This is a genomic window from Streptomyces sp. NPDC017056 (assembly GCF_044332485.1).
Classification (GTDB): Bacteria; Actinomycetota; Actinomycetes; order Streptomycetales; family Streptomycetaceae; genus Streptomyces.
The window spans coordinates 56,772-112,621 of record NZ_JBIRPD010000019.1 but is presented as its reverse complement, the minus strand read 5'-3'; the positions used below and the strand labels follow the sequence as shown (position 1 = coordinate 112,621).

Annotated in this window: 51 protein-coding genes and 2 pseudogenes (2 of these 53 cut by a window edge); 35 read left to right on the top strand and 18 right to left on the bottom strand. The window is 73.8% G+C overall.

Annotated elements, in window-relative coordinates:
• Nucleotides 1-284 carry the 5' end (the start) of a CoA transferase subunit A gene (locus ACH4OW_RS30020; protein WP_398030904.1) on the bottom strand. It extends 532 nt beyond the left edge of the window, so 284 of the gene's 816 nt are visible here — the first part of the coding sequence; its start codon is at nucleotides 282-284; its stop codon lies beyond the left edge, outside the window.
• A 146-nt stretch (nucleotides 285-430) separates the two neighbouring features.
• Here ACH4OW_RS30020 and ACH4OW_RS30015 point away from each other — a divergent pair, with 146 nt between their 5' ends.
• Nucleotides 431-2,137, top strand: coding sequence for an IclR family transcriptional regulator C-terminal domain-containing protein (locus ACH4OW_RS30015; RefSeq protein ID WP_398030902.1), 1,707 nt, complete (start codon nucleotides 431-433; stop codon nucleotides 2,135-2,137).
• A gap of 167 nt (nucleotides 2,138-2,304) precedes the next feature.
• The gene (locus ACH4OW_RS30010; protein ID WP_398030900.1) at nucleotides 2,305-3,114 is read left to right on the top strand and encodes a hypothetical protein; all 810 of its coding nucleotides are present in this window, start codon (nucleotides 2,305-2,307) and stop codon (nucleotides 3,112-3,114) included.
• 16 nt (nucleotides 3,115-3,130) lie between these two features.
• Here the strand turns inward: ACH4OW_RS30010 and ACH4OW_RS30005 are convergent, their stop codons facing one another.
• The 4 genes and pseudogenes from ACH4OW_RS30005 to ACH4OW_RS29990 all read right to left on the bottom strand — a co-directional run bounded on the left by ACH4OW_RS30005 (nucleotide 3,131) and on the right by ACH4OW_RS29990 (nucleotide 6,068).
• The gene (locus tag ACH4OW_RS30005; RefSeq protein WP_398030970.1) at nucleotides 3,131-3,865 is read right to left on the bottom strand and encodes a restriction endonuclease; all 735 of its coding nucleotides are present in this window, start codon (nucleotides 3,863-3,865) and stop codon (nucleotides 3,131-3,133) included.
• Between the two features lie 164 nt (nucleotides 3,866-4,029).
• Nucleotides 4,030-4,428, bottom strand: coding sequence for a hypothetical protein (locus ACH4OW_RS30000; RefSeq protein ID WP_398030898.1), 399 nt, complete (start codon nucleotides 4,426-4,428; stop codon nucleotides 4,030-4,032).
• A gap of 111 nt (nucleotides 4,429-4,539) precedes the next feature.
• Nucleotides 4,540-4,803 (bottom strand): annotated as a pseudogene (locus ACH4OW_RS29995) (XRE family transcriptional regulator); the annotation flags it as partial.
• Between the two features lie 104 nt (nucleotides 4,804-4,907).
• Complete coding sequence (locus ACH4OW_RS29990; RefSeq protein WP_398030896.1) at nucleotides 4,908-6,068, bottom strand: YihY/virulence factor BrkB family protein; 1,161 nt, start codon at nucleotides 6,066-6,068, stop codon at nucleotides 4,908-4,910.
• A gap of 18 nt (nucleotides 6,069-6,086) precedes the next feature.
• Between ACH4OW_RS29990 and ACH4OW_RS29985 the strand changes: the two genes are divergently transcribed.
• Both ACH4OW_RS29985 and ACH4OW_RS29980 read left to right on the top strand, forming a co-directional pair.
• Entirely contained in the window at nucleotides 6,087-7,757 is a 1,671-nt protein-coding gene (locus ACH4OW_RS29985; RefSeq protein ID WP_398030895.1) for an acyl-CoA dehydrogenase family protein, read from the top strand.
• A gap of 377 nt (nucleotides 7,758-8,134) precedes the next feature.
• A complete protein-coding gene (locus tag ACH4OW_RS29980; RefSeq protein WP_398030894.1) occupies nucleotides 8,135-9,412 on the top strand; it encodes a GAF domain-containing protein in 1,278 nt (425 codons plus the stop codon).
• Nucleotides 9,413-9,452: 40 nt separating this feature from the next.
• Here the strand turns inward: ACH4OW_RS29980 and ACH4OW_RS29975 are convergent, their stop codons facing one another.
• A complete protein-coding gene (locus tag ACH4OW_RS29975; RefSeq protein WP_398030893.1) occupies nucleotides 9,453-9,893 on the bottom strand; it encodes a hypothetical protein in 441 nt (146 codons plus the stop codon).
• A gap of 108 nt (nucleotides 9,894-10,001) precedes the next feature.
• Here ACH4OW_RS29975 and ACH4OW_RS29970 point away from each other — a divergent pair, with 108 nt between their 5' ends.
• The 14 genes from ACH4OW_RS29970 (at nucleotide 10,002) to ACH4OW_RS29905 (ending at nucleotide 23,995) form a co-directional block, all read left to right on the top strand.
• Entirely contained in the window at nucleotides 10,002-10,568 is a 567-nt protein-coding gene (locus ACH4OW_RS29970) for a GNAT family N-acetyltransferase (protein WP_398030892.1), read from the top strand.
• A 161-nt stretch (nucleotides 10,569-10,729) separates the two neighbouring features.
• Nucleotides 10,730-10,813 carry a putative leader peptide gene (locus ACH4OW_RS29965; protein ID WP_312024626.1) on the top strand — a complete coding sequence of 28 codons (84 nt, stop codon included), beginning with the start codon at nucleotides 10,730-10,732 and terminating at the stop codon, nucleotides 10,811-10,813.
• Nucleotides 10,814-11,007: 194 nt separating this feature from the next.
• A complete protein-coding gene (locus tag ACH4OW_RS29960) occupies nucleotides 11,008-12,705 on the top strand; it encodes a nitrite/sulfite reductase (RefSeq protein ID WP_360131637.1) in 1,698 nt (565 codons plus the stop codon).
• Nucleotides 12,702-12,899, top strand: a complete 198-nt coding sequence (locus ACH4OW_RS29955; RefSeq protein WP_360131634.1) for a hypothetical protein — start codon at nucleotides 12,702-12,704, stop codon at nucleotides 12,897-12,899. Before ACH4OW_RS29960 ends, ACH4OW_RS29955 begins: the two co-directional genes overlap by 4 nt.
• Nucleotides 12,896-13,603 carry a phosphoadenylyl-sulfate reductase gene (locus ACH4OW_RS29950; protein ID WP_360131631.1) on the top strand — a complete coding sequence of 236 codons (708 nt, stop codon included), beginning with the start codon at nucleotides 12,896-12,898 and terminating at the stop codon, nucleotides 13,601-13,603. Before ACH4OW_RS29955 ends, ACH4OW_RS29950 begins: the two co-directional genes overlap by 4 nt.
• 40 nt (nucleotides 13,604-13,643) lie before the next feature.
• Complete coding sequence (cysC, locus tag ACH4OW_RS29945) at nucleotides 13,644-14,177, top strand: adenylyl-sulfate kinase (protein WP_398030890.1); 534 nt, start codon at nucleotides 13,644-13,646, stop codon at nucleotides 14,175-14,177.
• The gene (gene cysD, locus ACH4OW_RS29940) at nucleotides 14,174-15,130 is read left to right on the top strand and encodes a sulfate adenylyltransferase subunit CysD (RefSeq protein WP_398030889.1); all 957 of its coding nucleotides are present in this window, start codon (nucleotides 14,174-14,176) and stop codon (nucleotides 15,128-15,130) included. The genes cysC and cysD overlap by 4 nt, the downstream gene beginning before the upstream one ends.
• Nucleotides 15,131-15,132: 2 nt before the next feature.
• Nucleotides 15,133-16,485: a sulfate adenylyltransferase subunit 1 gene (locus tag ACH4OW_RS29935; protein ID WP_398030887.1), complete on the top strand. Its 1,353-nt coding sequence runs from the start codon at nucleotides 15,133-15,135 to the stop codon at nucleotides 16,483-16,485.
• A gap of 211 nt (nucleotides 16,486-16,696) precedes the next feature.
• On the top strand, nucleotides 16,697-17,803 hold the full coding sequence (locus ACH4OW_RS29930; protein WP_360131620.1) for an aliphatic sulfonate ABC transporter substrate-binding protein: 1,107 nt from the start codon (nucleotides 16,697-16,699) through the stop codon (nucleotides 17,801-17,803).
• A gap of 32 nt (nucleotides 17,804-17,835) precedes the next feature.
• A complete protein-coding gene (locus ACH4OW_RS29925) occupies nucleotides 17,836-18,678 on the top strand; it encodes an ABC transporter ATP-binding protein (RefSeq protein WP_360131617.1) in 843 nt (280 codons plus the stop codon).
• Nucleotides 18,665-19,651, top strand: a complete 987-nt coding sequence (locus ACH4OW_RS29920) for an ABC transporter permease (protein WP_398030884.1) — start codon at nucleotides 18,665-18,667, stop codon at nucleotides 19,649-19,651. Before ACH4OW_RS29925 ends, ACH4OW_RS29920 begins: the two co-directional genes overlap by 14 nt.
• 3 nt (nucleotides 19,652-19,654) lie before the next feature.
• Entirely contained in the window at nucleotides 19,655-20,413 is a 759-nt protein-coding gene (locus ACH4OW_RS29915) for a sirohydrochlorin chelatase (RefSeq protein ID WP_398030882.1), read from the top strand.
• A gap of 43 nt (nucleotides 20,414-20,456) precedes the next feature.
• Nucleotides 20,457-20,855: a trypco2 family protein gene (locus ACH4OW_RS29910; protein ID WP_360131608.1), complete on the top strand. Its 399-nt coding sequence runs from the start codon at nucleotides 20,457-20,459 to the stop codon at nucleotides 20,853-20,855.
• Nucleotides 20,852-23,995 carry a trypsin-like peptidase domain-containing protein gene (locus ACH4OW_RS29905; RefSeq protein ID WP_398030880.1) on the top strand — a complete coding sequence of 1,048 codons (3,144 nt, stop codon included), beginning with the start codon at nucleotides 20,852-20,854 and terminating at the stop codon, nucleotides 23,993-23,995. The genes ACH4OW_RS29910 and ACH4OW_RS29905 overlap by 4 nt, the downstream gene beginning before the upstream one ends.
• Here the strand turns inward: ACH4OW_RS29905 and ACH4OW_RS29900 are convergent.
• From ACH4OW_RS29900 to ACH4OW_RS29890, 3 genes are all read right to left on the bottom strand, one after another.
• Complete coding sequence (locus ACH4OW_RS29900; RefSeq protein WP_398030878.1) at nucleotides 23,963-24,505, bottom strand: metallophosphoesterase family protein; 543 nt, start codon at nucleotides 24,503-24,505, stop codon at nucleotides 23,963-23,965. The genes ACH4OW_RS29905 and ACH4OW_RS29900 overlap by 33 nt on opposite strands.
• A 19-nt stretch (nucleotides 24,506-24,524) precedes the next feature.
• Nucleotides 24,525-26,558, bottom strand: a complete 2,034-nt coding sequence (locus tag ACH4OW_RS29895) for a CocE/NonD family hydrolase (RefSeq protein ID WP_398030876.1) — start codon at nucleotides 26,556-26,558, stop codon at nucleotides 24,525-24,527.
• A gap of 62 nt (nucleotides 26,559-26,620) precedes the next feature.
• On the bottom strand, nucleotides 26,621-27,922 hold the full coding sequence (locus tag ACH4OW_RS29890; protein WP_398030874.1) for an acetyl-CoA carboxylase biotin carboxylase subunit family protein: 1,302 nt from the start codon (nucleotides 27,920-27,922) through the stop codon (nucleotides 26,621-26,623).
• A gap of 166 nt (nucleotides 27,923-28,088) precedes the next feature.
• Between ACH4OW_RS29890 and ACH4OW_RS29885 the strand changes: the two genes are divergently transcribed.
• Entirely contained in the window at nucleotides 28,089-28,283 is a 195-nt protein-coding gene (locus tag ACH4OW_RS29885; RefSeq protein ID WP_360131593.1) for a DUF2795 domain-containing protein, read from the top strand.
• 73 nt (nucleotides 28,284-28,356) lie between these two features.
• On the opposite strand, the gene ACH4OW_RS29880 is transcribed toward ACH4OW_RS29885, so the two are convergent.
• On the bottom strand, nucleotides 28,357-29,625 hold the full coding sequence (locus ACH4OW_RS29880; protein ID WP_398030968.1) for an MFS transporter: 1,269 nt from the start codon (nucleotides 29,623-29,625) through the stop codon (nucleotides 28,357-28,359).
• Nucleotides 29,626-30,324: 699 nt separating this feature from the next.
• On the opposite strand from ACH4OW_RS29880, the gene ACH4OW_RS29875 reads away from it, so the two are divergent.
• The 14 genes from ACH4OW_RS29875 (at nucleotide 30,325) to ACH4OW_RS29810 (ending at nucleotide 45,318) form a co-directional block, all read left to right on the top strand.
• The gene (locus tag ACH4OW_RS29875) at nucleotides 30,325-30,804 is read left to right on the top strand and encodes a DUF3515 domain-containing protein (protein ID WP_398030872.1); all 480 of its coding nucleotides are present in this window, start codon (nucleotides 30,325-30,327) and stop codon (nucleotides 30,802-30,804) included.
• Between the two features lie 251 nt (nucleotides 30,805-31,055).
• Nucleotides 31,056-32,144, top strand: coding sequence for a glycosyltransferase family 9 protein (locus ACH4OW_RS29870; RefSeq protein ID WP_398030870.1), 1,089 nt, complete (start codon nucleotides 31,056-31,058; stop codon nucleotides 32,142-32,144).
• A 121-nt stretch (nucleotides 32,145-32,265) separates the two neighbouring features.
• The gene (locus ACH4OW_RS29865; protein ID WP_398030966.1) at nucleotides 32,266-33,123 is read left to right on the top strand and encodes a polysaccharide pyruvyl transferase family protein; all 858 of its coding nucleotides are present in this window, start codon (nucleotides 32,266-32,268) and stop codon (nucleotides 33,121-33,123) included.
• Nucleotides 33,124-33,345: 222 nt separating this feature from the next.
• Complete coding sequence (locus ACH4OW_RS29860; RefSeq protein ID WP_398030868.1) at nucleotides 33,346-34,308, top strand: NAD-dependent epimerase/dehydratase family protein; 963 nt, start codon at nucleotides 33,346-33,348, stop codon at nucleotides 34,306-34,308.
• Nucleotides 34,309-34,419: 111 nt separating this feature from the next.
• The gene (locus ACH4OW_RS29855) at nucleotides 34,420-36,207 is read left to right on the top strand and encodes a carbamoyltransferase (protein WP_398030866.1); all 1,788 of its coding nucleotides are present in this window, start codon (nucleotides 34,420-34,422) and stop codon (nucleotides 36,205-36,207) included.
• Nucleotides 36,204-37,259, top strand: a complete 1,056-nt coding sequence (locus tag ACH4OW_RS29850) for a glycosyltransferase family 2 protein (RefSeq protein WP_398030864.1) — start codon at nucleotides 36,204-36,206, stop codon at nucleotides 37,257-37,259. Before ACH4OW_RS29855 ends, ACH4OW_RS29850 begins: the two co-directional genes overlap by 4 nt.
• Nucleotides 37,260-37,381: 122 nt before the next feature.
• Complete coding sequence (locus tag ACH4OW_RS29845; RefSeq protein WP_398030965.1) at nucleotides 37,382-37,957, top strand: HAD-IIIA family hydrolase; 576 nt, start codon at nucleotides 37,382-37,384, stop codon at nucleotides 37,955-37,957.
• The gene (locus ACH4OW_RS29840; protein ID WP_360131572.1) at nucleotides 37,954-39,051 is read left to right on the top strand and encodes a glycosyltransferase family 9 protein; all 1,098 of its coding nucleotides are present in this window, start codon (nucleotides 37,954-37,956) and stop codon (nucleotides 39,049-39,051) included. Before ACH4OW_RS29845 ends, ACH4OW_RS29840 begins: the two co-directional genes overlap by 4 nt.
• Nucleotides 39,048-40,013, top strand: a complete 966-nt coding sequence (locus ACH4OW_RS29835; protein WP_398030862.1) for a glycosyltransferase — start codon at nucleotides 39,048-39,050, stop codon at nucleotides 40,011-40,013. The genes ACH4OW_RS29840 and ACH4OW_RS29835 overlap by 4 nt, the downstream gene beginning before the upstream one ends.
• Nucleotides 40,010-41,248, top strand: a complete 1,239-nt coding sequence (locus ACH4OW_RS29830) for a glycosyltransferase (protein WP_360131567.1) — start codon at nucleotides 40,010-40,012, stop codon at nucleotides 41,246-41,248. Before ACH4OW_RS29835 ends, ACH4OW_RS29830 begins: the two co-directional genes overlap by 4 nt.
• A 111-nt stretch (nucleotides 41,249-41,359) precedes the next feature.
• Nucleotides 41,360-41,986, top strand: coding sequence for an SIS domain-containing protein (locus ACH4OW_RS29825; protein ID WP_398030860.1), 627 nt, complete (start codon nucleotides 41,360-41,362; stop codon nucleotides 41,984-41,986).
• Nucleotides 41,983-43,386 (top strand): D-glycero-beta-D-manno-heptose 1-phosphate adenylyltransferase, encoded by a 1,404-nt coding sequence (gene rfaE2 / locus ACH4OW_RS29820; RefSeq protein WP_398030858.1) that lies wholly within the window; start codon nucleotides 41,983-41,985, stop codon nucleotides 43,384-43,386. The genes ACH4OW_RS29825 and rfaE2 overlap by 4 nt, the downstream gene beginning before the upstream one ends.
• Nucleotides 43,383-44,339 carry a glycosyltransferase family 2 protein gene (locus ACH4OW_RS29815; protein ID WP_398030856.1) on the top strand — a complete coding sequence of 319 codons (957 nt, stop codon included), beginning with the start codon at nucleotides 43,383-43,385 and terminating at the stop codon, nucleotides 44,337-44,339. The genes rfaE2 and ACH4OW_RS29815 overlap by 4 nt, the downstream gene beginning before the upstream one ends.
• A gap of 46 nt (nucleotides 44,340-44,385) precedes the next feature.
• Entirely contained in the window at nucleotides 44,386-45,318 is a 933-nt protein-coding gene (locus ACH4OW_RS29810) for a glycosyltransferase family 2 protein (protein WP_398030854.1), read from the top strand.
• An 88-nt stretch (nucleotides 45,319-45,406) separates the two neighbouring features.
• On the opposite strand, the gene ACH4OW_RS29805 is transcribed toward ACH4OW_RS29810, so the two are convergent.
• The 5 genes and pseudogenes from ACH4OW_RS29805 to ACH4OW_RS29785 all read right to left on the bottom strand — a co-directional run bounded on the left by ACH4OW_RS29805 (nucleotide 45,407) and on the right by ACH4OW_RS29785 (nucleotide 51,471).
• Nucleotides 45,407-46,633, bottom strand: a complete 1,227-nt coding sequence (locus ACH4OW_RS29805; protein WP_398030852.1) for a S8 family peptidase — start codon at nucleotides 46,631-46,633, stop codon at nucleotides 45,407-45,409.
• A gap of 408 nt (nucleotides 46,634-47,041) precedes the next feature.
• Nucleotides 47,042-48,338: pseudogene (locus ACH4OW_RS29800) on the bottom strand (macrolide family glycosyltransferase).
• Between the two features lie 21 nt (nucleotides 48,339-48,359).
• Nucleotides 48,360-49,700 (bottom strand): ABC transporter substrate-binding protein, encoded by a 1,341-nt coding sequence (locus tag ACH4OW_RS29795; RefSeq protein WP_398030851.1) that lies wholly within the window; start codon nucleotides 49,698-49,700, stop codon nucleotides 48,360-48,362.
• Nucleotides 49,700-50,551 carry a carbohydrate ABC transporter permease gene (locus ACH4OW_RS29790; protein WP_398030849.1) on the bottom strand — a complete coding sequence of 284 codons (852 nt, stop codon included), beginning with the start codon at nucleotides 50,549-50,551 and terminating at the stop codon, nucleotides 49,700-49,702. Before ACH4OW_RS29790 ends, ACH4OW_RS29795 begins: the two co-directional genes overlap by 1 nt.
• The gene (locus tag ACH4OW_RS29785) at nucleotides 50,548-51,471 is read right to left on the bottom strand and encodes a sugar ABC transporter permease (protein ID WP_360131734.1); all 924 of its coding nucleotides are present in this window, start codon (nucleotides 51,469-51,471) and stop codon (nucleotides 50,548-50,550) included. Before ACH4OW_RS29785 ends, ACH4OW_RS29790 begins: the two co-directional genes overlap by 4 nt.
• Nucleotides 51,472-51,839: 368 nt before the next feature.
• On the opposite strand from ACH4OW_RS29785, the gene ACH4OW_RS29780 reads away from it, so the two are divergent.
• Nucleotides 51,840-52,730 carry an aminoglycoside phosphotransferase family protein gene (locus tag ACH4OW_RS29780; protein WP_360131543.1) on the top strand — a complete coding sequence of 297 codons (891 nt, stop codon included), beginning with the start codon at nucleotides 51,840-51,842 and terminating at the stop codon, nucleotides 52,728-52,730.
• Nucleotides 52,731-52,755: 25 nt separating this feature from the next.
• On the opposite strand, the gene ACH4OW_RS29775 is transcribed toward ACH4OW_RS29780, so the two are convergent.
• Nucleotides 52,756-53,526: a 3'-5' exonuclease gene (locus ACH4OW_RS29775; protein WP_360131540.1), complete on the bottom strand. Its 771-nt coding sequence runs from the start codon at nucleotides 53,524-53,526 to the stop codon at nucleotides 52,756-52,758.
• A 232-nt stretch (nucleotides 53,527-53,758) separates the two neighbouring features.
• Here ACH4OW_RS29775 and ACH4OW_RS29770 point away from each other — a divergent pair, with 232 nt between their 5' ends.
• Nucleotides 53,759-54,322, top strand: coding sequence for a sugar O-acetyltransferase (locus ACH4OW_RS29770; protein WP_398030847.1), 564 nt, complete (start codon nucleotides 53,759-53,761; stop codon nucleotides 54,320-54,322).
• Nucleotides 54,323-54,361: 39 nt separating this feature from the next.
• On the opposite strand, the gene ACH4OW_RS29765 is transcribed toward ACH4OW_RS29770, so the two are convergent.
• Both ACH4OW_RS29765 and ACH4OW_RS29760 read right to left on the bottom strand, forming a co-directional pair.
• Entirely contained in the window at nucleotides 54,362-55,570 is a 1,209-nt protein-coding gene (locus tag ACH4OW_RS29765) for an MFS transporter (protein ID WP_398030845.1), read from the bottom strand.
• Nucleotides 55,571-55,765: 195 nt separating this feature from the next.
• Nucleotides 55,766-55,850, bottom strand: the end of a protein-coding gene (locus ACH4OW_RS29760; RefSeq protein WP_398030843.1) for a BTAD domain-containing putative transcriptional regulator. Its footprint extends 3,260 nt past the window's final position; only the last 85 of its 3,345 coding nucleotides appear in the window; the start codon falls outside the window, past its right edge; its stop codon occupies nucleotides 55,766-55,768.

Here is a 55,850-nt window from a genome sequence, read left to right as displayed (position 1 = left end):
TGCGGCCAGCCGTTCTCGACCGCGTCGCGGAAGCGGTGCAGCGAGCCGACGCCGGGGTTGCCGCCCCAGGAGAAGACCAGTTTGCGTGCGGCACCCGCGCCGATCAGCTGGTCGTAGACCACGTCGGGGGTCATCCGGACCAGTGTCAGGCCGGTGACGCCCTGCCGGATGATCTCGTGCGCCGCGGCGAACGGGATCAGGTGGGTGAAGCCCTCCAGCGCGACGGTGTCCCCGTCGTGGACCAGGTCCCGTACGGCGTCGTGCAGGGAACGAATGTCGGCCATGCCCTCGCCTGCCTTGTCCACTCACGTCGTTCGCCCAGTGAACCGAAGTTCATAATCAATGTGCCCCGAGTTTGAGCCCCTCTCCCGGACCTGTCAACGGGTCAGCGGGTACGGTGCCGACGAGATTTCCGCACCGTGGAGAGCCCATGACCGACCCCGCCACCGACGCGCCGCCGCCCCCGGAAGCCGTGGGCCCGCTGACGCGCGGCCTGTCCGTGCTGCGCGTCCTGAGCGCCGGCGGCGGACGCCAGGCCGTCGGCGACCTCGTCCGCGCGACCGGGCTGGCGCGCTCCACCGTCGACCGCGTCCTGAGCACCCTCGCCCGCCTCGGCCACGTACGCACCGAGGGCCGGGACGCGGTGCTCGCGCCCGGCCTGCTGGAACTCGGCAACGCCTACCTGGCCGCCTGCGAACTGCCCGACCGGCTCGGCCCGTACGCCGAGCGGCTCGCCGACGCGCTCGACGAGTCGGTCTCCCTCGCCGTGCCGGACGGCGACGGGGTGCGCTTCGTCCACCAGACGACCCGGCGGCGCGCCATGTCGCTCGCGTTCCGCATCGGCGACCTGCTGCCCGCCGAACGCGGCGCGCCCGGCGCGCTGTTCGCCGCCGGCTGGGACGAGGACGCCTGGCGGCGCTGGCGGGAACGGCGCGCGGCGGACCCCACGGACGCCGGGTTCCCCGCGGTCCCGCCGCGCCGGGCAAGCGACTCCCGCAGGGGCCCCGGCAGGGACGCCGACACGGACTCCGGCACGGGCCCCGCCGCGGACTTCGCCTCCCGGGTCGAAGCGGCTCGTACCGCCGGCTGGTCACTGGACGACCAGCTGATCGAACCGGGCCTGGTCGCCGTCGCCATGCCCGTACGCGACGCCCTGGGCCGCCCGGCGTGCGCGGTGAGCGTGGTCAGCCACACCAGCCGGCTGGCCCCCCGGGGCCTGCCCGCCGCCGTGCTCCCCCAACTGCGCGAGACCGTCGCCGAAATGGAACAGGCCCTGGCCGCTCCACCCCCGCCCATCGCCGTACCCACCACTCCCCGGCACGCCTCCTGGATGCGCGCCTCCAAACAGGAACTGGGCCCGGAGTTCGTGGAATCGCTGGCCCGCGGCCTGCTCACGCTCACCGCCTTCGGCACCGGCCGCGCGGCACTGCCCCTGACCGCCGTGGCCGAGGCCACCGGGCTGGCCCGCGCCACCGCCCGCCGCGCCCTGCTCACCCTCGGGCACCTCGGCTACCTCACCTCGGACGGCCGGCTCTTCCGCCCCACGCCGAAGGTGCTGGAACTGGGCTTCGCCCCGCTGTCGGGCCTGACCCTCCCCGAGATCGCCCAGCCCCACCTGGCCGCCCTGGTGGAGCAGGTGCACGACTCCGCCTCGATGGCGGTGCTGTCCGGCACGGACATCCAGTACGTGGCCCGGGTCCCCACCGTGCGGATCATGAGCGTCAACATCACCGTGGGCACCCGCTTCCCGGCCTACCCGACCTCCATGGGCCGGGTCCTGCTGGCGGGCCTGCCAGAGGCGGAACGCACGGCACACCTCGCCCGCACCACGCTCGCCCCGCTCACCCGGCACACCGTCACCTCCGCCGACCGCCTCGCGGCCCTACTGGAACAGGCCCGCGAGGACGGCTACGCCCTGGTGGACGAGGAACTGGAGGAGGGCCTGCGCTCGATCGCCGCCCCCGTCCGCGACCGGGACGGCCGGGTCGTCGCCGCGGTCAACGTCTCCACCCACGCCGGCCGCCGCTCCCCCACCGAGGACCGCGACGCCCTCCTGCCCGCCCTCAAGGCGGCCGCGGCACGCATCGAGGCCGACCTGCACACGGCGGGCCGGTATCTACGGGTCCCGCTCACCTGAGCGGGACCCGTAGGTACCGGGGCCGGTGCCGCCGGCAGCCCCAAGAGCCGCACTCGTAAGGGTGACCGGCCGGGCGAGTCCGTATGCCCGTCGCCGCCGTCAGGCAAAGGCACTGGGGAAAGAGACCACCGGCGTCGAGCCCTGACCCCGCTCCGGAGACCCCAGTCATGATCGTCACCATCGTGGTGGCCGCGGTCGCCCTGCTCCTCGGCCTGATCGCCCACCACTTCCTGCGCCGCAACGACAGCGAAGCCGACGACGAGGGCCTGTCGGTGCGGGACCTGATCGGCCCGGTGCAGACCCTGACCGTACTGATCCTCGCCTTCATGCTGGCCACCGCCGCCGGGTCCTACAACAGGGCCGAGGAAGCCGTGCACAACGAGGCCAACGCGACCGACCACCTCGAAGAGACGGCCGAGTTCCTCCCCAACGCCGCACAGCGCCGCCGGGTACAGGCCGACGTCGTCTGCTACACCCGGGCGGTACGCCACTCCGAATGGCCGGCCATGGTCCATGGCCGGAGCTCCCCGGCACCCAGCGTCTGGACCGCCGACCTGCGCGGCGCCTTCAAGGCCATCGGCCCGGACCAAAGCGTCTTCGGCATGCTCGTGGGAGCGGACGACACCCGGGCCAAGGCCCGCCAGGCACGGCTGACGGAGTCGACCCCGGCGGTCCCCGCCGCGGTCTACTGGTTCATGCTCGTCCTGCTCTCCATCACCGTCATCTCCCTGTGCCTGTGCATCCCCAGGCGCCGCAACCAGCCCCAGCTCGCCACCCTGGCCATGGTGACCGCCCTGCTCACCGCCACCCTGCTGCTCGTCCACGACGCCGAGAGCCCCTTCGGCGGAGCCATCTCCGTCGGCCCCGCCGCCATCACCGACGTCGAGCACCAAGCCGCCCGCGACTTCCACGCCGGCGCTCCGGGCGCCGCCCTGCCGTGCGACGACCGCGGCCGCAAGGAGAGCGGCGCCGCCTGAGCGGTACCCCCGGACGTCACGTCCAGGGCGCCGGGCCGGTCCCGTTCGCCCAGGCGACGAGCAGCTCGCCGTCGTAGCAGCGGATGCCGCAGGTCGCGGCGTACTCGGCGGCGGGTTCGGTGAAGGCACTCGTGGTGACGACGGCGGCGACCTCGGCCTCGTGCACCGTGAAGCAGGTGCCGCCGAAGCGCTGCACGTCCTGGGAGCCGACCTTGTTCGTCGCGCAGTACCGCTTGCACTGGATGATCAACCGGCGGCCGTCGGCCGCGGTGGCCAGGACGTCGGCGCCCAGGTCCCCCGCGCCGCCGACGACCTGGACGTCCCGGCAGCCGTCCCGTTCGCAGAGGCGGGCTATCGCCTGCTCGAAGGCGTCCGCGTCCATGGCGAGAAAGTCCTCGACGCGCCAGGCCGGCGTCTCAGCCACAACCCCCCGTGCCACCTCGGCCCGCTCCTCGACCCGCTCCTCGGCCCGTTCGTAGGCCCGCGCCTCCACCTCCACCTCCATCTCCATCTCCAGCTCCGCCTCGGCCTCCGCCCTGCCCGCCCGTGCCGCGCGGCGCAGTTCGCGCATCCGCGGCATGCCGCGGATGGCCACCACGAGGAGGACCAGGGCGACCGGGAGGACGGCGCAGGCCGTGACGGTGGCCGCCCCCGGGTTCTGCAACGCCCACCGCACCAGCTGCTGGAGAGCGAGGTAGACGCCACACGCGAGGGCGCTGACGACGGCGAGGACGAACAGCGTCCGCCGCATCGGGTAGGTACGGCGACGAGCTGAGGAGTAGTCACTTCTCACGGGTGCGGCCACGACCGGTGCTCCTTCGCTTCCGCGGCACGGGAACGGCCGCGCTGATCACCGTGTGCCCCGTGCCGCCGCATCCATGATCACCAGTACCCGGCCGGCGGGCCCCGCCCCCGTCAGTCCTCGGCGCGCCCGCTCCCCGCCGCCCGCCGCCGCCTGTTCCGCAGGTCCCGCCCCACGGCCCCCGCCACCGCGCCGATGCTGACCAGCACCGCACCCAGCGCCGCAACCGTCAGCCCGGCGCCGCCCCCGGTCGCGGGGAGCGCGGGACGCGCACGTCCGGCACCGGGCCCCGGCCCCGGAACGACCGTCACCACCGCCGGGAGACAGTCACCGGGCACGGAGCACCGGACGGCCCCGCCGTACGGCACCGGCTCACCGCTCGGCACGGGCGCACCCACCGCGGCCGGCCACCGGTCGGCGAGCGGTGCGGTGGCGTACGCGCCGCCCGGAGAACCGCCCACGGCGATCAGGAGAGCGGCGAGCAGCGGCGCGCAGAGGGAAAAAGGGTGCACGGCTCTCCCGGAAAAGGTGGCAGGGAATCAGCTCCCGGAATGCACCTTGCAGCACAGCCGCCACCACCACACCACCGCTCGCCGGACCGCCCACACCCCGGTCACCCGAATTCAGCACACGGGGTCCGCCCTGAGCCGCTTTGCTCCCCGCCCCCACAATTCCCCGGCGTGCCCGACGAACCGGTCGAACATCCCGCCCTCCTCCTGCCTGCGCAGATGCGGCAGGGGCGCGTCATGCCCCACCACGCGGGCAAGGTGGGGCGTCACGAGCGCGTCGTCATCGAAGCGGAAAACCGAGATTCCCACGTGATAGACGGCGTCTTCGGGAGCGCTGAACCGGACTTCCGAACCGTCCACCTGCCCCATACGGTCCAGTTGCGTGCTTCACGCTCGTCTGCACGACCGGTCACTGCTGAGCGGCCGGGGCGGGGCGGTGTGTGGTCTGCCGGGCCGGGTGCCCGGGTTCCGCGCCCGGGGGGTCAGTGGCGGCGGGGGCGCTTGGCGTAGGCGTGTAGGCGGGCCCGTATGTCGGTTGGGGGGAGGTGGTGGGTCCAGCGTTCGGGGTACTCGGCTGGGGGCGGGGTGTCGTCGTCGGCTTCGTCGTCGATTTCGTCGTCCTCGTCTTCGTCGTCCGGTTCCGGCGCGTCGGTTTCGGTGGGGGCGGAGTGCCGGGCCTCGGCCGCTTCGTGGGCGCGGCGTTCCTTCTCGGCGCGGCCGGCTGCGGTGGCGACCGAGGGCCACACCCGGTCGAGGGCGGCGTTCATGGCCGCGCCCACCAGGACCGCGAAGGCGGAGACGCCGATCCACAGGAGGACGGCGACCGGGGCCGCGAGTGAGCCGTAGATGGTGGGGCCCTCGACGGTCTGGGTGAGGTAGACGCGCAGGAGCAGGCTGCCCAGCAGCCACATGGCGAGGGCGACGACCGCGCCGGGGATGTCCTCGCGCCAGGGGGAGCGTACGGGGACGGACGCGTGGTAGAGGGTGGTGAGGAAGGCGACGGAGAGGATCAGGACGACCGGCCAGTACAGGACGCGGATGACGTTCTCGCTCGCCGGCAGCCAGCTGACGACGGTGTCGGGCCCCGCCACCATCAGCGGCAGCGCGACGGCGCCGACGACGAGCGCGGCCAGGTAGAGCACGAAGGCCAGGAGCCGGGTCCTGACGATGCCGCGGCGGCCGTCCAGGCCGTACATGATGGTGATGGTGTCGACGAAGACGTTCAGCGCGCGGGAGCCGGACCACAGGGCGATGGCGAAGCCGAGGGAGATGACGTCCGGGCGGCGGCCGGTGAAGACGTCGTCGAGCAGCGGCCGGGCGATCTCGTTGACGCCTTTGCTGGAGAGCAGCGTGTCGGACGCGGCGAGGATGTTCTCGCGGATGTGGTCGATGGTCTCCTGGCCGATCCAGGGTTCCATGTAGCCGAGCAGGCCGATGAAGCCGAGGAGCAGCGGCGGCAGGGACAGCAGGCAGAAGAACGCGGCCTCGGCGGCGAGCCCGGTGACGCGGTACTCCATGCAGGAGTTGACGGTGTCCTTCAGCAGCAGCCAGGCGAGGCGGCGTTTGGAGACGTTGCGGTACAGGACCCGGGCCCTGTGCAGACGGCCGGATGGCCGCTGCGCTGGTTCTTTCACTGGCTGCACCTCCTTACCGTAGCTGCCATGGCAGCCACCACTCACACGGTCACGAACCAGCCTCCGCCGCTGGTCGGGTACGACGTCTTCGCGGCGGACGCGGCGCTCACCGAGGGCGTGGAACGGTATGTTCCGCCGGACCTCCTGGACGAGGCACGCACCGAACTGGGCGAGCTGGGCCGCGCGGCGGGCTCCGCGCACGCGCAGCGCTGGGGAGAGCAGGCCAACGGCCAGCCACCCGTCCTGCGTACGCACGACCGCTACGGCCACCGGGTGGACGAGGTGGAGTTCCACCCGTCGTGGCACCGGTTGCTGGGGCACGCCGTCTCGTCGGGGCTCACCGGCGCCTGGTCGCGTCCTGCCGGGCACGTACGGCGTACGGCGGGGTTCCTGGTGTGGACGCAGGCCGAGGCGGGCCACGGCTGCCCGCTGTCGATGACGCACGCGGCGGTGCCCGCGCTGCGGGCCGACCCGGGGCTGGCGGCGGAGTGGGAACCGCTGCTGACGTCACGGGTGTACGAGCCGGGGCTGCGGCCTGTGGCGCAGAAGCCGGGCGCGCTCGCCGGGATGGCGATGACGGAGAAGCAGGGCGGCAGCGACGTACGGGCGATCACGACGCGCGCCGAGCCGCTGGCGGGCGACGGCGAGTACGTGCTGACCGGGCACAAGTGGTTCTGTTCGGCGCCGATGTCGGACGCCTTCCTGGTGCTGGCCAGGACGCCGGGGGACGCGCCCGTGGACGGCGGCGGGCAGGGCGGGCTGACCTGCTTCCTGCTGCCCCGGGTGCTGCCGGACGGCAGTCGCAATTCCTTCCGTATCCAGCGGCTCAAGGACAAGCTGGGCAATCGCTCGAACGCGTCGGCCGAGGTCGAGTTCGACGGGACGACCTGGGCGCGGCGGGTCGGCGAGGAGGGGCGCGGGGTGGCGACGATCATCGAGATGGTCGCGGCGACCCGGCTGGACTGCGTGACGGGGTCGGCGGCGGTGATGCGGCAGGCGGTGGCGCAGGCGCTGCACCACACCGCGTACCGGCAGGCGTTCGGCAGGCCGCTCGCCGACCAGCCGCTGATGCGCAACGTGCTGGCCGACCTGGCGCTGGAGTCGGAGGCGGCGACGGCGCTGGCGCTGCGGCTGGCGGCGGCGTACGACGCGGACACCGAGCAGGAGCGCGCGTTCCTGCGGCTGGCGGTCCCGGCCGCCAAGTACTGGGTGACCAAGCGCTGCACGCCGGTGGCGGCCGAGGCGCTGGAGTGCCTGGGCGGCAACGGCTACGTGGAGGAGTCCGGCATGCCGCGGCTGCTGCGCGAGTCGCCGCTCAACTCCGTCTGGGAGGGGTCGGGCAGCGTCCAGGCCCTGGACGTACTGCGGGCGCTGCGCCGCGAACCGGCGGCGCTGCACGCGTTCCTGACGGAACTCGGCACGGCACGGGGCGCCGACCACCGCCTGGACGCCGCGGTCAAGGAGCTGCTCACCGAACTGGCCGACCTGGAGGGCATCGAGGCGCGCGCCCGGCGGCTGGCGGAGCGGATGGCGCTGGTCCTCCAGGGCTCACTGCTCGTACGGTACGCGCCGCCCGGGGTCGCCGACGCGTTCTGCGGCTCACGCCTGGGCACCGACCACGGCGCCACCTTCGGCACCCTGCCGCCCACGCTCGGCCTGCGCGCCATCGTGGAGCGGGCCCGGCCGGTGGTGGGCTAGGGCGGGGTTCTCGGACAGGCGCGGTGGCGGGCCCCGTTCCCTTGGGAGGGGGGTGGGGTCAGGGGCCCGCCACCGCGTGGGCGGGGAGCGGTGCCGCGCCGACCCGGCACCCCCTCCCCGGTCTCGGACCTGCCCTCAGGGCCGGCCCGCTGGGTCTGCTGCCGCCCGGCCGCGCGGCCGTGGCGCGCCGTCGGCGCGAGGAGATCCGGTCACCATGACGTCGCCCCCTCTCGTCCTGCCGGCCACCTTCCCCGCCGCCGTCATACGCCACAACGGTTGCAGCCGGTTGCAACCAATTCCTTCGATTCGACGTTCGGAGCGGCCCGGTGACGGCACCATGGGCGGCAACTTACGGACAGTGCACAACGGAGAACAGCGTGAGCGACAGACCGATCGACATGGGCATCTGGTCGGCCCAGGAGGTACGCGAGGCCACGCGGCGGCTCGCGTCGGTCCGTGAGGCCGCGCTCTGCGGGGGCCTGCCGGACACCGCGCCCCGTGCGGTGATCGGCGAATCCTGGCGCCGGGTGCTGGGCTGCGGCGTCGACCCGGACCGGGACCGCCGCGAGCGCCCGCTGACGGTGGAGGAACTGGAGCACCGGCGACACGGTTCGCAGCTCGCGACGCTGCTGCCGCTGTTCAACACCGGCCTGCTGCCGGCCGCCGACGCCGCCCAGCAGATCATGGTCGTCACGGACGCCGAGGGCCGGGTGCTGTGGCGGGAGGGCTGCGCACAGGTCCGGCGGATGGCCGACCGGCACGGCTTCGAGAAGGGCGCCGACTGGACCGAGGAAGTCGTCGGTACGAACGCCATAGGGACCGCGCTGGTGGCCCGGCGCCCCGTCCTGGTGCACTCCGCCGAGCACTTCGTCCGCACCCACCACCCGTGGACGTGCGCGGCAGCACCGCTGCACGACCCGCGCGACGGGCGGCTGCTGGGCATCGTGGACGTCAGCGGCCCGGCGCACGCCTTCCATCCGACGACCCTGTCGCTGGTCACCGCGGTCGCCCGGCTCGCCGAGTGCGAACTGCGCGACCGGCACCACAGCGCGCTGGACCGGCTGCGGGCGAGCGCCGCGCCCGTACTGGCCCGGCTCGGCGGGCAGGCGCTGGCCGTCGACAAGGACGGCTGGACGGCGGCGGTCACCGGGCTGGCGCCGCCCGACCGGGTCGCGCTCCCCAAGTCGCCCGAGGCCGGGCCGCTGTGGCTGCCGCGCTACGGCATGTGCACGCTGGAGCCGCTGCCCGGCGGGTGGCTGATACGCGTCGGCGGGCAGGGGCAGGAACCCCCCGCCAGCCGGGTGCTGCTGGACCTCGGCAGCCGCAACCGGCCCGCGGTCACGCTCACCTGCGCGGCGGGCAGCTGGACGCACGAGCTGAGTCCCCGCCACGCCGAGGTGCTGTTCGTACTGGCGCGCCGGCCGGAGGGGCGCAGCGCGGCCGACCTGGCGCAGGACCTGTTCGGGGACCGCGGCCGTACGGTCACGGTGCGGGCCGAGCTGTCGCGGCTGCGCCGCCATCTCGCGAGCGTGCTGGCGCACCGCCCGTACCGCTTCGCCGACGGCGTGGACGTGGAACTGCGCCTGCCGCCACACCCGGTGGACCTGCTGCCCCACTCGACGGCCCCGGCGGTGGTGGCGGCGCGGGGCGGGTGACGGGCGGGCCGCGCGGGCGGGTTCTGCGGCCCGGGCCCGGTCAGCCGAGAGCGGGGTTCGCGAGGTCCAGCGTCAGCCGGTTTCCCCAGTCGTTGGTGAAGACGGCGTGCGTGCCCTCGCACCGCACCCCGACGAACGGGTTGGAGTGGAACATGACGGCGACCCATCGCAACGAGCGGTCGGCGTCGAAACGGGCCAGGTGACCGATGTTGCCCATCCCGCTGCCACCGCCGGAGAGCCACCCCGTCCCGTCCGGTAGCGGGCTCTCGAAGTAGGTGTCCGCCTCGGTGGTGCCGTAATCCTCAATGCCCTGAGCGACATGGAACGGCCCTCCGATACGGAACGGAATCGGCTGCCCGGCGTCCGGGTGGTACGCCCCCGGACCCTCGACGTACACCTCCGATCCGGTGTCATCCGAGCGGTACAACCCGTCGCGGAACGGCATCTTCCCGTCGTTCCACAGCTCCTCGACCAGTCCCATGACCCACCCCTCGCCCCATTCGGCATGCCCGACGGGCCCGCGGGCGGTGATCATAGAACGCATCCGGGCCGGAAGCGCACGAGTGAGTCCCTGTGGTCTCCTGCCTTCATGACCATCACCGTGACCACCTGGTATCTCGAACAGACCGCGCCCGGCGACCTCGTTCCGGCCGTCGCTCCCCCGGTGGGGCGACGGGTGGACATCGCCCGTGCGGAGGTGGCGTCGCCCGAGTTCAGCCGGTTTCTGTATACGTCCGTCGGCGGGGACATCGCCTGGACGGACCGGCTGGGGTGGACGTACGGGCGGTGGGAGGAGTTCTTGGGGCGGCCGGGGGTGGAGACCTGGGTGGCGTACGAGCGGGGGACGCCGGCCGGGTTCATAGAGCTGGACGCGCAGCCGGAAGGTGTCGTGGAGATCAGCTACTTCGGTCTGCTGCCGGCGTTCCGGGGCCGCCGCACAGGGGGGCATCTGCTGTCGTACGGGACCGCGCGGGCCTGGGACCTGGCCGGGCGGTGGCCGGGGCGGGCGAAGACGCGGCGGGTGTGGGTGCACACGTGCAGCCAGGACGGCCCGCACGCGCTGGACAACTACCGGCGGCGGGGCTTCCGGGTGTTCGCGACCGAGGTGGCCGAGGAGCCGGAGGCGCCCGCTCCGGGTCCGTGGCCCGGCGCCTGAACGGAGGCGGGGGCTCCAGCCGGAAAGGGGGAGGGCCGGGGCCCCGAGGCCGGCCCTCCCGTGGGGTGACCGGTGTCACAGCGTCTCGCGGTGCGGGACAGTCTTGTCCATATTCCGGATGATGGTGGACTGGCCCAAGAGCGCCATGACACGCTTCCGTCATGTCTACAGCTGGAATTGCCTTGGTGAGTCGGCGGCACGTCGACCTCGGCCGCATGTCCAGCGCCATCTGTCCGGCGGGCTGACAGTCTCAGCAACGTCACCCTTTTCGCCGTCCCCACCGTCGCGGACGCGCGGGCACCCCTGATCCGACCCGCCCAGGACCCTCTCGCACCAGCGCCTCGCGCCATTCCGCGATGAGGTGCGTCCGCGCAGGTCACAGCGGGGTTGCCGCTGCCCGCCCCCGCCCTCACCGAGCCGCCCAGAAGGACATACCGCCATGGCCGCCACCCCCGATCGAACCGGTTCCGCCACGACCCGCCGCAAGGCCGGACGCCATCGCGGGGAAGGCCAGTGGGCCGTTGGTCACTTCACTCCGCTGAACGGCAACGAGCAGTTCAAGAAGGACGACGACGGTCTCAATGTGCGGACACGCATTGAGACGATCTACGCCAAGCGCGGGTTCGACTCGATCGACCCCAACGACCTGCGCGGGCGGATGCGCTGGTGGGGCCTGTACACCCAGCGCAAGCCCGGCATCGACGGCGGCAAGACCGCGGTGCTGGAGCCGGAGGAGCTGGACGACAAGCACTTCATGCTGCGGGTCCGGGTCGACGGCGGGCGGCTGAGCGTCGCGCAGCTGCGGGCCATCGGCGAGGTGTCGCAGGAGTACGCGCGCGGCACCGCCGACATCACCGACCGGCAGAACATCCAGCTGCACTGGATCCGCATCGAGGACGTCCCGGCGATCTGGGAGAAGCTGGAGTCCGTCGGGCTGTCGACGACCGAGGCGTGCGGCGACTGCCCCCGCGTCATCATCGGCTCGCCGGTCGCCGGCATCGCGGCCGACGAGATCATCGACGGCTCGCCGGCGATCGCGGAGATCGAGCGGCGCTTCATCGGCAGCAAGGAGTTCTCCAACCTGCCGCGCAAGTTCAAGTCGGCGATCTCCGGCTCGCCCGTGCAGGACGTGGTGCACGAGATCAACGACATCGCGTTCGTGGGCGTCGAGCACCCCGAGCACGGCCCCGGTTTCGACCTGTGGGTGGGCGGCGGCCTGTCCACCAACCCGCGGCTCGGCGAACGGCTGGGCGCGTGGGTGGCGCTGGAGGACGTGCCCGAGGTGTGGGCCGGTGTCGTGGGGATCTTCCGTGACTACGGCTACCGGCGGCTGCGCAACCGCGCCCGGTTGAAGTTCCTGATGGCGGACTGGGGCCCGGAGAGGTTCCGCGAGGTGCTGGAGGACGAGTACCTCAAGCGGAAGCTGATCGACGGCCCGGCGCCGGCCGAGCCCAGCAGCCGCTGGCGCGACCACATCGGGGTGCACCGCCAGAAGGACGGCCGGTTCTACGTGGGCTTCGCGCCGCGCGTCGGCCGGGTGGACGGCGCCACCCTCGTCAAGATCGCGGAACTGGCCGCCGCCCACGGCTCGGACCGGCTGAACACCACCGTCGAGCAGAAGATGATCGTTCTCGACGTGGCGGCGGACCAGGTCGAGTCGCTGGTCGAGGGGCTGGAGGCGCTGGACTTCCAGGTCCGGCCCTCGCCCTTCCGGCGCGGCACGATGGCCTGCACCGGCATCGAGTTCTGCAAGCTGGCCATCGTCGAGACGAAGGGCCGTGGCGCCGCGCTCATCGACGAGCTGGAGCGCCGGATGCCGGACTTCGAGGAGCCGGTCACCATCAACCTCAACGGCTGCCCGAACGCCTGCGCCCGCATCCAGACCGCGGACATCGGCCTCAAGGGCCAGCTGGTGCTGGACGCCGACGGCAACCAGGTCGAGGGCTACCAGGTGCACCTGGGCGGCGCGCTCGGCCTCCAGGCGGGCTTCGGCCGCAAGGTGCGCGGCCTGAAGGTCACCGCCGACGAGCTGCCCGACTACGTGGAGCGGGTGCTGACCAACTTCCAGGAGCAGCGCGAGGAGGGCGAGCGGTTCGCCACCTGGGCCGCCCGCGCGGAAGAGGGTGCGTTGAAGTGAGCGGGCGGGCCGCGCCGTTCTACTGCCCGTACTGCGGGGACGAGGACCTGCGCCCGTCCGAAGAGGGACACGGCTCGTGGGAATGCGGCGCGTGCAACCGCGCGTTCCGGCTCTCGTTCCTCGGACTGCTGGCCAAGGGTGTCGCCACCCCGGCCCCGCAGCACGCCAACCGCCAAGGGGGCAGCAGCACATGACGACGACTCAGAGCCGTACGGACGCCGAGCTGGCCGCGCTCGCCGAGCAGGCGGGCCGCGACCTGGAGGACGCGTCCCCGCTCGACATCCTCAAGTGGGCCGCCGAGACCTTCGGCCCGCGCTTCTGCGTCACCTCCTCGATGGAGGACGCGGTCGTCGCGCACCTGGCCTCGCGCGCCTTCCCCGGCGTCGACGTGGTCTTCCTCGACACGGGCTACCACTTCCCGGAGACCATCGGCACCCGGGACGCGGTGGCCGAGGTGATGGACGTCAACGTCATCACCCTCACGCCACGGCAGACGGTGGCCGAGCAGGACGCCGAGCACGGGCCGAAGCTGCACGACCGCGACCCGGACCTGTGCTGCGCGCTGCGCAAGGTCAAGCCGCTCGAAGCGGGGCTGACCGGGTACGACGCGTGGGCGACGGGCCTGCGCCGGGACGAGTCGCCGACCCGGGCGAACACCCCGGTCGTCGGCTGGGACCCCAGGCGGCGCAAGGTGAAGATCTCGCCGATCGCCCGGTGGACGCAGGCCGACGTGGACGCCTACGTCACCGAGCACGGCGTGCTCACCAACCCGCTGCTCCAGGACGGCTACGCCTCCGTCGGCTGCGCGCCCTGCACCCGGCGGGTGCTGGCGGGCGAGGACGCCAGGGCCGGCCGCTGGGCCGGGAGCAACAAGACCGAGTGCGGACTGCACGGATAGGGCCGCTGACCGCACGATGACGGACACTCAGGAGACACGAATGACGGGCGCCACGGTGTGGCTGACCGGCCTGCCCAGCGCCGGCAAGACCACGATCGCGTACGCGCTGGCGGAGCGGCTGCGGGGCGAGGGCCGCCGCGTCGAGGTGCTGGACGGCGACGAGATCCGCGAATTCCTCTCGGCGGGGCTCGGGTTCAGCCGGGAGGACCGGCACACCAACGTGCAGCGCATCGGCTTCGTCGCCGAACTCCTGGCGAGCAACGGCGTCACGGCGCTGGTGCCGGTGATCGCGCCGTACGCGGACTCCCGGGAGGCGGTGCGCAAGCGCCATCAGCGCGAGGGCACGCCGTACCTGGAGGTGCACGTGGCCACGCCCGTCGAGGTGTGCTCCCAGCGTGATGTGAAGGGCCTGTACGCCAAGCAGGCGGCGGGCGAGATATCCGGGCTGACCGGCGTCGACGACCCGTACGAGCAGCCCGAGTCGCCCGACCTGCGCATCGCGTCGCACACCCAGACCGTGCAGGAGTCCGCCGCGGCGCTGCACGCGCTGCTCGCCGAGAGGGGACTGGCATGACGACCGCCGCCACCGTGAACGCCGAGGGGTCCGGCGGCGCCGGGGACGCCGGCAACCCGTACGCGCTGAGCCACCTGGACGCGCTGGAGTCCGAGGCGGTGCACATCTTCCGCGAGGTCGCGGGTGAGTTCGAGCGGCCGGTGATCCTCTTCTCCGGCGGCAAGGACTCGATCGTCATGCTGCACCTGGCGCTCAAGGCGTTCGCGCCGGCGCCGGTGCCGTTCGCGCTGCTGCACGTGGACACCGGGCACAACTTCCCCGAGGTGCTGGACTACCGCGACCGTACGGTGGCCCGGCACGGGCTGCGCCTGCATGTCGCCTCCGTACAGGACTTCATCGACCGCGGCGAGCTGCGCGAGCGCCCGGACGGCACCCGTAACCCGCTCCAGACGGTGCCGCTCCTGGACGCCATCGAGTCGAACCGCTTCGACGCGGTGTTCGGCGGCGGGCGCCGGGACGAGGAGAAGGCACGCGCCAAGGAGCGGGTCTTCTCGCTGCGCGACGAGTTCGGCGGCTGGGACCCGCGCCGCCAGCGCCCCGAGCTGTGGCAGCTCTACAACGGCCGCCACTCCCCCGGCGAGCACGTACGCGTCTTCCCGCTGTCGAACTGGACCGAGCTGGACGTGTGGCAGTACATCGCCCGCGAGAAGATCGAACTGCCCGCCATCTACTACGCGCACGAGCGCGAGGTATTCGCCCGCAACGGCATGTGGCTGGCGCCCGGCGAGTGGGGCGGTCCCAAGGACGGCGAGCGGGCCGAGACGCGGCGGGTGCGCTACCGCACCGTCGGCGACATGTCCTGCACCGGCGCCGTCGACTCCGACGCGGCCACCATAGAGGCCGTCATCGCGGAGATCGCCGCCTCCCGGCTCACCGAGCGGGGCGCGACGCGGGCCGACGACAAGATGTCCGAGGCCGCCATGGAGGACCGCAAGCGCGAGGGGTATTTCTAACCATGAGCACGATTGTCGACCCGGTCGACGTGGCCGGTACGGCCGCCACCTCACTGCTGCGCTTCGCCACCGCCGGTTCGGTGGACGACGGCAAGTCCACCCTGGTCGGGCGGCTGCTGCACGACTCCAAGTCGGTGCTGGCCGACCAGCTCGAAGCGGTCGAGCGGGCCTCGCTGGGCCGCGGCCAGGAAGCCCCCGACCTGGCGCTGCTGACCGACGGGCTGCGGGCCGAGCGGGAGCAGGGCATCACCATCGACGTCGCCTACCGCTACTTCGCCACGCCCCGGCGGCGGTTCATCCTCGCCGACACCCCGGGCCACGTGCAGTACACCCGCAACATGGTCACCGGCGCCTCCACCGCCGAACTGGCCGTGGTGCTGGTCGACGCCCGCAACGGCGTCGTCGAGCAGACCCGCCGGCACGCCGCCGTCGCCGCGCTGCTGCGCGTCCCGCACGTCGTCCTCGCCGTCAACAAGATGGACCTCGTGGACTACGCCGAGCCGGTCTTCGCGGCGATCGCCGGGGAGTTCACCACCTACGCCGCCTCGCTGGGCGTACCGGAGATCACCGCCATCCCGATCTCGGCGCTGGCCGGCGACAACGTCGTGAGCCCGTCCACGAACATGGACTGGTACGGCGGCCCGACCGTGCTGGAGCACCTGGAGACCGTGCCGGTCGTGGCCGACCCGTCCGCCGACCCGGCCCGCTTCCCCGTGCAGTACGTCATCCGCCCGCAGACCCCCGAACTGCCCGACTACCGCGGCTACGCGGGCCAGGTCGCCTCCGGCGTGCTGCGCGTCGGCGAGGCGGTGACCGTGCTGCCCTCGGGCCGTACGAGCACGATCGAGGCGCTGGACCTGCTGGGCGAGGCGGTGGACGTGGCCTGGGCGCCGCAGTCGGTGACCGTACGGCTCGCCGACGACCTGGACATCTCGCGCGGCGACCTGATCGCCCCGGCCGCCACCCCGCCCGCCACCACGCAGGACGTCGAGGCGACCGTCTGCCACGTCGCCGACCGGCCGCTGAGGACCGGCCAGCGGGTGCTGCTCAAGCACACCACGCGTACGGTCAAGGCGATCGTCAAGGACATCCCGTCCCGGCTGACGCTGGACGACCTCTCCCAGCACCCGGCGCCCGGCGAGCTGGCCGCCAACGACATCGGCCGGGTCGTGCTGCGCACCGCCGAACCGCTCGCGCTGGACGCCTACGCCGACTCCCGGCGCACCGGATCGTTCCTGCTCGTCGACCCGGCGGACGGCACCACGCTGACCGCGGGGATGGCCGGGTCCGCGTTCGCCGAGGCGGCCGAGGCCGCGGCGGCGGCCGCGGACGACGACGCGGAATGGGACTTCTGACATGAGCGGACCCCTGGCCCTGGACGCCTTCTCGACCTTCGCGAAGGAGGGCGGCCGGATCGGCAGCGGCGCCCTGGGCAGCGGCCAGGGCGGCGTCGGGCGATGTGCGTGCCGATGACGTACCGCCGCCTGTCCCCGTTCCGACATTCCACCGCTCTGCCGGGCCCGCCGTAGGCGCTCGCCGCCCGGCCCTCCGAGAGGACCCCCTCCCGTGCCTGCCGTACGACGCCTCCGCCTCCTCGCGGCCGCCGCCACCGTCCCCCTTCTGCTGGGCGCGCTCGGCGCCTGCGGCTACGGCTCCCACGCCAAGCAGGACGACCAGGGCGCGGTCGCGGCGAAGGGCCCGAAGATCGACGGTCTGGACAAGGTCAAGATCGGTTACTTCGCCAACACCACGCACGCCACCGCGCTGGTCGGCGACAAGAAGGGCTTCTTCCAGAAGGAGCTGGGCGGCACGAAGTTCGCGCCGTCGGTGTTCAACGCGGGCCCGGCGGAGATCGAGGCGCTGAACTCCGGCGCGATCGACATCGGCTGGATCGGCCCGTCCCCCTCGATCAACGGCTGGACCACATCCAAGGGCAAGAGCCTGAAGATCATCTCCGGTTCGGCCTCCGGTGGCGTCTCGCTCGTGGTCAACCCGAAGAAGATCAAGAACCTGGACGACCTCAAGGGCAAGACCATCGCCACCCCGCAGCTGGGCAACACCCAGGACGTGGCGCTGCTGAACTACCTGGCCGAGAAGGGCTACCGGGTCGACGCCACCACCGGCAAGGGCGACGTGACCGTCCAGCGCACCGAGAACAAGGTCACGCCGGTCGCCTTCCGGCAGGGCAGCATCGACGCCGCGTGGGTGCCCGAGCCGACCGCCTCCAAGCTGGTCGCCGAGGGCGGCAAGAGGCTGCTGGACGAGAAGAAGCTGTGGAAGGACGGCAAGTTCGTCATCACGAACGTGATCGTCTCGCAGAAGTTCCTCAAGGAGCACCCGAAGGCCGTCGAGGCGGTGCTGCGCGGTTCGGTCAAGACGAACACGTACATCAAGACCCATCCGGCCGAGGCCAAGCAGGCGCTCAACGACAAGCTGGGCGAGGAGTCCGGCAAGCCGCTGCCGCCGGACGTGATCGACCCGGCGTTCCGGAACATCGACGTCACCGACGACCCGCTGGCCGCCACCCTCCAGCTGGAGGCCGACCACGCGGTCAAGGCCGGGCTGTTGAAGAAGCCCGACCTCAAGGGCATCTACGACCTCACGCTGCTCAACAAGGTGCTCAAGGCCGAGGGCAAGCCGGTGGTCGACGCCGCCGGCCTCGGCAGCGAGTAGACCCGCGCACCGCACCCCAGGAGGTGACACCGATGACGACCACCACGCTCGGCAAGCCCGGCAGCCGGACGTCCGCCACGGCGGACGCGGCCGGGGCTGCCGCCGCCTACGCCGCTCGCATCGACCATGTCTCGAAGTCGTTCGGCCGCCCCGGCGCGCAGCAGCACGTGCTGGACGACATCAGCATCGACGTCGCGCCGGGCGAGTTCGTGTGCCTGCTGGGTGCCTCGGGCTGCGGCAAGTCGACGCTGCTCAACCTCGTCGCCGGGCTCGACGGCCCCTCGGCGGGCAGCATCGAGACGCCCGGCGGCCGGCCCGCCCTGATGTTCCAGGAGCACGCGCTGTTCCCCTGGCTCACCGCGGGCCGCAACGTCGAACTGGCGCTGCGGCTGCGCGGGGTGCCGCGCGCGGAGCGCCGGGGCGAGGCCGAACGGCTGCTGGAACTCGTACGGCTCAAGGGCGCGTACGGCAAGCGGGTGCACGAGCTGTCGGGCGGCATGCGGCAGCGGGTCGCGATGGCCCGCGCGCTGGCGCAGGACAGCCGGCTCCTCCTGATGGACGAGCCGTTCGCGGCCCTCGACGCCATCACGCGCGATGTGCTGCACGACGAGCTGACCCGCATCTGGCGGGACGCCAACGACAGCGCCTCCGGCAGCGGCGGCCTGTCCGTCCTGTTCGTCACCCACAACGTCCGGGAGGCGGTGCGGCTCGCCGAGCGGGTGGTGCTGCTGTCCTCCCGGCCCGGCCGGATCGCCCGCGAGTGGACCGTGGACATCCCGCAGCCGCGGCGCATCGAGGACGCGGCGGTCGCCGACCTTTCCGTAGAGATCACCGAACAGCTCCGTGGGGAGATCCGCCGCCATGGCCAGCACTGAGACCGGCACCACCGAAACGGCCGGCGGGACCGCCACCACCGACCCGGACCGCACCGACCCGGACCGCACCGAACCGGACCGCACCGAACCGGACGGCACCGGACCGGACCGCTCCGGCGGCGACCTCGCCGGGCTGGAAGCCGGACTGGACGCCCTGGACACCACCGTCACCGACCGCAGGCCCCGGCTGCGGACACTGGCTGCCAAGGCCGTGCCGCCGGTCGTCGCGATCGCGCTCGTCCTCGGCCTGTGGCAGCTCGCCTACCACTTCGAGCTCAAGGACCACTACCTGCTGCCCAGCCCGGTCGACGTGGCCAGGTCGCTCCAGGACAAGTGGCTCGAAGGCACCCTGCTCGACTACGTGTGGACGAGCGTGTCGCGCGGCGCGCTCGGCTTCCTGGCGTCGGTGGTGATCGGTACGCCGCTCGGCCTGATCGTCGCGCGGGTCAAGCCGGTACGGGCCGCGATCGGCCCGATCCTCAGCGGTCTCCAGTCGCTGCCCTCGGTGGCCTGGGTGCCCGCGGCCATCATCTGGTTCGGGCTGAGCGACGCCACGATCTACGCGGTGGTGCTGCTCGGCGCGGTCCCCTCGATCGCCAACGGCCTCGTCGCGGGCGTCGACCAGATCTCGCCGCTCTACCTGCGCGCGGGCCGCACGATCGGCGCGCACGGTCTGACCGGTGTCCGGCACGTCCTGCTGCCCGCCGCGCTGCCCGGCTACCTCGCGGGGCTCAAGCAGGGCTGGGCGTTCTCCTGGCGGTCCCTGATGGCCGCCGAACTCATCGTCAACGCCGCCGACCTGGGCACCGGCCTGGGCCAGCTCCTCGAACAGGGCCGCGAGCTCCAGGACATGTCCTGGGTACTCTCCGCGATCCTGCTGATCCTCGTCGTCGGCATCGGCATCGAACTGCTGATCTTCGCGCCGATCGAGCGGCGGGTGCTGCGCAGCCGCGGCCTGCTGGTGAAGAGCTGACCCATGGACGCACGACCCGCCCTCCTCGTCATCGCCCACGGCAGCCGCGACCCGCGGCACGCGGCGGCCGTCACCGCGCTGTGCGCGCGGGCGCGGGCGCTGCGCCCCGGCCTGCGCGTCGAGGTCGCCTTCCTCGACTTCAACGCGCCGGGCGTGCCCCGGGCGCTGGAGCGGCTGGCGGCGGACGGCGTACGGGACGTGGTGGTCCTGCCGCTGCTGCTCACCCGGGCCTTCCACGCCAAGACCGACATCCCGGCGGTGCTGCGGGAGGCCGCCGCGCGGCTGCCCCGCCTCACCGTCCACCGGGCAGAGGTCCTCGGCCCGTCCCCACTGCTGACCGCCGCGCTGGAACGGCGGCTGTACGAGGCCGGGCTGCGGCCCGGCGACCGGCGCTCGACCGGGGTCGTGCTGGCCTCGGCGGGCTCCTCGGACCCGGAGGCGATCGCAGTGATCGCTGAAATCGCGCGGGAGTGGCGGCGTACCACCGGTTGGTACGCCGTGCGGCCTGCGTTCGCCTCCGCTTCCCTCCCCCGCACGGCGGACGCCGTGCGGGCCCTGCGGGCCGAGGGCGCCGAGCGGGTGGCCGTGGCCCCCTACGTCGTCGCCCCCGGCTTCCTCCCGGACCGCATCGCGCGCGGCGCCGAGGAGGCCGGCGCCGACGTCCTCGCCGACGTCCTGGGCCCGGCACCGGAGCTGGCCCGGCTGCTGGTGCGGCGCTACGAGGAGGCGTCGGCCCGGGAGTTGCGGGCGCTGGCGGCCTGACTTCCCGTACGGTCCGGCTCGAATGCTAGGTTCGCTGCCACGGATGTGTGACGGCGACGGCCGGGCCGTCGGAGCGGGGGATGATGTGGGCGCGCAGGACCCTCTGGACAACGTGGAACTCACCGCGGCCGTACAAGGACTCAGGAATCAGCTGATGTCCGCCGTGGACGCGTCGGACGGGCAGCCCATCAGGTTCGAGGTCGACGAGATCCATCTGGAATTCGCCGTCGAACTGCGCCGCGACGCGCAGGCCAAGGCCGGGTTCAAAGCCTGGGTCGTGTCCGGCGACGTACAGGCGGGAGCGGCCCGCACCGCCACGCACAAGGTGGCCGTGAAACTGAAGCCGAAGGACTCCCGGGACGGCAGGCCGGTGGAGATCGGAAATCGGGACGACGTGAGCATGGAGGTTTTCGGCGCCCCGCTCGAAGGGCACCGTGAATGAGCGCCAGGTCCGCCGAACGCGTCGCCATGGTGCAGGCGGCCCGGCAGGGCAGCGGATTCCTGCTCACCTCGCGGCTGGTCCTGACCTCGGCCCACCTGTTCGACGGCAGTGAGGACGCGCGGGTCGCCGTCCCGGGCGGCACGGGCGTCCGGCGCGGCCGGATTCTGTGGCGCCGCCGGGACGCGTCGTGTGACGCCGCGTTACTGAGATGCGCCGACGACCTGGTGGCCGACCCGGCGACGTGCCGGATATCCGATGTCAGGTGGGGCAGGGTCGCGGGCCTGGCTTCCCGGGAGAACTGCGAGGCGGTCGGCTATCCCCGGATTTCCCTCGGGGCGGGAAAGCGGCCGGACACCGAGCAGATCGTCGGAACCCTCAAGCCCGGCTCCTCCCTCCTGCGCGGCCGTTACGTCCTGGACAGCGCCCACTCCCCGCCGCCTCCCGGCCCGGACGGCTCCCTTTCGCCGTGGCAGGGAATGTCGGGTGCCGCCCTTTTCGCCGGTGAGTACCTGATCGGCGTGGTGTGCGGCGACCCGGTGCAATGGGGGCACGCCCGTGTCGAAGCGGTACCGGTTTCCGTCCTGGCCGGCGACCCCGCATTCGAGCGCGCGGTCTGGGAATCGGCCGGCGTACGGCCGGAGTTGACCGATATCGCCGGGCCGTTGACGCAAGCCGTGAACCCGCTTCCCGAATCCGGCGCATTCGACTGGCAGCCGGTACGGGAAGCCGACCCGGTGGCTTTCGGAATCCACCGCGCACCGGAGGCCCCGGGCCATTCGCACGTGGTCGAGTACGTGTCCCGTGCCGTCGACGGCCAGTTGGACGGGCACCTCGACGCGCTGGCGGACTCGGGCGGCATGCTCCTGCTGACGGGCGACTCCGCGGCGGGCAAAACCCGGGCCCTTTTCGAGAGCATGCGCCGGAAACTGGCCGGCCGGCTGGTCTGCAAACCCGACCCGGACGCGGAACTGTCCGCGCTCCTCTCCCGCACCGGCGACGCAGCGGGCATCGTGTGGCTCGACGACCTGCACGACTACCTGCGCTCCGACGGACTGACGCTTCCGCTGCTCGACGGGCTGGTCAGCCGGCGGATGCTGGTGCTCGCCACCTTGCGTACGGAGTTCTACGAGCACTACACCGGCGAAAAGGACGCCCCGTCCCCGACCCGGGGCACCGACCCCCGGCTGCCCTCTTCCCCGGGCCGGATTCTCCGCAGGGCACGGCACCTCACCCTGGAACGCCTCTGGACCGACGGTGAACGGCGGAACGCGTCCCGCAGCGCGGACCCGCGTCTCACCGAGGCGCTCAGGTCCGACCGCGCCTACGGAGTGGCCGAATATCTGGCCGCGGGGCCGCAGGTGCTCAAGACGTGGCGGTCCGCTTCCCGGGTGAAGGGCAACCCCCGGGGGGCCGCGCTCGTCGCGGCCGCCATCGACCTCGTACGCACCGGGGTGGGCTCCGCGCTGCCACCCGACGCGGTGGAGCGCCTGCACGAGCACCATCTCGACCGGGCGGGCGGCCCGGCGCTGCGGCCGGAAGGGCTGGACGAGGCGTGGGACTGGGCGGGCCGGATCGTGCTGGGGGTGACCAGCCCGCTGGTTCCGGGGCGGGGCGGGACGTGGAAGCCCTGCGACTACCTGGTGTCCGACGTGGCGCGCCGCGCCCGTCCCGCCGATCTGCCGGCAGAGGTCTGGGCCGAGGCCCTGCGCATCGTGGACGACGCACGCCGCGTCCTGGTGTCGACGGTGGCCAGGGCCGCCGGGCGGCCGGACGTCGCGAAGGACGTACTCGGGCCGCTCGTCGCGGTGGACGACCCCGAGGCCCTGGTCACTTACGGGGCGCTGCTGGCCGCGGAGAACGACCACGAGGGGGCCGCCGCGCGCTTTCGCCGCGCCTCTGATCTCGGCGACCCGACCGGCGCGCACAACATGGGCTCGCTGTGTGTCGCGCGGGGCGCACTGGAGGACGCGCGCGACTGGTACACGCTGGCCGTGGAGCGCGGCGAGCTGCCGTCGATCGGCGCCCTGGGCCTGGTCCACCAGAAGATGGGCAACCAAGAGGAAGCGACGAGCCTGTGGAAACGCGGTACCGAGGCCGGTGACCCCGGGAGCGCGCTGCACTATTCCGACTGGCTGTCCTCCCAATGGCAGTCGGACGAGGCGGTGGCGGCCCTGCGCATCGCGGCCGACGGCGCGATTCCCTACGCGGCGCTGTCGTATGCCGGTGTCCTCTTGCGCAGGGAGGACCACGAAGCGGCGAACGCCTATGTGTCCAAGGCGTATGACGCGGCAGTGCGGCAAGGCGAGCTGGGTGAGCCGGTCGGGCACCTGATGGCCGGGGTGATCGACTATTCCTTCGGAGACGTCCGGGCGGGCGGTGAGTCGTGGAGCCGGGCGCGCGCCAAGGGTTGTCCGCTGGACTGGCACGTCGTCGAAGCCGCGGACGGCGTCCCCGGGCTGCGGTACCTGGCCGTCGGCTCGGACACCCTGGACCGGCTCGGCGAGGAGGGCGTTCGCCGTCTGATGCGGATGCTGTGGGCCAAGGACTGCCTGGAGTGCGGCTATCCCTTGCAGGACGGTGTGCCCGCGCTGTACGTGGACGACCGGTACACGACGGCGGACGCAAGGCTGTTCCACTTCGGACTGTGCAGGTACCCGCGATGGAACGACTCCGCCCTCGTCACCTCCGCGAAGGACGTCGGAATCAGCTGGGAGGCGTTCACCACCGCGGTACAGGCGGGTGGCGGACTCTTCCCGGCGCTCGTGGTGAACCCCGCGCTGGAGGCGGCCCATTTGGTCCTGGACGACCGGGTCTGGACGCCCACCAGCAGGTACGGCCCGCGCTCCCCCTTGAGTCCGCACCTGCGCCTCCGCCCCCTCAAGGACGGGTTTCCGCGCCGCTCGGCCGACTCCCCCGTACGGGCGTTCGCCAGGGGTGGCGAAGTGGCGGTATCGGCGCTGGTCGAATGCTGGTCGGCGCCGGCCGTCCCGGAATTCGTCGCGCTGGTCAAGCGGCACCGCGGCGTGCTGCTCATCATGACCAGCGCCTTCGAACCGGAGAGCCCGCCCTCGGCGGAAATGCTGGCGGCCGTGCTGGAGTCCCCGGAATCAACGGCGTGCTGGGCTCCCCTGGGCAGCTGACGCCGTGCCGCGCGGCGGCAGCCGGTGCAGTCGTACGTCGGTAAGGCGGCCCGATGCGGCGGTCGCCGTCATGTACGTGCAGTACGGCTGCCGCCGGCGGTCGGTCGGCGAGCCGGGGTTGAGCAGGCGCAGGCGGCCGTCCTCCGTCGTGGTGTCCCAGGGGATGTGGCTGTGGCCGAAGACGAGCACGTCGAGGTCGGGGTACTGCGCGGCGCAGCGGCGTTCGCGGCCCTGCTTCTGGCCGGTCTCGTGGACCACGCCCCAGCGCAGGCCGCCGATTTCGGCGTACGCCACCTCCGGCAGGCGGGCGCGCAGGTCCGGGCCGTCGTTGTTGCCGTACACGCCGAGGAGCCTGCGGGAGCGCTCCTCCAGGAGGTCCAGGGTGGCGGAGTCCACCCAGTCCCCTGCGTGTACGACCACGTCGGCCCGCGCCACCTCGTCCAGCAGCTCCGGCGGCAGGGCCTTGGCGCGTTTGGGCAGGTGGGTGTCGGACGTCAGCAGCAGGCGCACGGGCCGACCGTAACCTCTCTCACAGGCAGTCGCGCGGCAGTTTCTCGTTCCAGGTGCGGGAGAAGACGCGGCGGTCGTTCTCGTAGCCGTCCAGGGTGGCGTCGATGACGAATTCCGTCTCGGAGCAGCGGAGTTTCTGGTGGGTGACCACCTTCACGTCCCAGTCGCCGCGCCGGAAGCGCATGGTCCAGAGCGTCTCCCCGGCGGCGGAGGTGAAGTCGTCGGCGACGGTCGCATACCGTTCGTACGCGCGCCGGCCGACCTCCATGCCGGTGTCGTCCAGGCGGGCCAGACCGCGGTCCTTGACGATCTCCAGCTCGGAGTTGTAGCCGATCAGGTCGCGCTTGACCTCCCAGCGCTCCTCCGGCGCGGTCAGCTGGCTGACGGTCAGCGGCCGGGTGCCCTCCGGCTCGCCGAACGGGCGCGGCGGCAGCCGGTCCGGTTCGGTGGTGGGCCGTACCGGCAGGGTCAGGGTGCTGGTTCCCTCGTACACGCTCAGCGTGGCGGGCCGGGGCGGCGGCCAGGCGAGCGGCCAGTAGGAGGTGGACAGCGACAGCCGGATGCGGTGGCCGGGCGGGAACGCCTGGGCGACGCCGTTGAGCTGCACGGTGGCCCGGTAGCGGCGGCCGGGCTCCAGGGGCTCCGGCTCGCCGATCGTCTCGTGGTGGGCGAGGTTGAGCACGCCGTAGGTGACGCGGGTGGCCCGGCCGTCGGGGGCCACGTCGGAGATCCGGGCGGCGACCATGGCGACCGGTTCGCTGACCGACAGGTCCAGTTCGACGGTGGGCGAGCCAAGGATCTCGACCCGTTCGGTGAGCCGGTCGCTGTCGAAGACGAGCGACCCGCCGTCCTCCTCGCGCTGGTCGTACGGGAGGTCGGGCGGCGCGTTGTAGGAGGCCCACTTGCCGGCGAACTGACCGACGGACAGCGGCGACCGCACCGTCAGCACTCCGCAGCCCCGGTCGCCGCAGTCCTCGCCGTCGCCGCCGATGCGGTGCCGGAAGAGCGGGCGGGCGGCGGAGCGGACGTGCGGCGAGGGCCAGTCGGGCTCGCCGACCCAGCGCCCGGGGCGGGTCTCGTAGGACGTGGAGGGCGGCACGCTGTCCTGCATCCACGCGCTGAGCATCGGCCCGTCCATGACGCCGTTGTCGGCGCCCTTGAGCCAGTGGTCCCACCAGCGCACGACTTCCTGGAGGTAGCCGATGGCGGGGCCCGGTTCGCCCAGATGGGGGAACTTGTGCGACCAGGGGCCGATCAGGCCCTTGCGCGGCACGTCGAGACCGCCCAGCAGCCGCGTCACGGCGTTGGAGTAGCCGTCGGCCCAGCCGCTGGAGGCGAGGACCGGGCAGCGTACGGAGCTGTAGTCCTCGCAGACCGAGGCGTGCCGCCAGTAGGCGTCGCGGCGCTGGTGGCTCAGCCACTCCAGCGCCCACGGCCTGGTGTTCTCCAGCCGTTCCCGCCACATCTCGCGCCACCGCCCGCCGACCACGGCGGGGTCGGGCGGGCAGGTGGCGTAGGCGAACATGGTGCCCGCCTCGGCGAGGTTGTCGGAGAGCAGCTGGCCGCCCATGTAGTGCATGTCGTCGGCGTACCGGTCGTCGGTGAAGGACGCGATGACGATGGCGCGCAGGCTCTCGGGCTGCCGGGCGGCGACCTGGAGGGCCGCGAAGGCGCCCCAGGAGAGGCCCATCATGCCGGTGTTCCCGTCGCACCAGGGCTGTGCGGCCAGCCAAGCGAGGACGTCCTCGGCGTCGGCCTGCTCCTGTTCGAGGTACTCGTCCCTGAGCACGCCCTCCGATTCGCCGGTGCCGCGCAGGTCGACGCGGACGCAGGCGTAGCCGTGGCCGGCGATGTAGGGGTGGTGGATCGAGTCGCGTACGGCGGTCAGGTCCCCCTTGCGGTACGGGATGTACTCCAGCACCGCGGGCACCGGCTCCTGGTCCGAGGCGGTGGGGCGCCAGATGCGCGCCGACAGGCGGGTGCCGTCGGAGACGGGGATGGTGACGTGGTCCTCCTCCGTCGTCGCGCAGGGCAGGTTGCTGACGAAACGCATGGGGCGGCCCTTCTCCTCGCTGTCGTGCGGTCGGCGCGGCCGGGCGGGCCCGGCGCGCCGGTTCAGCTGTTCCCGTCGGCGGGCCCGGCCTTGTCGCAGGCCAGGTTCAGGGCCGCCACGCAGTGGTCGTACTTCTCGCGGAGTTCCTCTTCACTGTCGCCCCCGGTGAAGACATGGGCCAGTTCGAAGCTGTAGCTGTCCTGCTCGTCCATGTCCGACAGGTACTGGCCCGGCTCGGGTATCACGTGGATCCGCGTGCCCGGGATCTCCTTCTCGATGCGCGCGACGTCCTCCAAGGAGGGCACCGCGCGGGCGACGCCGTCGGTGAACCACCGGTAGTACCACTTGGCGGCCGTTCTGTAGCGGCCCGCGCGGTGCGGCATGGCGGGGTCCTCGCCGAGGGCGAGGCGCAGCATGGCGTGGTGGTTGGGGGCGCCGTCGACGTACTGGAAGAGTTCGGCGTGCGACTGGGAGTGCCGGGGGTTGACCTCCAGCACGTTGATCTCGTCGGCGTGCGGATCGTAGAAGTACTCGATGCTGAACGTCGCCTCCTGCATCCCGATCTGCCGCATGACGCGGGCGGAGGCGTCGCGCAGCCGGTGCAGCACGGGCTCGGGGAGCGTCGAGGGGTACTGGTGGCGCAGGAAGGACGAGCTGTCCGGGTAGTCGATGGAGTCCAGTACGCCGTAGACGGTGGCCTCGCCGCCGTGGACGTAGCCCTCGACCGCGACCTGGATGCCGGACAGCGACTCCTCCGCCAGGCAGACCTGCCCGCCGACGCCCGCCATCTCCGGGGGGAGGTCGAGGCGGTCGAGGATGTACTCGAAGGGCTCGCCGACGCGGCCGATGCCCTTGCGGATCCTGGCGGCCGCAGCGCGGAACTCGTCCTCGTCCTCGACGCCGAAGGCCAGCTCGGAGGAGTACGCGAGGGCGGGCTTGAGCCACATGGGGAAGCCGACGCCCTCGGGCGGGCGCAGGGGGTCCGCGTGGAGGTCGACGCGGCCGAAGCGCGGGTGGGCGTCGACGGCCTTCTCCTGCTCCAGGCGGCTCCAGTACTTGTGCTCGCACTTGACGACCGACTCCAGACTGGTGCTGCGGGTGCCGTAGCGCTCGCTGAGGATCGGTACGAGGGTGCTGACAGGGAAGTCGTAGTAGCCGACGATCGCGTCGATGGTGCCGTCGAAGGAGTCCAGGACGTGTTGGGCCTTCTCCAGGACGCAGGGGAAGGACACCTCGCCGGACTGGAGTTCCTTGAGGGTGAGCAGCGGATGGAAGCGGTAGCGCTCCGCGTCGGGTACGTCGTGCAAGGCGGGCAGGTTGGCCTCTTTCAGGCCGAGCACGAAGATGTTTTTCTCGTCGCTCACCGGTCCTCCTGGTCTTGCCGTCCTGGAGGAAGGGGGTACCCGTCCGGTCGCCCGTGAACCGACGGAACGTACGTCCGATTAATCCGTTTATGCCCGGGTACTGGAGGGGCGGCCGCCCGGCAGTCCGCCGGACGGCACCCCCCACCCCCGTAAAACCGGAGGACCCATGAGCGACACCAACCCGATCGAGCTGCAAAAGGCACTCAAGGGCGCGCACTACCCGGCGAGCAAGGACGACCTGGTCTCCTGCGCCCAGGACAACCACGCGGACCGCCGGATGATGGACAAGATCTCCCACATCCCGGGCAAGAGCTACGAGAACCCCGCCGAGGTGGAGAAGGCCGTCTTCAAGAACCGGTGAGCGGCACACCGGAAGACCGGTGAACGCCTCCGGGGGCCGGCGGGACGCGCGTCCAGCCGGCCCCCGGAGCACGTCAGGCCACGGACCGGTAGTCCGCCGCCACGGCGGGGACGGGAGCCGGACGGAGCCAGGCGACCCGCTTGCGGGAGCGCAGCAGGCTGCCCGCGCCGATCGCGACCGCGACGATCAGACCGCCGGCCACCAGGGCACCCCGGGCACCGACCGCCTCCATCAGAAGGCCCAGCAGCGGCGGGGCGACCAGGCCCCACGCCGTGCTCGCGCTGCGCCACACACCCAGCACCCGGCCCCGCATGTCCGCGGGCGGGTCCGTCTGGAGCACCGTCGTACCGGCCGTGTCGGAGACCGACTCGACCACCGACATCGGCAGCACCAGCACGAGCAGGACGATCAGCGAAGGGGAGAGCCCGGCGAAGACCTGGAGCAGCGCACCGGCGGCGGCCAGCGCGCCGACCAGCTTGACCGAGGGGTTGCGCAGCCGCGCGGCGAGGATCGCGCCGACGATGCCGCCCGCGGCCAGCACGGAGGAGACGGTGCCGAACGCGCCGGCGCCCGCCGCCAGCGGCCCGGTGACCAGGACCGCCAGGGTCAGCTGGTAGTTCCGGCCGAAGATCGCGCTGAGCCCGGTGATGGCGGCCAGCGCCACCAGGCGCGGCCGGCGCATGAAGAACGCCAGCCCGTCGCGGGCCCGGTCGCCGATCTCCTCCTCGGGGGCGCCCACGCTCTCCACCGCCTTCTCGGTGGCCTGCGAGGACTTCTCCGGGGCCCGCAACGCCTCACCGACCGGCCGCAGGAAGGGAATGACGGCCGCGACGAACAGGAAGGACACGCCGTTGGCCGCGTAGGCGGCACCGGTGCCCAGGAACCCGACGGCGACACCGGCCAGCCCCGTACCGCCGAGGCGCCCGACGCTGTGCACCAGCGAGCCGACCGCGATGGCGGAGGGTACGTCCTCCCGGCGCACGAGGTCGTTGCCGAGCAGGGCGGTGGCGGGCCCGTCGATCGTGGCGATCAGGCCGGTGACGGCGGCCAGCGCCATCAGCAGCCCGTAGTTGAGGTGGCCGGTCGCGACCAGGGCCGCGGTCGTGAAGGCGACCAGGCCCAGCACGGCCTGGCTCAGCCCGGCGGTCAGCTTGCGCGGCCAGCGGTCCACGGCGGCACCGCCGAACAGGCCCATGATCAGACCGGGCCCCGCCTGGACGGACAGCGACAGACCGGTGGCCGCGGCGGACCCGGTGAGCTGTAGCACCAGCAGGTTCTGCACGGTGAGCTGCATCCAGGTGCCGGCGTTGGAGACCAGGTTGGCCACCGACCACCAGCGCATGCTGCGGTAGCGCAGCGAGCGCCACGGAGCGTGGTCGGCACCCTTGCCGGCCGCCTTGCGGCCCAGCAGGTACCGGAAGCCGCCGATGCGACGGCGGAGATTTTGTGTGGTTTCGATTGTTTCGGGGGTTTCCGGTGCGGGCACCGTTTCGGGAGAGTCCGCCTGCGCCGGGACACGGGCGGCGGAACGGGCAGCAGAAGACACAGCGGCAGTAAGACTTCGTGAAGAGCCCAGCAGGCTCGGGGAGCGGCTCGGCGGCGCGAGGGGCACGACTGCGTGCGCGGCGTCGGCGCCGATTCGGTCGGATTGCCGGCCTCACCCGTTCCGTGGCGACGGAACCTTCCAGGCCCAGCAGTCCCCACATCTTCACAGACGGCTCCCGGACGGGGGAACACCCCTCCACGGGCCGACCCCGCCACAACCCCGCGCGAACCCCCTGGACCCCTTGTGCCGCAAGGGCTCCAGGGGGTGGGTGGGGTTGCTCACAGGAGCCCCGAGAGGCCGGTCCAAGGAGCGCCGAGAGGCCGGGTCAAGGAGCCCCCAGAGGCCGGTCCAAGGGGCGCCGGAGCGGGTCGGGGCATGCGAGCGCCGTCCGGTTCCTGCGCCGCTGACGGCCGCCGCCGGTGCGCCCCGCCCCGAGCGGTAATGTCGCCCGAAACGGCAGCAGGCATTGATTGACCCGAGAAGGCACGGACCGGCATGTTTCCCTCGTCACGAAAAGCGCGGCTGTTTTCCGGGGTGGCGGTCGGTGCCCTTCTCGCTGCGGGCGGAGTAACCGCCCTGGCGGTCGTCTCCTCTTCGCCGGGCGTGGAAAGCGCCCCGAACGCGCACCACCCCGCCTGCGGCGACCTCGCGAAGCGATATCCGTCCAAGCTGCTCGGTGCGGACCGGTCCGAGGCCGGAGCGCCGGGCGTGGCCGTCTGGGGGGATTCGGCCGTCGTGCTGCGGTGCGGGCTGACGCCGCCCAGGCCGACCACCGACCCGTGCTTCGTCGTGAACGGCGTGGACTGGGTGCTGGAACAAGGGAAATCGAAGAGCGGCAAAAAGGTGCTCGTCACCTATGGAAGAAACCCGGCCGTGGAAGTGACGGTGGCGGACGCGTCGCCCTCCGCCGGAGACAGCCTGGTCGATCTCGGGGATGCGGTGAAAAGGATTCCGCAGAAATCCCGGTGCGTCTGATTTCCTTCCGGGCTCCCGCGGCGGCCGTACGCCGGTGAGCGCCGCCGGGCGCCCCCTGCTGGCGCCCCGCGGCGGCCCCCCGTGACGGCCCCCGGTGGCGGTCAGCGGTCGCGGGCCGCGGGAGGTGACCGCACATTGGTGACAGCGGTCCGTGCCGTGCGAGCAGGCCGGCCCGCGCAGACCCGTACCCGCCCCCGGAAGCGGTCCGGCGTACCTGGGGCGCGCAGGAACGCCAAGGAGGAGGCACCCGTATGACCTCGGCCCGCCCGAGCCCGCGTGACCTGCTGTTTCCCGCCGACCGGCCGCGCATCCTGGTGCTCAGGGCGCTCGGCCTCGGCGATCTGCTGACGGCGGTGCCCGCCCTGCGGGCGCTGCGCACCGCCCATCCGCACCACGAACTGGTGCTGGCGGCGCCCCGCCGCCTCGCGGCGGCCGCCGCGGCGACGGGCGTCGTCGACCGGCTGCTGCCGGCCTCGGCACCGGCCCGCGAGGTGCCGCGGGCGATCGGCTGGGGCGGCCCGCCGCCGGCCGTCGCGGTGGACCTGCACGGCAACGGGCCCGCCAGCCACCTGCCGTTGCAGGCGCTGCGCCCGTCGCGGCTGTTCGCGTACGCGCATCCCGCCACGCCCGGCGTCCAGGGCCCTGTCTGGCGGGCGGACGAGCACGAGCGGGACCGCTGGTGCCGCCTGCTGACCTGGTACGGGATTCCGGCGGACCCGGCGGACCTGCGCATCGACGCGCCCGCCGGGCCCTCGCCGGCGCCCGGTGCCGTCGTGGTGCACCCGGGTGCGGACGCCGGGGCCCGCCGCTGGCCGCCGGAACGGTTCGCCGCCGTGGCCCACGCCCTGCACCGGGCGGGTCACCGGGTCGTCGTCACCGCGGGGGCCGGGGAGGGGCCGCTCGCCCGGCAGGTGGCCGGGCAGGCCGGGCTGCCCGGGTCGGCGGTGCTCGGTGGTGCGGCGGACGTGCCGTTCCGGCAGCTGGCGGCGCTGGTCGCGCACGCCCGCGCGGTGATCGTGGGCGACACCGGCCTCGCGCACCTCGCCAGCGCCCTCGGTACGCCGTCCGTGGTGCTCTTCGGGCCCGTCGCCCCCCGGCTGTGGGGCCCGCCCCGGCTGCCGCGGCACCAGGTGCTGTGGCACCCCGGCCACCCCGACCGTGCCCGGCCGGGGGACGCGCACGGCGAGCAGCCGGACAGCCGGCTGCTGCGGATCACGGCGGCGGAGGTGCTCACCGCCGTCGCGCGGCTGCCCGAGCCCGTACGGACGCCGGCCGCCGCGCAGACGGTGGCACGGGACGTGGCACCGGACGTGGCACCGGCCGTGGCACCGGTGTCGTGAGCGGGCCCGGGGGCCGTGGTCCCGGGCCCGGCGGGAGGAAGGAGCCGTGACCGGTGGCCCGCCGCGGGTCCTGCTCACGGGGTGGTTCAGCTTCCTGCACGGCGAGGTGACGGCCGGCGACATGCTCGCGGCCGAGGCCGTGCAGGACGCGCTGCGGGGCGCCGGGATCGCGTACGACACCGCCTGGTCACCGGTGTTCCGGCCGGAGGCGCTGCACCTGGACGACGCCGACCCGGTCCGCTACACCGACCTCGTCTTTGCCTGCGGCCCGGTGCACTCCCGCCCTCCGGCGGGCGGCGGGCCGAGCCCGCTGCTCGCGCTGCACGACCGGTTCGCCGGCTGCCGCCGGGTCGCCGTGGGCGTGTCCGTACCCGATCCGGACGATCCGGCCGTGACCCGGTTCGACGAGGTGCTGGCCCGTGACCTGGCCGGGCGGCGGACCGGGGCCCCCGATCTGAGCCTGCGGGCCCCGGCGCCGCGCGGCGTGCCGCTCGTCGGTGTCGTGCTGACCGGCGGGCAGCACGAGTACGGCGCCCGCCGCCGGCACACCGAGGTCGGCGACCGCCTGACGGGCTGGCTCGGCACCGTGCGCGCGGCCCGCCTGCCGTTGGACACCCGGCTGGACAGCCGCGACTGGCGGCTGCCCGCGACGCCCGGCGAACTGCACACGGTGCTGGCCCGGCTGGACGTGGTGGTGACCACCCGGTTGCACGGCATGGTCCTGGCGCTGCGCGCGGGCACCCCCGCGCTCGCCGTGGACCCGGTCGAGGGCGGCGCGAAGGTCAGTGCCCAGGCGGCGGCGCTGGACTGGCCGGCCGTACTGCGCTGCGAGCGGGTGCAAGCGGCGGAGCTGGACCGGCTGTTCGCCTGGTGTCTGTCGGCGCGGGGGCGGGAGCGGGCCGCGCGGCACACGGCGCGGCCGGCCGGCGGCGGGCTGCTCGACGGGCTGCTGCGGTGCCTGGACCGGCCGTACGGGTGACTCTGGCGGGGCGGGCGGGCCGCGCGTGCCGCACTGCAAGGCCCTTGCAGGTGTGGGGAGTTGGCTGTCTGCCGGGGGGCTGCGCGGAGAGCGGGGGCGCCTCCGGGTGACTTTTCAGGTTAAACGATGTCATTCGCGGACGCAGCACCACCTAGAGTGACGTTTTTCCCGAGCCTGGCGAGGCACCCGAATTCCGGCAGATCCCCGAAGCGAGGGAGAGCAATGAACGCCGCCCTTTCCCGGAACTGGAAACACGCCGTGGTGACCGGCGGCGCGGGTTTCGTCGGTTCGCACCTGTGCACCGCCCTGCTGGGCCAGGGCACCGCCGTCACCTGCGTCGACGACCTGAGCACCGGAGCGCACGAGAACGTCGCCCACCTGCGGGGCATGCCGGGTTTCCGGTTCGTCGAGGCCGATGTGACCGAGCCGTTCGAGACCGGGCGCGACGTGGACCTCGTGCTGCACTTCGCCTCCCCCGCCTCCCCGGCCGACTACCTGCGGCTGCCCCTGCACACGCTGGACACCGGGAGCCTGGGGACGCGCAACGCGCTCCTGGCGGCGCGGGCGGCCGGGGCGCGCTTCGTCCTGGCGTCCACCTCCGAGGTCTACGGCGACCCGCTGGAGCATCCGCAGTCCGAGGGCTACTGGGGCAACGTCAACCCGGTCGGTCCCCGGAGCGTGTACGACGAGGCGAAACGTTTCGGCGAGGCGATGACGACCGCCGAGGCGGGCACCCACGGCACCGACACCGGCATCGTGCGGCTGTTCAACACCTACGGGCCGCGGATGCGGGGCCACGACGGCCGCGCGGTGCCGACGTTCATCCGGCAGGCGCTGGCCGGCGAGCCGCTCACCGTCACCGGGGACGGGCGGCAGACCCGGTCCCTGTGCCACGTGGACGACACCGTCCGGGGCATCCTCGCCGCGGCCGCCTCCGACCTGCGCGGCCCGGTGAACATAGGCAACCCGGCCGAGATCACCATGATCGGCCTGGCGCACCTGATCATCGAACTGACCGGTTCCCGCTCCGGGGTCCGGTACATCGAGCGGCCCACGGACGACCCCGCGGTCCGCTGCCCCGACATCACGATGGCCCGCGGCAAGCTGCAGTGGGAGCCCGAGGTGGCGCCGCGGGACGGCCTGGCGCGCACCGTCGACTGGTTCCGCAGGCGGCAAGCGGCCTGACACCGCATCCGGTTCCGGCGGCCGCCGGGGCCTGCGGCGACCGGTCGGCGCGCCCTCCGGGGCGGCGGGCCGGGGGCGCCGCCCCTCCCGACGAAAGGCCAGCGAAACCCCATGCGCATTCTCGGCATCAACGCGCTCTTCCACGACCCCGCCGCCGCCCTCGTCGTCGACGGGCAGACCGTGGCCGCCGCCGAAGAGGAACGTTTCTCCCGACGGAAGCACGGCAAACGCCCGGTGCCCTTCGCGGCCTGGGAGATGCCCGAACAGGCCGCCGCCTGGTGCCTGGCCACGGCCGGCCTGCGCCCCGAGGACCTGGACGCGGTGGCGTACTCCTTCGACCCCGGGCTCGCCCGGCCCGCCGAGCAGCTGGGCCTGGACGACCCCTGGGACCACCTGCGCCTGACGTACGCGCGGGAGGCGCCCGGCTTCCTCAAGACGGCGCTGCCGGGCCTCGACCCGCAGCGGGTGCGCCACGTACCGCACCACATGGCGCACGCGGCGTCCGCCGCGTTCGGCGCGCCGGACGCCGACAACTCCTCGGTCCTGGTGCTCGACGGCCGCGGCGAGGCCACCTCGCACCTGGCCGCGCAGCGCGTACAGGGCAAGCTGGAGCCGCTGTACGGGCAGGAGCTGCCGCACTCGCTCGGCCTGGTCTACGAGGAGCTGACCGCGCACCTCGGATTCCTGCGCTCCAGCGACGAGTTCAAGGTGATGGCGCTGGCCTCGTACGGCACCCCGCGGATGCTGCCCGAGCTGCGCCGCTACGTGTATCCGACGGGCGACGGCGGCTTCCACGCCGCGCACGTGCCGTGGAGCGACCTGTGCGTACCGCGCCACCCGGACGAGCCGTGGAGCCAGGCGCACGCGGACCTCGCGGCCAGCGCCCAGCTGGTGCTGGAGGAGACGCTGCTGGACCTGGCGCGCTGGCTGCACGGCCGGACGCACGACAGCGTGCTGACGCTGGCCGGCGGGGTGGCACTGAACTGTGTGGCCAACGCGCGGATCGCGCGCGAGGGGCCGTTCGGCCGGGTGTGGGTGCAGCCCGCCGCGGGTGACGCGGGCACCGCGCTCGGCGGCGCGCTGCTGCTGAGCGCCGACGGCGGCGAGGAGCCCGCCGCGATGCCCGGCGCCGACCTCGGCCGCGGCTGGTCCGACGCGGAGCTGGAGGCGTGGCTGCGCACCGCCGCCGTGCCCTTCGAGCGGCCGGCGGACATCGCGGCGACCGTCGCGGAGGCGCTGGCGGAGAACGCCATTGTCGCCTGGTTCCAGGGGCGTTCGGAGTACGGGCCGCGGGCGCTCGGCCACCGTTCCCTGATGGCGCACCCCGGTCACTCGGCGAACCTGGAGCGGCTCAACGACGTCAAGGGGCGCGAGCAGTTCCGCCCGGTGGCGCCGATGGTGCTCGCCGACCGGGCTGCCAGGATCTTCGACGGGCAGCTGCCCAGCCCGTACATGCTCTTCGTGCACGACGTGGCCAAGGAGTGGCGGGACCGCATCCCGGCCGTGGTGCACGTGGACGGCACCGCCCGCATCCAGACCGTCGATCCGGCGGACGAGCCGCTGGTGGCGCGGATGCTGGCCGAGTTCGAGCGGCGCACCGGGCTGCCCGTGGTCGTCAACACCAGCCTGAACACCGCGGGCCGGCCGATGGTCGACGACCCGCGGGACGCGCTGGAGTGCTTCGGTTCCACGCCGGTGGACCTGCTGGCCATCGGCCCGTTCGCGGTGCGCAGGGACGCGTTCTTCGCCGCCGGGTCCCGGTCGGAGCGGCGCCCCGCCGAGGTGCTGTCCTTCCCCACCGGTGCCGAGGAGGAGTCCGTGGCGCCGGCCGCCTACGGCCGGCTGGCGGAACGCGCCGGGGCGCCGGTGGCGGGCAGCGGCGAGGAGGCGGTCCGATGACCTCGCCGACCGCCGCCGACTACACGGTGGTGATCCCGACCCTCGGGCGCCCGAGCCTGACGGCGTGCCTGCGGGCGCTGGCCGCGGCAGGGGATCCGCAGCCGCTCCAGGTCGTGCTGGTGGACGACCGGCGGCTGGACGACTGCACGCCGCTGCCCGCCGAGATCCCCGCGGAGCTGCGCGACCGGACGAAGGTGGTGCCCGGCTGCGCCCGGGGCCCGGCGGCGGCCCGCAACACGGGCTGGCGCGCCGCCGACGCCACGCCGTGGGTCGTCTTCCTCGACGACGACGTGGTGCCGGGGCCCGCCTGGGCCTCGGACCTGGCCGCCGATCTCGCCGCCGCCTCGCCGCGCACGGCCGGCATCACCGCGGACATCGCCGTCCCGGTGCCGGCGGAGCGCCGGTCGACGGACTGGGAGCGCAACACCGCCGGGCTGGCCACCGCGAAGTGGATCACCGCGGACATGGCGTACCGGCGGGACGCGCTGGAGTCCGTGGACGGCTTCGACGAACGCTTCACCCGCGCCTTCCGGGAGGACGCGGACCTCGCGCTGCGGACCCTGGCGGCGGGCTGGACGCTGGCCGCCGGCCTCCGCCGCACCACGCACCCGGTGCGCCCGGCGGACCGCTGGGTGTCCGTACGGCTCCAGGCGGGCAACGCCGACGACGTGCTGATGACCCGCCGGCACGGCCGGGACTGGTGGCATCGCGCGGATGCGCCGCGCGGCCGGCTGCCGCGGCACCTGGCGGTGTCGGCGGCCGCTGGGGCCTCGCTGGCCTGTGCCGCGGCCGGGCGGCGGCGGGCGGCGCTGGTGCTGGCCGGGCTGTGGCTGGGCGGCACGGCGGAGTTCGCGTGGGCGCGGATCGCGCCGGGCCCCCGTACCCGCGACGAGGTGGTCACGATGGCGTTGACCAGCGCGGCCATTCCGCCGGCCGCCGCCGGGCACTGGCTGCGCGGCCTGGTGCGGCACCGCCGGGTGGCGCCGCTGAGCGTCCGGCCGGCGCCCGCGGTGCCCGAGGCACTGCCGCAGCCGGTCCCGGAGCGGGTGTAGCCGTGGACAGGCGTCGGGAAGCCGCCGTACGGGGGGCCACGGCGGTCGCGGACCCGGCAGCGGACCGCGAGGAGACCGGGAACCTGTGGCTGTACGTGCCGGGGTGGCAGGCCCCGGTGCGGATGCCGGTGCCCGTCGGACGGCTGTCCGGCGCCGCTGGCCCGCTGGAGGCGGTGCTCTTCGACCGGGACGGGACGCTGGTGGCCGACGTGCCCTACAACGGCGACCCGTCGCTGGTCGAGCCGATGCGGGGAGCGCGCGCGGCCCTGTCCGCGCTACGGGCCCGCGGCCTCGCGGTGGGCGTGGTGAGCAACCAGTCCGGCGTCGCCCGCGGCCTGCTGGACGGCGCGCAGGTCGCGGCCGTACAGCGGGAGATCGAGGCGCGCCTCGGGCCGTTCGGCGTCTGGGCGGTGTGCCCGCACGGGCCCGGCGACGGCTGCGCCTGCCGCAAGCCCGCCCCGGGGCTGGTCCTCGCCGCCTGCGCCCACCTCGGCGTCTCCCCCGCGCGTACCGCCGTCGTCGGCGACATCGGCGCGGACGTGGCGGCGGCCGAAGCCGCCGGTGCGCGCGGCGTGCTCGTGCCGACCCCGGTGACGCGCGCGGAGGAGGTCGCGGCGGCACCGGAGTACGCCCGCGATCTGCCGGGCGCAGTACGCCTGTTGCTGGCGGGCCGGGGCACCGGGGAGGACGCCGGATGACCAGGGCACCCCGGACGCTCGTCGTCCGGCTGGACAGCGCGGGCGACGTGCTGCTGGCCGGCCCCGCGGTACGCGCCGTGGCGGCGGGCTCGTCGTACACGGCGCTGCTGTGCGGGCCGTCGGGCGAGCGGGCCGCCCGGCTGCTGCCCGGCGTGGACGAGGTGATCGTGCACGACGCGCCGTGGGTGGGCCTGCGGCCCGCTCCGGTGGACCGGCGGGTCACCGGGGAACTGGTGGACACCCTGGCCGCCGGCCGGTTCGACCGGGCGCTGGTGCTCGTGTCGTACCACCAGAGCCCGCTGCCGGCGGCGCTGCTGCTCAAGCTGGCCGGGGTCGGCTGGGTCGCGGCGGACTGCGTGGACTACCCCGGCGCCCTGCTGGACCTGCGGCACCACCGCAAGCCGGAGCGGCACGAGGCGGAGGCGGCGCTCGACCTCGCGCGGGACGCGGGGTTCGCCCTGCCGCCGGGCGACGACGGCGCGCTGGGCGTCCTCCCGCCGCCCGACACCTGGCCGCTGACCGGCGGCGACCCGTACGTGGTGCTGCATCCGGGCGCCGCGGTGCCCGCCCGCGCCTGGAGCGCGGCGCGGGCGGCGCGGGCGGCGGCGGCGCTGAGCGCGTCGGGCTACCGCGTCGTCGTCACCGGCGGGCCCGGCGAACGCGAGCTGACCGCCGCCGTCGCGGGCGGCCACGCCCTCGACCTCGGCGGGCGCACCGACGCGCACCAGCTCGCCGGGGTGCTGGCCGGCGCGCGGGCGGTGGTCGTCGGCAACACCGGCCCCGCGCATCTGGCCGCCGCCGTGGGAACGCCGGTGGTCTGCCTGTTCGCGCCGGTGGTGCCCGCGCGGCTGTGGGCGCCGTACGGCGTGCCGCACGTGCTGCTCGGCGACCAGGAGGCGCCGTGCGCGGGCAGCCGCGCCCGGCGGTGCCCGGTGCCGGGACACCCCTGTCTCGACGCGGTCGCCGACACCGCGGTCCTCGCGGCCGTGACGCGGCTGACCGGCCCGGGTCCGGCCGCGGTGCCGCCCGCGCCCGGCCGCACGGACCGTTCCGTGGCGGCTCCCGACGACACCGAACGAGGTGCGACCGTATGAACATCCTGCTCTGGCACGTCCACGGATCGTGGGCGACCGCGTTCGTCCAGGGGCCGCACACCTACCTGGTGCCGGTCACCCCCGACCGCGGCCCCGACGGTCTGGGCCGGGCGCGGACCTTCCCCTGGCCCGAATCGGTCGTGGAGAAGACCCCGGAACAGCTGCGCGACGCCGAGGTCGATCTCGTCCTGCTGCAACGGCCGCACGAGCTCGAACTCGCGGAACGCTGGCTGGGCGGGCGCCGCCCCGGCCGGGACGTGCCCGCCGTCTACCTGGAGCACAACGCGCCGGACGGCGACGTGCCGCACACCCGGCACCCGTACGCCGACCGCGACGACCTGGTCCTGGTGCACGTCACCCACTTCAACCGGCTGTTCTGGGACAACGGCGGCACCCGTACGGAAGTGATCGAACACGGCATCGTCGACCCCGGCCACCAGTACACCGGCCGGCTCGCGCGCGCCGCCGTCGTCGTCAACGAACCGATCCGCCGCGGCCGTACGGTCGGCACCGACCTGCTGCCCGCGCTGTCCGAAGCGGCACCGCTGGACGTCTTCGGCATGCGCACCGACGGGCTCGCCGAACACCTGGGCCTGCCCGCCGACCGCTGCCGCACGGCCGACCTCCCCCAGGGCGAACTGCACGGGGCGATGGCGCGGCGCCGGGTCTACCTGCACCCGGTGCGCTGGACCTCGCTCGGCCTGTCGCTCCTGGAGGCGATGCACCTCGGCATGCCGGTGGTGGCCCTGGCCACCACCGAGGCCGCCGAAGCGGTGCCGCCCGGCGCCGGCACGCTGTCCAACCGGCCCGAGATCCTGGCCCGAGCAGCCCGGACGTACCTGGAAGACCCCGACGCGGCGGCTGAGGACGGCGCGCGGGCCCGCCAGGCGGCCCTGGAGCGCTACGGGCTCAAGCGCTTCCTGCACGACTGGGAACGCCTGATAACGGAGGTGCAAGCATGACCCTTCCCGGCTACATCCCGCGCCTGTCCATCGCGCTCGTGTCCGAACACGCCAGTCCGCTGGCGGTCCTCGGCGGCGTCGACGCCGGCGGCCAGAACGTCCATGTCGCGCGGCTGGCCGGTGCGCTGGCCGACCGGGGGCACCGGGTGACCGTGTACACCCGGCGGGACTCCGCCGACCTGCCGGAGGAGGTCGTGCTGCGGCCCGGGGTGCTGGTCCGGCACGTCCCCGCCGGACCGCCGCGGCACGTGCCCAAGGACGCCCTGCTGCCGTACATGCCGGCCTTCGGCGGCTGCCTCGCCGCGCAGTGGCGGGTACGGGCCCCGGACCTGGTCCACTCCCACTTCTGGATGTCCGGCCTCGCCTCGCTCCGGGCCTGCCGCGAGCTGGGGCTGCCGCTGGCCCACACGTACCACGCGCTGGGCACCGTCAAGCGGCGCCACCAAGGGGACGCCGACACCAGTCCGCGCTCCCGCGTCGGCAGCGAGATCGAGGTGGGCGAGGGCTGCGACCGGGTGGTCGCCACCTGCCGGGACGAGGTCGCCGAACTGACCCGGATGGGCATCGGCGACAGCAAGGTCAGCGTGGTGCCGTGCGGCGTCGACACCGACCGCTTCACGCCCGAAGGGCCCGCCGCCGACCACGGCGCGCACCGCCCGCTGCTCCTCCAGCTCGGCCGGCTCGTGCCCCGCAAGGGCGCGGAGGTCTCCGTCGCCGCGCTGGCCCGGCTGCCCGAGGCCCGGCTCGTCATCGCGGGCGGGCCGCCCGCCGGCGAACTCGACCGAGACCCCGAGGTGCGGCGGCTGCGCGAGGTGGCCCGGAGCGCCGGGGTGGCGGACCGGGTGACCTTCACCGGCGGCGTGCCCTGCGAGGACGTGCCGGCGCTGCTGCGCGCCGCCGACGTGGTGCTGTGCCCGGCGGACTACGAGCCGTTCGGCATCGTGCCGCTGGAGGCCATGGCCTGCGGTACGCCGGTGGTGGCCACCGCCGTCGGCGGACAGCTGGACACCGTGGCCGAACCGGACTGCGGGCGGCTGGTGCCGCCCCGCGACCCGGCCGCGCTCGCCCACGCCGTCGGCGAACTGCTCCTGGACCACGAGCGGCGGGCCGCCTGCGGTGCCGCCGGACGCCGGCGCGTGCTGGCCCGCTACGGCTGGGACCAGGTCGCGGCCGGCACCGAAGCCGTCTACCGGGGCGTCCTGAACCCCCGGCCCGCCGTCACGGAGGTGGCGTGAACCCCGGACCGCACCGCGCCGGTCCCCTGCCGTCTTGAGCCCTGACCCCGCCGCAGACGTCCGAAGGAGGTGCGGGCCCCGGCGCCGCCAACGCCCCGGGAGCCGACGCCCATGACTCATCCCCTTGACGCCGCACACCGCCACTGCCAGTCGCTCCAGGACGCGGTCGACCACCTGCGCCGCCACCACCTGCGCCGGATAGCCGGGTGGGGCGCCCACCTCGGCGCCGTGCTGCCCGTCGGCGGCCGGCTGCTCGCCGCGGGCAACGGCGGCAGCGCCGCGCAGGCCCAGCATCTGACGGCCGAACTGGTCGGCCGCTACCAGCACGACCGTCCCGCCTACTCCGCCATCTCGCTGCACGCCGAGACCTCCAGCGTGACCGCCATCGGCAACGACTACGGCTTCGAGCAGATCTACGCCCGGCAGGTCGCCGCCCACGGCCGCCCCGGCGACGTACTGCTGCTGATGTCCACCTCGGGCCGCAGCGGCAACCTGCTGGCCGCCGCCGAGACCGCGCGGGCCGCCGGGCTCCGCGTGTGGGCCCTGACCGGCCCCCGGCCCAATCCGCTGGCAGCCGCCGCCGAGGAGGCGGTCTGCGTGGAGTCCCCCAGCAACGCGACGGTCCAGGAGGCGCACCTGATCGCCGTGCACATCCTGTGCGAGCACTTCGACGCGGTCGGCTCCCCGGCACCCGCCGCGCCGGCCGCCGTCGCCAGACCCGTCGGGAGGCCCGTATGAGCACCCGTCAGCCCCTCGTGGTCGTGGGCGACGTCCTGCTGGACCGCGACATCGACGGCGCGGCCTCGCGGCTGGCCCCGGACGCGCCCGCCCCGGTCGTGGACGTGGCCGACGACCGCAGCCGGCCGGGCGGCGCCGGGCTGGCCGCCGCGCTGGCCGCACGGTACGGGCGTGAAGTCGTCCTGGTGACCGCGCTCGGCCGGGACCCGGCGAGCGAGGCGGTACGGCGCGCGCTGCGCGGCATGGTGCGGCTCGTGGAAATCCCGCTGGACGGCCGGCTTCCGGAGAAGACACGGGTGATGGCGTCCGGCCGGCCGCTGGTACGGATCGACCGCGGCGGCGGCCGGCCTGGCGAACCCGGGCCCGCGGTACGTGAGGCGCTCGCCGGGGCCCGCGCCGTACTCGTCGCCGATTACGGGCGCGGCACCGCCACGGCGGTCCGCGGCCTGCTCGCCGGCGTGGCGCGCCGCGTCCCGCTGCTGTGGGACCCGCATCCGAAGGGCGACGCCCCCGTGCCGGGCGCGCGGCTGGTCACCCCCAACGCCGCCGAAGCCCGCGCCCTGGCCGCGGGCGAGGACCGGTCGTTGCACGCCTGTGCCGTGCGGGGCGCCCAACTGGCCGCGGAATGGCGGGCCGCGGCCGTCGCGGTGACGCTCGGCGCGCGCGGCGCGCTGCTGGCCAGGGCGGGCAGTGACTCGCCGATGCTGGTGCCGGCGCCGTACCGGGCGGAAGGCGACCCCTGTGGTGCGGGTGACTGCTTCGCCGCCACGGCGGCGGCGGCGCTGGCCGACGGCGGGCTGCCCGAGGAAGCCGTGCAGCGGGCCGTCGCGGAGGCGGCCGCCTTCGTCGCGGCCGGCGGCGCGGGCAACCACGCCCTGTGGCGCACCGCGGCGCCCGCCGGCGAACCGGCGACGGAACGGCCCGCCGACCCGTTCGCGCTGGCCCGTTCCGTGCGGGCCGGGGGCGGCACGGTGGTCGCCACCGGCGGCTGCTTCGACCTGCTGCACGCCGGTCACGTCGGCCTGCTGGAGAGCGCCCGGCGGATCGGCGACTGCCTCATCGTCTGCGTCAACTCCGACGCTTCCGTCACCCGCCTCAAGGGCCCAGGGCGCCCGCTGACCCGGGCGGCGGACCGCACCCGCGTACTGGCCGGCCTGGGCAGCGTGGACGCCGTCGCGGTGTTCGACGAGGACTCTCCCGTCGAACTGCTGCGCAGACTGCGCCCCGACGTGTGGGTCAAGGGCGGCGACTACTCGGTGGACGCGCTGCCGGAGGCCGCCACCCTGCTGGAGTGGGGCGGCCAGGCGGTCGTCCTGCCGTACCTCGACGGTCGGTCGACGACCGCGCTGGCCCGGCGGGCGGCCCGCGCCGCCGCGTCACGGGCGGAGCCGCGCCCGTGACGGCGTGGGCGGGCGGGCCGCCCGGTACGGCCACCGCGCCCGCGCCGGCGACCGGTGCCGCGGCGGACGCCGGCCGGGCCCCGGAACTCCCGCGCGTGGGCATCGTCATGATCACCCGCAACCGGCGCGAACGGCTGCTGGGGACCCTGGGCCGGGTGACCCGGCTCGCCGAGGAACCGCCCGTCGTGGTCGTCGACAACGGCTCGACGGACGGCACCGCGGACGCCGTGCGCGCACACTATCCCTCGGTGCGGGTGCTCACCCCCGGCCACAACCTCGGCGCGGTGGGCCGTACCTACGGCGCCGCCGCCCTCCGCACGCCGCTCGTCGCGTTCAGCGACGACGACTCCTGGTGGGAGCCCGGCGCCCTGACGCGGGCCGCCGGCCTGTTCGCGGCGCACCCGCGGCTGGGGCTGGCCGCCGCCGCGACCCTGGTCGGACCGGCCGCCGAACCCGACCCGCTCAACGACGTGCTGGCCGCCTCCCCGCTGGGCCGCGACCCCGACCTGCCGGGTCCCTCGGTGCTCGGCTTCCTGGGCTGCGCCGCCGTGGCCCGCCGCGACGCCTTCCTGGAGGTCGGCGGCTACCACCCCGTCCTGCACTTCGGGGCCGAGGAAACGCTGCTGGCCATGGACCTGGAGGCCGGGGGCTGGGGTGTTGCCTACTGTCCCGCGCTCGTCGCCCGGCACCAGCCCGACGGCGAGGGCGGCGCGCCGCGGCCGGGCCGTGCGGCGCGCGTACGGCGCAACGTCCTGCTCACCGCGTGGCTGCGGCGGCCGCTGCGGCACGCGCTCGCGCACACCGCGCGGCTGGCCGCCGACAGCCGTACGGACCGGGAAGCCCGGCTGGCGCTGGCCGAGGCGGTACGCCGGCTGCCGGCCGCGCTCGCCCGCCGCCGCCCGCTGCCCGAACGGGTGGAACGCCGCGTACGGCAGCTGGAGTCGGCGACGTGACCGGGGGCCGGCGCCGACCGTACCCACCGACCCGAGGAAGCCTCCCGTGACCGATTCGCGCACCACCGTCATCGTCATCACCCACAACCGCAGCGACGACCTGCTGCACACCCTGGACCGGCTCGCCGAACTGCCCGAGAAACCGCCCGTCATCGTGGTGGACAACGGCTCCCGCGACGGCAGCGCGTCCGCCGTCCGCCGCCACCCCCTCGCGCCGCGGCTCATCCCGCTGGCGCACAACCTCGGCGCGGTGGGCCGCAATCTGGCCGCGCGGGTGGCGACGACGCCGTACCTGGCGTTCTGCGACGACGACTCCTGGTGGGAGCCCGGTGCCCTGTCAGGGGCCGCCGACCTGCTGGACACGCACGCCCGGCTCGGCGCGGTGACGGCGCGCATCATGGTCCACCCGCACCCGGACGCCCCCGGAGCGGGCGCCGCTTGCGGCGAACCGGCCGAGGACCCGATCGTCCAGGAACTGCGGCACTCCCCCATCCCCGCGCCCTCCTGGCTGCCGGGGCCCGCGCTGGGGTCCTTCCTGGCGGCCGCCACCGTGCTGCGCGCCGACGCCTTCCGGGCGGCGGGCGGCTTCTCGCCCCGGCTGGTCCTGGGCGGCGAGGAGGAACTGCTCGCCGCCGACCTGGCGGCCGGGGGCTGGTGGCTGGCGTACGCCGACCGGCTCACCGTCCACCACCGGGCGTCCCCGCACCGGGACGCGACGCTGCGCCGGCGCCAGGGCATCCGCAACACCCTGTGGTTCACCTGGCTGCGCAGGCCGCTGGCCGCCGCCGTGCGCCGGACCGGCACGCTCGCCTCGACGGTGCCCCGCGACTTGGTGTCCGTACGGGCGTTCGCGGAGGCCGCCGGCGGGCTGCCGTGGGTGGTGCGCGAACGGCGCCCGCTGCCGCGCGAGGTCGAGAGCCGGCTGCGCCTGCTGGAGGCACCGCAGCGGGAGTCGACGGCGCGCCGGTACTGCGGCTGAGCCGGGCGCGGACACGCACGACGCCGGCCGTCGCGCCCCGTGGGGGCGGGCGCGACGGCCGGCGGTCGGGGCCGAACGGACGGGGAGGTTACTTCTCGCCGACCTTCAGCAGCTTGTTGGGCGTGCCCTCGCTCGGGTTCTTGATCTTGTCGGGCGTGGCGCCGTCGGTCAGCGCCTTGGCGACCGCGTCCGGCTTGGCGTCCTGGTGGGCGCTCAGGTAGACCGCGGCGGCGCCCGCGACGTGCGGGGTGGCCATGGACGTACCGGAGATGGTCTTGGTGCCCTGGTCGCTGTCGTTCCAGGCCGAGGTGATGTCGGAGCCGGGCGCGTAGAGGTCCACGGCGCTGCCGAAGTTGGAGAAGTCGGACTGCTCGTCGGTGTTGGTGCTGGAGGCGACCGTGATGGCCTCCTTCACCCGCGCCGGGGAGCCCTGGCCCGCGTCGGTGGACTCGTTGCCCGCCGCCACGGCGAAGGTGACGCCGGAGGCGACCGCCTTCTGGACCGCCGCGTCCAGCGCCTCGTCGGCGCCGCCGCCGAGCGACATGTTCGCCACCGACGGGCCCTTGTGGTTCTTGGTGACCCAGTCGATGCCGGCGACGACCTGCTCGGTGGAGCCCGAACCCTGGTCGTCCAGCACGCGGACGGCCACGATCTTGGCCTTCTTGGCGACGCCGTGCGCCTTGCCGGCGATGGTGCCCGCGACGTGGGTGCCGTGGCCGTTGCCGTCGGTGGCGTCGTTGTCGCCGTCGACCGCGTCGAAGCCGGAGGACGCGCGGCCCTCGAAGTCCTGGTGCGTGGTGCGGACACCGGTGTCGATGACGTAGGCGGTGACGCCCTCGCCCGCGCTGTCGGGGTAGGCGTACTTCTTGTCGCCCTGGGTGTCGGCCTGGTCGATGCGGTCCAGGCCCCACGAGGGCGGGTTGTCCTGGGTGGCGTCGATGTGGAACTTCTTGTTCTGCACGACCTTGTCGACGGCCGGGTCGGCGGCCAGGCGGCGGGCCTCCTCGGCGCTGAGCCCGGTGGCGGAGAAGCCGTTGAGCGCGGCGGAGTAGGTCCGCTTGACCTCGCCGCCGTACTTGCCGGCCAGGTCCTTGTTCTGCTCGGCCTGTACGGCGGCGCCGCGGACCGAGTTCTTCAGCATGACGATGTAGCTGCCGTTCACGGCGCCCTTGGCCTCGGCACCGTAGACCTTGCCTTCGGCGGGCGACGCGCCTGCCGTGACCGCGGTGACCGTGGCGATACCCGTGGCGGCGACCACGGCGGCTATGCCGGTGACGAGCCGCTTCTTGCTGGAACGCTTGTGAGCGTGGGCCATTGCGAGGGTTCTCCTCGTTCGGGGTGTGGGGGGAAAGCGTTGCGCAACAGCCCGGCCGAACAGGAAGATCTCCACCGGGCTGGCTCGAAACCCTGTCGGATTGACGGGGTCAATTCAAGGCCAGCCGGGCGGTGTGAGATAGACAACAACCTTGCGTAATTGCAAAGGACCGCAGAAGGGGTCAAACACCCACTGGAGTTACCGAAGGGCACTTCAACTCCGTTCACACGCACGCAACATGCCGCAGGTGGGGACCGGTGAGCACCCCGGAGTTACCCACGGTACGGAGAAGGGCGGCGCGAATGCGGGCCGGCAATCCCCGCGTACGCATCGCAATTTGACCGACACGCCGAGCAACAGGTGCGCCGCGCCGCCCTTATTCGGAATGCGGAATGCGCCGATATTCCCCTACGAACCGGCCGGCGCGTTTCCCCGCAGGTTTCCCGGCAGTTCCGCCTCGACGAGGTCGGCCGCGCGCTTGGCGCCGCCCTCCCCCGTCACCTCCAGCCGGAGCCGCTCCGAAGCCTCCTGGACGCGGGGGTCGTTCACCAGGCCGAGCACGGCCTCCCGCAGGACGTCGGCCGTGACCTCCTCCTTCGGGACGTGCCGGGCGACGCCGAGCTGCTGGAGCATGCCGGCGTTCGCGAACTGGTCGGCGGCCTGCGGTACGCACACCATCGGTACCCCGTTCGCCAGCCCCTCCTGGCTGCCGCCCATCCCCGCGTGGGTGACGAAGGCGTCCGCCTGCCGCAGCACGGCGAGCTGCGGCACCCAACGGTGCACCTCGAAGTTCTCCGGGATCGTGCCGAGTTCGGACGTTTCGACGTACTTGCCGATCTGCAGCACCACGTGCCAGCCCGCCAGGCCGCCGAACGCCTCGATGCACGCGCGGTAGAAGCCGGGCTCCTTGGTGAAGGCGGAGCCGAACGAGACCAGCAGCACCTTCGCGTCCGCGGCGAGCCCGTCGGGCCGCCGCCAGTCGCCCTGGTGGCCGCGGTCGCCCTGGCACGTGCCGACGAAGGTGACCCGGGTGGAATCGACGCGGTCGGCGTGCGGCTGCATGGCGCGCGGGATCAGGGCGAGGGCGCGGGCGGGCTCGCCCGCCAGCCGGTCGGGGTCGGTCACTTCGGACATGCCGTGCTCGTCGAGCCAGGCGCGGAACCGCTCGTAGTACGCCCGCCCGCGCTCGGAGCCGAGCAGCTGGGCACGCATCGGCTCCGCCACCTCCTCCTCGTAGCCCTGCCAGGCGACCAGGTGCGGGGTGAGCTGGATCGCGGGCACGCCCCAGCGGTGGGCGAGGACCGGCGCCGGGTAGGAGGCGCTGTCGTGGATGACGAGGTCCGGCTCGTCACCCTCGTACAGGGCGAGGAGTTGCGGCAGCGCCTGTATGGCGTCACGGAGGAACGGTTCGAGGTTGTCGATCAGTTCGGTGCCCCAGGCCTCCGGGTCCTCGTCCGTCGGCAGCGTCGAGTTCCAGAGCCGGGGCTCGGCGCCGGTGACGGCGACGAGGTCGGCGAAGGCCGGCGGGATGGCGTAGGTGACGCGGTGGCCCCGGGCGACGAGTTCGCGGATGACCTCCAGGCTCGGGTTGACGTGCCCGTGGGCCGCGATGCCGAACATCGCGATGTGGGCGGGCCGGTGGGCGCGGGCAGGCGTGGATGGGCTCATGTCCCGGACCATAAACGAGACGATACGTATCGTGCAATCAAATAAGGCTGCGGGTGCCTCAGCGCTGGTACCTGGCCAGCACCAGGTTCCCGTCGCGGACCAGGCGGCGGCGCAACGCGTCCACGTCGATCGCCCCGCTGTAGTACTCCTGGAAACCGGGCGTCGCGATCTTGTCCTTCCACTCCGCATACCCCCGCACGGACTGCGCGGGCGCGGCCCGCAGCGTGCCCGCGAGCGCCGTGCCCGTCGCCCAGCCGTGGCGGTCCCCGCGCAGCTCCGGCGCCTTCAGCGCCTCCCGTCCCGTCGGCAGCATCCAGTCCCCCAGGGCGAGCCGCACCATGTTGGGCGGCCGCAGCAGGAAGTCGACGAACGCCATCGCGTCCTCCTTGCGGGCGCAGTCCTCGGCGATCGACAAGGTCTGCGGGCTGACGCCCTGGTCCGCGCCGCCGGGGCCCCTGGGCGCGGGCAGCACCGTCCACTCGAAGTCCTTCGGGGCCTGCTGCGCGATCTGCTGCCGGTAGGAGAACCCGAGCGGCAGGATCGCGTACCGGCCCGCGAAGAAGCCGGGGAGCGTGTCGGCGCCGCCCATGCCCAAGGTCGTACGGGCCGCGCTGCGGACGACGTTGACCTGGTCGTGGATGAGGCGCGGCACCACCTGGTCGGCGGCGTCGAAACGCACCTCCGCCTTGCCGTCAGGGCGGCGCCGGAAGATCCGGCCGCCGGTGGACAGGGCGAGGTTGAGCGTGACGGAGACCGGCTCCTTCAACGGCCAGGCGACACCGTACCCGCCGCCGCCCGTCAGCTCCTTCGCCACCTCCCCGAACTCCTCCCACGTCCACGGCTCCCGGGCCGTCGGCACCCGTACGCCGGAGCGCCGCAGCTTCACCCCGTCCGCGATCAGCACGCGCGGCTCCTGGAGGAACGGGATGCCGTACACCCGGCCGCCGAAGGTCCCCGACTCCCAGCTGTGCCGCGGGATGTCGTCCTTCAAGCGGCGCGGGAGCAGGCCGGTCAGGTCGGCGAGGTAGCCGCCGTACGCGAAGTCGGCGAGGTCGTCGGAGGCGTCGTGGATGACGTCCGGCGCCTCGCCGCCCTCGAAGGAGGTGAGCAGCTGGTCGTGGACGGTGGTCCAGGCACCCTGGACGTACTGGACGGGGATGTCCGGATGCGTACGGTTCCACTCGGCGACGAGCCGCTTGTTGGCGTCCACCGACTCCTTCTGCCAGGCCAGCGACTGGAACCGGAGCACGGAACGGCCGCCGCCCCGCCGCCCGCCGCCCCCTGAACAGCCGGGGAGCAGAGCCGCCGCCGGCAGGGCCGCGGCGGCGGCGAGCAGGGCGCGGCGGCCGGGTCCGCTGCCGGCGGCGCGGCGGCCGGGACCGTTCCCGGCGCCCCGCATCAGTTCTTCACCGCCCCGGCCAGCATGCCGCCGGTGATACGGCGCTGGACGACCGCGAAGACCACCAGGCTCGGCAGCGTGGCGAGCAGGGCCGCCGCGGCGAGCGGGCCGAGGTCGGCGACGCCCTCGGCCCCGAGGAAGTGGGTCAGTACGATCGGCATCGTCTGCTTCTCCGGCGACTTGAGCAGGACGAGCGCGAAGAAGAACTCGTTCCATGCGGTGATGAAGGCGAACAGGCCCGTGGCGACGATGCCGGGCGCGAGGAGCGGGCCGGTGACCGAGACCAGGATGCGCAGCCGGCCCGCACCGTCGACGGCGGCGGCCTCCTCCAGCTCCGGCGGTACGGCCCGTACGTAACCGGTCAGCATCCACAGCGCGAACGGCAGCGACCACACCACGTACACCAGCACCAGGCCGGTCCTGGAGTCGACGAGGTGAAGGTTCTTGAGGACCAGGAAGAGCGGGATGATCACCAGGACCAGGGGGAACGCCTGGCTGACCACCACCCAGCCGGTCGCCGCCCGTGCGAAGCGGGTGCGCTGCCGCGCGAGGACGTACGCCATGGGGGTCGCCAGGACGATCGCGACCAGCGCGGCGGCCGCCGCGGCCAGCAGGCTGTTGGCCGCGGCTTGGAGCAGCGGCTGCTCGTCGAAGGCCGTGCGGAAGTTGTCCAGCGTCGGCGCCCTGGGGACCCACGTGGGGTGCACGCTGCCCAGTTCGCGCGGCGGCTTGAACGCGGTGGAGACCAGCCAGAGGAAGGGAAAGGCGAGGAAGGCGAGGTAGCAGAGCAGCGCCAGGTACTGCCCGGCCCGGCCGGCGGCGCGGCGGGCCCGGTACGGGTCGGTCTTCACTGCTCCTCCTCCCCGCGCAGCCGCCGGGAGAGGTAGACGGCCAGCAGGACCGAGACGACCGCGACCATCGCCAGCCCCATCGCGGCGGCGTACCCGAACTGCCCGTACCGGAACGCCTCCTCGTACGCGAACAGCATGGGCAGCCGGGTGCGGCCGCCGGGGCCGCCGTCGGTCAGCACGTAGACCAGCGCGAAGGAGTTGAAGTTCCAGATGAAGTTGAGCGCGGAGACGGCCAGGGCGATCGGTCTGACCGCGGGCCAGGTGACCGTGCGGAACCGGCGCCAGGCCCCCGCGCCGTCCATCGCGGCGGCCTCGTGCAGTTCGCGCGGCACGTTCTGGAGCCCGGCCAGGAGCGCCACCGTGGTCTGCGGCATGCCCGCCCAGACACCGACGACGATCACGGCGAGCAGGGCGGTGGCCGTGCCGCTCAGCCAGTCCACGCCGCCGGCCTGGCCGGTCAGGCCGAGACTGCGCAGCGTCTCGTTCAGCACGCCCGCGTCCGGGTGGTAGACCAGCCGCCACATGATGCCCACGACGACTTCCGGCATCGCCCACGGGATGATCGCCAGCGCGCGGGCCAGCCAGCGCAACCGCAGGTCCTGGCCGAGCAGCAGCGCCAGCCCGAGGGCGAGGAAGAACTGCGGGACCGTGACGCCCACCGCCCACACCAGCCCGATCCGGAACGACTCCCAGAAGAGCGTGTCCCCGAGCAGGTCGGAGAAGTTCAGCAGCCCGACCCACCGGGTGGCCTGCGTACGCCCCGACTGCGCGTCGGTGAAGGCCAGCGCGATGCCGTACAGCAGCGGCCCGACGCTCAGCACCAGGATCGGGATCAGCGCGGGCAGGACGAGGAACCAGGTGCCGCCGCCGGGCCCGGGCGCCGGGCGGCGTGGTGCCGCGCGCCCGGCCGCGGCCGGCAGCGTCACCGCCGTGGCTCCCCGGGAAACCGGGCACGGCCCGGCTCCGGCCCGCACCGGTCCCCCGTGCGTCCTCTCGTACGTCCCGTTCCGCAACCGCCTCGCCTCAACACGGCTCCCCCGCATCCGCTCACCCGGACGGCACCGCCGACCGCGACCATTTCCACCCACAACGGCTCCGACCGCGACGAACGGGCCGCGCGTCCCCGGGTGGAGCGGGGCAGGCGGCCGCCGTCATCGTCGTGACGGCGGTCGGCGCAGTCAAGCACCGGAACCGTTTCCTCCCCGGCGCCCCGGCCGGGATCCGTCTGCCGGGCAGGGCCGGGCACCTGCGAGACTGGTCCCGATCACGCACCGCAGGAGGCGCCCCCATGACCGCACCGAGCACCACCCCGTTCACGGAGGCGCGCGCCCGGGAGGTCCTGGCCGCGGCCGGCCGCCCCGACGCCGCCGCGGACGCCCGGCTGCTGTCGCTCGGCGAGAACGCGGTGTTCGCGACGGGCGACGGAGGGCCGGTCGTACGGGTCGGGCGCAGTGCCGAACTGCTGGAGCGCGCCGAACGGGAACTGGGCGTCGCCGTCTGGCTGGCGGAGCAGGGCGTGCCTGCGGTACGCGCGGCGGAACCGGCGGCCCGCCTGGTGGACGGCCACCCCGTCACGTTCTGGGAACGGCTGCCCGAGCCCGTGCGGCCCGCCGAACCGTCCGACCTGGCCGCCCTGCTGCGCCTGGTGCACGCACTGCCCGAACCGCCGTTCCCCCTCCCCCGGCGGGAGCTGCTGGGCGGTGTGGAGCGCTGGCTGCGGCTGGCCGGCGACGCGGTCTCGGCGCGGGACGCCGAGTATCTGCGGGGCCGCCGCGACGCCTTCGCCGCGGCCGCTTCCGCCCTGGAACCGCACCTGCCGCGCGGTCCCGTCCACGGTGACGCGCTGACCCGTAACGTCCATGTGGGGCCCGGGGGCCCGGTGCTCGTCGACCTCGAAACGTTCTCCTCCGATCTGCGGGAACACGATCTCGTCGTGATGGCCCTGAGCCGCGACCGCTACGGCCTGCCCGCCGCGGCCTACGACACGTTCGTGCGGGTCTACGGCTGGGACGTACGCGACTGGGAGGGCTGCGCAGTGCTGCGCGGCGCCCGGGAGACGGCGAGCTGCGCCTGGGTCTCCCAGCACGCCCCCGGCAACCCCGCCGCCCTCAAGGAGTTCCGCCGCCGCATCGCCTCCCTGCGCGAGGGCGACACGACCGTACGGTGGTACCCCTTCTGACGCTCCGGCGGCCCGGCGCCCGCCCTCACCCGTCGCCGCGCGACGGCGGCACCCGCCCCGTCAGCCCCTCGACGAGCTCGCGCGACCGCTGGTGCGGGATGAGCGGCCAGGCCGCCTCGACTATCGCCCCGGGGTCACCGGAGCGGCGCAAATACTGCTGGAAGGAAGCGGCTTGGTCGGCCGCCGCCTTCTCCTGGAGGGCGTGCAGCGCCGCCGGCTCCGTCCCGGCCACCGAGGGGTACCGCTCGCCGATCCGCCGCGCGACGCCGGCCGCGGCCACCGCGTCCGCCCCCGCTTCGTGTGCGGCCTCCAGCGCGACCCCGTAGTGCCGGCAGAGCGCCTGGAGGGTCCGCTTGCCCTTGCGGTAGCGGTCCACGTGCTTGTCCAGGACCAGCGGGTCGATGACCGGCGCGGGCGGCCGGCCGAGCCGGTCGGCAAGCGTCCGCAGGCCGTGGCGGCGGCATTCGCGGTCCAGCAGGGAGAGGTCGTAGCGCGCGTTCATCACCACGAGCGGTATGCCCTCGTGCAGCGCCCTGGCGAGCGCTTCGGTGATGGCGTCGATCCCGGCCGCCGCGGGCTCGCCGTGCGCCCGGACGTGAGCCGTCGTCACCCCGTGTATCGCCGCCGCCTCCTCGGGAACCGGCACGCCGGGATCGAGCAGCCAGGTCTCCCGCGCGGCCTCCCGGCCGTCCGCCGCAAGCCTTATCAGCGCGGCCGTGACGACGCGGTCGCGCTCGACGTCCGTGCCGGTGGTCTCCAAGTCGAAGCTGACCAGCAGCTCTTGATGCCAGCCCATGGCGGCCTCCTTCGGTGTTGCTTCCCCCGTGTTCCCCTACTCTCCCACGCGACACTGACAACGCCCCGGGACCGGTACGTTCCCGCCCGGCCCGCCGGCCCCCGCCCTGCCCCGGGCCCACGACACGGCCGATTCGCCCCGGGCCTGAATTCCTTGACGGCCGCCCGGCGCCCGGCGAGCGTGGCGGAGCCGACGAGACGCGGCACCACCGATGCGCGACGAGAGGACTCCCGTGGGCGAGAACAAGCGGCGCATGCTGGCCGGCGACTGGTACCTCCCCGACGACCCCGAACTGCTCGCGGACACCGTCCGGCGCATCGACCTCTGTGCCGCCTACAACCGCACGGGACCGGCCGGCCCGCGCACCGCCGAGCGGCGCGCCGTCCTGCGCGAGCTCTTCGGCTCGTTGGGCGAGGACGTCCGCATCCGCCCGCCCTTCCACTGCGACTTCGGCTACCACATCCGCATCGGCGCCCGTACGTTCGTCAACTTCAACGCGGTCTTCCTGGACGCCGGGCCCATCACCGTCGGCTCGGACGTACAGATCGGCCCGAACGTGCAGCTCCTGACGCCGACCCACGAACTCGCCCCGGAGCGGCGCCGGGCCGGCTGGGAGAAGGCCGAACCCGTCACGATCGGCGACAACGTGTGGCTCGGCGGCGGAGTGATCGTCTGTCCGGGGGCGAGCGTCGGTGCGGACACGGTCGTCGGCGCGGGCGCCGTGGTGACCAGGGACCTGCCGCCCGGCGTCCTGGCCGTCGGCAACCCGGCCCGGGTGGTGCGGAAACTGCGCTGAGCAGCGGTGATCGCCGTACGGGCGAGGCTTGCGCGGCCGTCACCCGCGTGCGCCCTCCGCGACCGGGCGGAGATGCGGGACACGAGACCCGCAGACAGCACCGGCCGCCCACGCCGCCGAGGCCGGCAGCAGGGCGCCGGCCAGGCCGCCGTGCGCCAGGCTCCAGCCGCCCACCACCGCGCCGAGCGCGCCACCGGCCATCATGGCGCCGGCCACCCAGGACTGCGTCTCCGCCTCTTCCCCCTTGGCCGCGTGGTCGGCGGCCGTGCCGTACACGGACGCGAAGCAGGGGCCGAGGCAGAAACCGACCGGCAGGCAGGCCAGGGGGACGAGAACGGGGTGGACGGAGGCCGCGCCCGCCAGCAGGAGGAGGCACAGCGCGTTCCCGCCCAGCGGCACGGTGGGCCGCATCAGGAGCCGGGCGGCTCGGGCGGGGAGCCCGCCGAGCAGTGCGCCACCCGCCATGCTGGCCATCGCGACGAGGCTCAGCAGCGCCCCGCCGGCCAGCGTCACCTCCCCCTTGCGCCCGTAGGAGGCCAACGAGACCTCCAGGGCGTTCACGCCGAGGAAGAAGCAGAACGCGACGCTGAAAACCCGGCGCAGCGCCGCCGACCGCAGGGGCCCGGCCCAGTGCCTGCGCGGCGGCGCCTCCTTGGGGGCCTTGGCGCCGGCGCCGCGCAGGGCCAGCGGCACCGCGACGGCCAGCAGCAGCCCGCAGGCCGGCACGGCGGCGTCGGGCGAGATGCCGCGCGCCAGGGCGACCGCCGCGACCGGACCGACCATGAAACCGAAGTCCGCGAGGACGGCGTCCAGAGCCAGCGCGGTCGTCCTCAGGTCGCCGGGAACCGTCTTGCGCCACATCACCCTGGTGAGCGTTCCGACGGGCGGCTGGCTGGCGGCCGCCAGCATGGAGAGGCAGAACAGCGCCGCGATGCCGGCGTGTGCCCGTGCGGCGGCGACGAAGAGCAGCAGAGAACCGAGGTGCAGTACGAGCAGCGGCCACAGCACCGCGGCGTAGGAGTACCGGTCGAGCAGCCTGCCCCGCAGCGGAGTGGTCATCGCGCCGATCGAAGCGGCCGCGACCACCAGGGTGGCCGCGCTGTAGTCGAGGTGGCAGGACGCCAGCGCCAGCAGGGCCACCGCGTACATGCCCGGCTGGAACTTGCCGGTCAGGGCGGCGACGGCCGACAGGCGAAAGCCCGGTACCGCGAAGAGCAGCCGGTACTTGCGCACCAGGTCCGTCGTCAACAGGAGGTCTCCCAGGACTGGTCGGACACACCGCGGAAGACGGAGAACGACATGGTCGAAGGCGTGCGGATACCGCGCGTGGTCATGCAGAGGCGTTCGCCCCGTCCTACCACGGCGAGATCGTTCGTCCCGGTGATTCGGGCGGCCTGTGCGCCACCGTCAGGTCACGGCCGGACGGCGGCAGGTCGTGTTCGCTCATGCCCCGGCATTGACCGCATGTGCTTCTCGGCCCGTGCCGACCGCTGTCCGCACCAGTTCGGCGTCGGTTTTGCCGGCGCCT

Bases quoted from the DNA above. Each gene is read 5' to 3' on its own strand.
- ACH4OW_RS29885 (WP_360131593.1), top strand. From the start codon at position 28,089: ATGAGCGACACCAACCCGATCGAGCTGCAAAAGGCACTCAAGGGCGCG.
- ACH4OW_RS29875 (WP_398030872.1), top strand. From the start codon at position 30,325: ATGTTTCCCTCGTCACGAAAAGCGCGGCTGTTTTCCGGGGTGGCGGTC.
- ACH4OW_RS29775 (WP_360131540.1), bottom strand. From the start codon at position 53,526: ATGGGCTGGCATCAAGAGCTGCTGGTCAGCTTCGACTTGGAGACCACC.
- ACH4OW_RS29965 (WP_312024626.1), top strand. From the start codon at position 10,730: ATGTCTACAGCTGGAATTGCCTTGGTGAGTCGGCGGCACGTCGACCTC.
- ACH4OW_RS29880 (WP_398030968.1), bottom strand. From the start codon at position 29,625: ATGCGCTGGTGGTCGGTGGCCAACCTGGTCTCCAACGCCGGCACCTGG.
- ACH4OW_RS29795 (WP_398030851.1), bottom strand. From the start codon at position 49,700: ATGCGGGGCGCCGGGAACGGTCCCGGCCGCCGCGCCGCCGGCAGCGGA.
- ACH4OW_RS29920 (WP_398030884.1), top strand. From the start codon at position 18,665: ATGGCCAGCACTGAGACCGGCACCACCGAAACGGCCGGCGGGACCGCC.
- ACH4OW_RS29985 (WP_398030895.1), top strand. From the start codon at position 6,087: ATGGCAGCCACCACTCACACGGTCACGAACCAGCCTCCGCCGCTGGTC.
- ACH4OW_RS29780 (WP_360131543.1), top strand. From the start codon at position 51,840: ATGACCGCACCGAGCACCACCCCGTTCACGGAGGCGCGCGCCCGGGAG.
- ACH4OW_RS29830 (WP_360131567.1), top strand. From the start codon at position 40,010: ATGACCCTTCCCGGCTACATCCCGCGCCTGTCCATCGCGCTCGTGTCC.
- ACH4OW_RS29850 (WP_398030864.1), top strand. From the start codon at position 36,204: ATGACCTCGCCGACCGCCGCCGACTACACGGTGGTGATCCCGACCCTC.
- ACH4OW_RS29960 (WP_360131637.1), top strand. From the start codon at position 11,008: ATGGCCGCCACCCCCGATCGAACCGGTTCCGCCACGACCCGCCGCAAG.
- ACH4OW_RS29860 (WP_398030868.1), top strand. From the start codon at position 33,346: ATGAACGCCGCCCTTTCCCGGAACTGGAAACACGCCGTGGTGACCGGC.
- ACH4OW_RS29865 (WP_398030966.1), top strand. From the start codon at position 32,266: ATGCTCGCGGCCGAGGCCGTGCAGGACGCGCTGCGGGGCGCCGGGATC.
- cysD (WP_398030889.1), top strand. From the start codon at position 14,174: ATGACGACCGCCGCCACCGTGAACGCCGAGGGGTCCGGCGGCGCCGGG.
- ACH4OW_RS29925 (WP_360131617.1), top strand. From the start codon at position 17,836: ATGACGACCACCACGCTCGGCAAGCCCGGCAGCCGGACGTCCGCCACG.
- cysC (WP_398030890.1), top strand. From the start codon at position 13,644: ATGACGGGCGCCACGGTGTGGCTGACCGGCCTGCCCAGCGCCGGCAAG.
- ACH4OW_RS29805 (WP_398030852.1), bottom strand. From the start codon at position 46,633: ATGGCCCACGCTCACAAGCGTTCCAGCAAGAAGCGGCTCGTCACCGGC.
- ACH4OW_RS30015 (WP_398030902.1), top strand. From the start codon at position 431: ATGACCGACCCCGCCACCGACGCGCCGCCGCCCCCGGAAGCCGTGGGC.
- ACH4OW_RS30005 (WP_398030970.1), bottom strand. From the start codon at position 3,865: ATGCGGCGGACGCTGTTCGTCCTCGCCGTCGTCAGCGCCCTCGCGTGT.
- ACH4OW_RS29870 (WP_398030870.1), top strand. From the start codon at position 31,056: ATGACCTCGGCCCGCCCGAGCCCGCGTGACCTGCTGTTTCCCGCCGAC.
- ACH4OW_RS29915 (WP_398030882.1), top strand. From the start codon at position 19,655: ATGGACGCACGACCCGCCCTCCTCGTCATCGCCCACGGCAGCCGCGAC.
- ACH4OW_RS29855 (WP_398030866.1), top strand. From the start codon at position 34,420: ATGCGCATTCTCGGCATCAACGCGCTCTTCCACGACCCCGCCGCCGCC.
- ACH4OW_RS29895 (WP_398030876.1), bottom strand. From the start codon at position 26,558: ATGCGTTTCGTCAGCAACCTGCCCTGCGCGACGACGGAGGAGGACCAC.
- ACH4OW_RS29825 (WP_398030860.1), top strand. From the start codon at position 41,360: ATGACTCATCCCCTTGACGCCGCACACCGCCACTGCCAGTCGCTCCAG.
- ACH4OW_RS29840 (WP_360131572.1), top strand. From the start codon at position 37,954: ATGACCAGGGCACCCCGGACGCTCGTCGTCCGGCTGGACAGCGCGGGC.
- rfaE2 (WP_398030858.1), top strand. From the start codon at position 41,983: ATGAGCACCCGTCAGCCCCTCGTGGTCGTGGGCGACGTCCTGCTGGAC.
- ACH4OW_RS30010 (WP_398030900.1), top strand. From the start codon at position 2,305: ATGATCGTCACCATCGTGGTGGCCGCGGTCGCCCTGCTCCTCGGCCTG.
- ACH4OW_RS29835 (WP_398030862.1), top strand. From the start codon at position 39,048: ATGAACATCCTGCTCTGGCACGTCCACGGATCGTGGGCGACCGCGTTC.
- ACH4OW_RS29905 (WP_398030880.1), top strand. From the start codon at position 20,852: ATGAGCGCCAGGTCCGCCGAACGCGTCGCCATGGTGCAGGCGGCCCGG.
- ACH4OW_RS29935 (WP_398030887.1), top strand. From the start codon at position 15,133: ATGAGCACGATTGTCGACCCGGTCGACGTGGCCGGTACGGCCGCCACC.
- ACH4OW_RS29910 (WP_360131608.1), top strand. From the start codon at position 20,457: ATGTGTGACGGCGACGGCCGGGCCGTCGGAGCGGGGGATGATGTGGGC.
- ACH4OW_RS29950 (WP_360131631.1), top strand. From the start codon at position 12,896: ATGACGACGACTCAGAGCCGTACGGACGCCGAGCTGGCCGCGCTCGCC.
- ACH4OW_RS29845 (WP_398030965.1), top strand. From the start codon at position 37,382: ATGCCGGTGCCCGTCGGACGGCTGTCCGGCGCCGCTGGCCCGCTGGAG.
- ACH4OW_RS29970 (WP_398030892.1), top strand. From the start codon at position 10,002: ATGACCATCACCGTGACCACCTGGTATCTCGAACAGACCGCGCCCGGC.
- ACH4OW_RS29975 (WP_398030893.1), bottom strand. From the start codon at position 9,893: ATGGGACTGGTCGAGGAGCTGTGGAACGACGGGAAGATGCCGTTCCGC.